This is a genomic window from Sphaerisporangium sp. NPDC051017 (assembly GCF_040683095.1).
GTDB lineage: Bacteria > Actinomycetota > Actinomycetes > Streptosporangiales > Streptosporangiaceae > Sphaerisporangium.
Window position 1 is genome coordinate 1 of sequence record NZ_JBFBCI010000069.1, and the last position, 41,951, is coordinate 41,951.

At 71.4% G+C, this 41,951-nt stretch carries 40 protein-coding genes; 17 read left to right on the plus strand and 23 right to left on the minus strand.

Annotation, left to right across the window (positions count from 1 at the left end; translation table 11 throughout):
- Nucleotides 1-458: transposase (locus tag AB0M95_RS34975; protein ID WP_363774169.1), on the minus strand; the 458-nt coding region annotated here is incomplete at its 3' end.
- 34 nt (nt 459-492) lie between these two features.
- Between AB0M95_RS34975 and AB0M95_RS34980 the strand changes: the two genes are divergently transcribed.
- On the plus strand, nt 493-642 hold the full coding sequence (locus AB0M95_RS34980; RefSeq protein WP_363774172.1) for a hypothetical protein: 150 nt from the start codon (nt 493-495) through the stop codon (nt 640-642).
- Between the two features lie 102 nt (nt 643-744).
- On the opposite strand, the gene AB0M95_RS34985 is transcribed toward AB0M95_RS34980, so the two are convergent.
- The 6 genes from AB0M95_RS34985 to AB0M95_RS35010 all read right to left on the minus strand — a co-directional run bounded on the left by AB0M95_RS34985 (nt 745) and on the right by AB0M95_RS35010 (nt 6,506).
- Nucleotides 745-1,554 carry a hypothetical protein gene (locus AB0M95_RS34985; RefSeq protein ID WP_363774175.1) on the minus strand — a complete coding sequence of 270 codons (810 nt, stop codon included), beginning with the start codon at nt 1,552-1,554 and terminating at the stop codon, nt 745-747.
- Between the two features lie 2 nt (nt 1,555-1,556).
- Nucleotides 1,557-2,333, minus strand: coding sequence for a hypothetical protein (locus AB0M95_RS34990; RefSeq protein WP_363774178.1), 777 nt, complete (start codon nt 2,331-2,333; stop codon nt 1,557-1,559).
- Nucleotides 2,334-2,561: 228 nt separating this feature from the next.
- Nucleotides 2,562-2,795 carry a hypothetical protein gene (locus AB0M95_RS34995; RefSeq protein WP_363774181.1) on the minus strand — a complete coding sequence of 78 codons (234 nt, stop codon included), beginning with the start codon at nt 2,793-2,795 and terminating at the stop codon, nt 2,562-2,564.
- A gap of 130 nt (nt 2,796-2,925) precedes the next feature.
- Complete coding sequence (locus AB0M95_RS35000; protein ID WP_363774184.1) at nt 2,926-3,063, minus strand: hypothetical protein; 138 nt, start codon at nt 3,061-3,063, stop codon at nt 2,926-2,928.
- Between the two features lie 46 nt (nt 3,064-3,109).
- The gene (locus AB0M95_RS35005; protein ID WP_363774187.1) at nt 3,110-4,111 is read right to left on the minus strand and encodes a phosphotransferase; all 1,002 of its coding nucleotides are present in this window, start codon (nt 4,109-4,111) and stop codon (nt 3,110-3,112) included.
- 304 nt (nt 4,112-4,415) lie between these two features.
- Complete coding sequence (locus AB0M95_RS35010) at nt 4,416-6,506, minus strand: phosphocholine-specific phospholipase C (protein WP_363774190.1); 2,091 nt, start codon at nt 6,504-6,506, stop codon at nt 4,416-4,418.
- A 259-nt stretch (nt 6,507-6,765) separates the two neighbouring features.
- Here AB0M95_RS35010 and AB0M95_RS35015 point away from each other — a divergent pair, with 259 nt between their 5' ends.
- Nucleotides 6,766-8,034, plus strand: a complete 1,269-nt coding sequence (locus tag AB0M95_RS35015; RefSeq protein ID WP_363774193.1) for a C39 family peptidase — start codon at nt 6,766-6,768, stop codon at nt 8,032-8,034.
- Nucleotides 8,035-8,222: 188 nt separating this feature from the next.
- On the opposite strand, the gene AB0M95_RS35020 is transcribed toward AB0M95_RS35015, so the two are convergent.
- The gene (locus AB0M95_RS35020; RefSeq protein ID WP_363774196.1) at nt 8,223-9,113 is read right to left on the minus strand and encodes a ribokinase; all 891 of its coding nucleotides are present in this window, start codon (nt 9,111-9,113) and stop codon (nt 8,223-8,225) included.
- Nucleotides 9,114-9,216: 103 nt separating this feature from the next.
- Entirely contained in the window at nt 9,217-10,089 is an 873-nt protein-coding gene (locus tag AB0M95_RS35025; RefSeq protein ID WP_363774283.1) for a helix-turn-helix transcriptional regulator, read from the minus strand.
- A 222-nt stretch (nt 10,090-10,311) separates the two neighbouring features.
- Between AB0M95_RS35025 and AB0M95_RS35030 the strand changes: the two genes are divergently transcribed.
- Nucleotides 10,312-11,763 (plus strand): MFS transporter, encoded by a 1,452-nt coding sequence (locus AB0M95_RS35030; RefSeq protein WP_363774199.1) that lies wholly within the window; start codon nt 10,312-10,314, stop codon nt 11,761-11,763.
- A 21-nt stretch (nt 11,764-11,784) separates the two neighbouring features.
- Here AB0M95_RS35030 and AB0M95_RS35035 read toward each other — a convergent pair whose 3' ends face one another.
- Nucleotides 11,785-12,750: a GNAT family N-acetyltransferase gene (locus tag AB0M95_RS35035; protein WP_363774202.1), complete on the minus strand. Its 966-nt coding sequence runs from the start codon at nt 12,748-12,750 to the stop codon at nt 11,785-11,787.
- 125 nt (nt 12,751-12,875) lie between these two features.
- Here AB0M95_RS35035 and AB0M95_RS35040 point away from each other — a divergent pair, with 125 nt between their 5' ends.
- The 4 genes from AB0M95_RS35040 to AB0M95_RS35055 all read left to right on the plus strand — a co-directional run bounded on the left by AB0M95_RS35040 (nt 12,876) and on the right by AB0M95_RS35055 (nt 17,526).
- Entirely contained in the window at nt 12,876-13,256 is a 381-nt protein-coding gene (locus AB0M95_RS35040) for a hypothetical protein (RefSeq protein ID WP_363774205.1), read from the plus strand.
- Nucleotides 13,257-13,331: 75 nt separating this feature from the next.
- The gene (locus AB0M95_RS35045; RefSeq protein WP_363774208.1) at nt 13,332-14,204 is read left to right on the plus strand and encodes an oxidoreductase; all 873 of its coding nucleotides are present in this window, start codon (nt 13,332-13,334) and stop codon (nt 14,202-14,204) included.
- Between the two features lie 499 nt (nt 14,205-14,703).
- Nucleotides 14,704-16,362, plus strand: coding sequence for a M28 family peptidase (locus tag AB0M95_RS35050; protein WP_363774211.1), 1,659 nt, complete (start codon nt 14,704-14,706; stop codon nt 16,360-16,362).
- A 189-nt stretch (nt 16,363-16,551) separates the two neighbouring features.
- A complete protein-coding gene (locus AB0M95_RS35055; protein WP_363774214.1) occupies nt 16,552-17,526 on the plus strand; it encodes a magnesium transporter CorA family protein in 975 nt (324 codons plus the stop codon).
- Nucleotides 17,527-17,548: 22 nt separating this feature from the next.
- Here AB0M95_RS35055 and AB0M95_RS35060 read toward each other — a convergent pair whose 3' ends face one another.
- Nucleotides 17,549-18,226: a TetR/AcrR family transcriptional regulator gene (locus AB0M95_RS35060; RefSeq protein WP_363774217.1), complete on the minus strand. Its 678-nt coding sequence runs from the start codon at nt 18,224-18,226 to the stop codon at nt 17,549-17,551.
- A 181-nt stretch (nt 18,227-18,407) separates the two neighbouring features.
- Between AB0M95_RS35060 and AB0M95_RS35065 the strand changes: the two genes are divergently transcribed.
- Nucleotides 18,408-18,779: a DoxX family protein gene (locus tag AB0M95_RS35065; protein ID WP_363774220.1), complete on the plus strand. Its 372-nt coding sequence runs from the start codon at nt 18,408-18,410 to the stop codon at nt 18,777-18,779.
- A gap of 16 nt (nt 18,780-18,795) precedes the next feature.
- Here the strand turns inward: AB0M95_RS35065 and AB0M95_RS35070 are convergent, their stop codons facing one another.
- Nucleotides 18,796-20,061 (minus strand): ROK family transcriptional regulator, encoded by a 1,266-nt coding sequence (locus tag AB0M95_RS35070; protein ID WP_363774223.1) that lies wholly within the window; start codon nt 20,059-20,061, stop codon nt 18,796-18,798.
- 56 nt (nt 20,062-20,117) lie between these two features.
- Between AB0M95_RS35070 and AB0M95_RS35075 the strand changes: the two genes are divergently transcribed.
- Nucleotides 20,118-20,753 (plus strand): HAD-IA family hydrolase, encoded by a 636-nt coding sequence (locus AB0M95_RS35075; protein ID WP_363774226.1) that lies wholly within the window; start codon nt 20,118-20,120, stop codon nt 20,751-20,753.
- 41 nt (nt 20,754-20,794) lie between these two features.
- Here AB0M95_RS35075 and AB0M95_RS35080 read toward each other — a convergent pair whose 3' ends face one another.
- Complete coding sequence (locus AB0M95_RS35080) at nt 20,795-21,190, minus strand: hypothetical protein (protein WP_363774229.1); 396 nt, start codon at nt 21,188-21,190, stop codon at nt 20,795-20,797.
- 735 nt (nt 21,191-21,925) lie between these two features.
- Between AB0M95_RS35080 and AB0M95_RS35085 the strand changes: the two genes are divergently transcribed.
- Nucleotides 21,926-23,383 carry an FAD-binding protein gene (locus AB0M95_RS35085; protein ID WP_363774232.1) on the plus strand — a complete coding sequence of 486 codons (1,458 nt, stop codon included), beginning with the start codon at nt 21,926-21,928 and terminating at the stop codon, nt 23,381-23,383.
- 269 nt (nt 23,384-23,652) lie between these two features.
- Nucleotides 23,653-25,053: an FAD/NAD(P)-binding protein gene (locus AB0M95_RS35090; RefSeq protein ID WP_363774235.1), complete on the plus strand. Its 1,401-nt coding sequence runs from the start codon at nt 23,653-23,655 to the stop codon at nt 25,051-25,053.
- 209 nt (nt 25,054-25,262) lie between these two features.
- Here AB0M95_RS35090 and AB0M95_RS35095 read toward each other — a convergent pair whose 3' ends face one another.
- From AB0M95_RS35095 to AB0M95_RS35110, 4 genes are all read right to left on the minus strand, one after another.
- Nucleotides 25,263-25,838 carry a chorismate pyruvate-lyase family protein gene (locus tag AB0M95_RS35095; protein ID WP_363774238.1) on the minus strand — a complete coding sequence of 192 codons (576 nt, stop codon included), beginning with the start codon at nt 25,836-25,838 and terminating at the stop codon, nt 25,263-25,265.
- Nucleotides 25,839-25,895: 57 nt separating this feature from the next.
- The gene (locus AB0M95_RS35100) at nt 25,896-26,582 is read right to left on the minus strand and encodes an ATP-grasp domain-containing protein (protein WP_363774241.1); all 687 of its coding nucleotides are present in this window, start codon (nt 26,580-26,582) and stop codon (nt 25,896-25,898) included.
- 304 nt (nt 26,583-26,886) lie between these two features.
- Nucleotides 26,887-27,660: a methyltransferase domain-containing protein gene (locus AB0M95_RS35105; RefSeq protein WP_363774244.1), complete on the minus strand. Its 774-nt coding sequence runs from the start codon at nt 27,658-27,660 to the stop codon at nt 26,887-26,889.
- A 554-nt stretch (nt 27,661-28,214) separates the two neighbouring features.
- Nucleotides 28,215-28,637 (minus strand): BlaI/MecI/CopY family transcriptional regulator, encoded by a 423-nt coding sequence (locus tag AB0M95_RS35110; RefSeq protein WP_363774247.1) that lies wholly within the window; start codon nt 28,635-28,637, stop codon nt 28,215-28,217.
- A gap of 58 nt (nt 28,638-28,695) precedes the next feature.
- Between AB0M95_RS35110 and AB0M95_RS35115 the strand changes: the two genes are divergently transcribed.
- Nucleotides 28,696-29,628: a M56 family metallopeptidase gene (locus AB0M95_RS35115; RefSeq protein ID WP_363774250.1), complete on the plus strand. Its 933-nt coding sequence runs from the start codon at nt 28,696-28,698 to the stop codon at nt 29,626-29,628.
- 69 nt (nt 29,629-29,697) lie between these two features.
- Here AB0M95_RS35115 and AB0M95_RS35120 read toward each other — a convergent pair whose 3' ends face one another.
- The 4 genes from AB0M95_RS35120 to AB0M95_RS35135 are packed head-to-tail and all read right to left on the minus strand — an operon-like array spanning nt 29,698 to nt 34,560.
- Complete coding sequence (locus AB0M95_RS35120; RefSeq protein WP_363774253.1) at nt 29,698-31,140, minus strand: ATP-binding cassette domain-containing protein; 1,443 nt, start codon at nt 31,138-31,140, stop codon at nt 29,698-29,700.
- Complete coding sequence (locus AB0M95_RS35125) at nt 31,137-31,985, minus strand: ABC transporter permease subunit (RefSeq protein WP_363774256.1); 849 nt, start codon at nt 31,983-31,985, stop codon at nt 31,137-31,139. The genes AB0M95_RS35120 and AB0M95_RS35125 overlap by 4 nt, the downstream gene beginning before the upstream one ends.
- Nucleotides 31,982-33,007, minus strand: a complete 1,026-nt coding sequence (locus tag AB0M95_RS35130) for an ABC transporter permease (protein ID WP_363774259.1) — start codon at nt 33,005-33,007, stop codon at nt 31,982-31,984. The genes AB0M95_RS35125 and AB0M95_RS35130 overlap by 4 nt, the downstream gene beginning before the upstream one ends.
- Nucleotides 33,007-34,560: an ABC transporter substrate-binding protein gene (locus AB0M95_RS35135; RefSeq protein ID WP_363774262.1), complete on the minus strand. Its 1,554-nt coding sequence runs from the start codon at nt 34,558-34,560 to the stop codon at nt 33,007-33,009. The genes AB0M95_RS35130 and AB0M95_RS35135 overlap by 1 nt, the downstream gene beginning before the upstream one ends.
- A 251-nt stretch (nt 34,561-34,811) precedes the next feature.
- On the opposite strand from AB0M95_RS35135, the gene AB0M95_RS35140 reads away from it, so the two are divergent.
- Genes AB0M95_RS35140 through AB0M95_RS35160 form a run of 5 tightly spaced genes read left to right on the plus strand, consistent with a single transcriptional unit; the run spans nt 34,812 to nt 40,658 of the window.
- Entirely contained in the window at nt 34,812-35,819 is a 1,008-nt protein-coding gene (locus AB0M95_RS35140; protein ID WP_363774265.1) for a TauD/TfdA family dioxygenase, read from the plus strand.
- Nucleotides 35,816-36,799: an ornithine cyclodeaminase family protein gene (locus AB0M95_RS35145; protein WP_363774268.1), complete on the plus strand. Its 984-nt coding sequence runs from the start codon at nt 35,816-35,818 to the stop codon at nt 36,797-36,799. Before AB0M95_RS35140 ends, AB0M95_RS35145 begins: the two co-directional genes overlap by 4 nt.
- A complete protein-coding gene (locus AB0M95_RS35150; protein ID WP_363774271.1) occupies nt 36,796-38,172 on the plus strand; it encodes a Y4yA family PLP-dependent enzyme in 1,377 nt (458 codons plus the stop codon). The genes AB0M95_RS35145 and AB0M95_RS35150 overlap by 4 nt, the downstream gene beginning before the upstream one ends.
- Before the next feature lie 51 nt (nt 38,173-38,223).
- On the plus strand, nt 38,224-39,264 hold the full coding sequence (locus tag AB0M95_RS35155; protein ID WP_363774274.1) for a cysteine synthase family protein: 1,041 nt from the start codon (nt 38,224-38,226) through the stop codon (nt 39,262-39,264).
- Nucleotides 39,258-40,658 carry an MATE family efflux transporter gene (locus AB0M95_RS35160; RefSeq protein ID WP_363774277.1) on the plus strand — a complete coding sequence of 467 codons (1,401 nt, stop codon included), beginning with the start codon at nt 39,258-39,260 and terminating at the stop codon, nt 40,656-40,658. The genes AB0M95_RS35155 and AB0M95_RS35160 overlap by 7 nt, the downstream gene beginning before the upstream one ends.
- 273 nt (nt 40,659-40,931) lie before the next feature.
- On the opposite strand, the gene AB0M95_RS35165 is transcribed toward AB0M95_RS35160, so the two are convergent.
- Both AB0M95_RS35165 and AB0M95_RS35170 read right to left on the minus strand, forming a co-directional pair.
- Complete coding sequence (locus AB0M95_RS35165) at nt 40,932-41,063, minus strand: DUF397 domain-containing protein (RefSeq protein ID WP_358509236.1); 132 nt, start codon at nt 41,061-41,063, stop codon at nt 40,932-40,934.
- Nucleotides 41,064-41,100: 37 nt separating this feature from the next.
- Nucleotides 41,101-41,730, minus strand: a complete 630-nt coding sequence (locus AB0M95_RS35170) for a DUF5753 domain-containing protein (RefSeq protein WP_363774280.1) — start codon at nt 41,728-41,730, stop codon at nt 41,101-41,103.
- Nucleotides 41,731-41,951 lie beyond the last annotated feature (221 nt).

The following is a 41,951-nucleotide window of genomic DNA, read 5'->3' on the forward strand; positions in this document are numbered from 1 at the left end:
GGCAGGGAACGGGACCAGCGGACCTCCACGTCCCCGATCTTCGGCAGGCGCAACCTCCCGCCCGTGGTGATGGAGAACCGGGCGTTCTTCGTGAAGCGGATGGCCTGCCGGTTGTCCTTGCGGGACCGGAACCGGGGCGGGCCCACCTTCGGCCCTTTGCGCCTCCCGGTGATCGAGTCGAAGAAGTTCCGGAACGCCTGGTTCAGGTCCGCCAGCGCCTGCTGCAACACCACAGCCGACACCTCACCCAGCCAGCAGCGCCCAGGCGTCTTCTTCGCCTCGGAAATGACCCGCTTGGACAACTCCCCGTCCGAAATGTACGGCAGCCCCGCCGCATGGGCGTCGGACCGTGCACACAGACCGTCGTTGAACACCACCCGCGCGCACCCGAACGCCTCGGCCAGCTCGGCACGCTGACCAGCGGTCGGGTAGAGGCGGAAGTTGTACCTGAGCTGCACGGCGCCAACGGTATCCCGGTACCGGACCGGGCGAATGGGTGTTCGAGAACTCGCGACCACCTGGGGCGCCTACTTCTTCACCGGTGAGCCGGCCACCGCCGAACGCCACCGCGAACCCCGCACCGTCCTCGTCCGCCATGCCCGGCGGATCGAACAGCACGATCATCTCGACTCCGCCGGGTAACGCCGATCCGCCTTGGCGGCGGATCGGCTTTCCTGCCCCGCTGTTCGGACTCCCGGCCTCCCGGCCGGGAGTCCGTCCGTCACACCGGCCGGCTCGGACGCGCTACCGGATCGCCGCGAACGCCGCGCCCGCGACCAGAGCGATGATCAACGACAGGACGATCACGACCATGATCGTGCCCAGCGGCTCGGGGCGGCGCGGCATCCGGCCGTGCACCCGCGCGGCGCGGACCTGCCCCGAGGGCGTGACCGACGAGGGAGAGGGCTCGGCGGACGGCAGGGACGGCGCGGGCGTGGGCTCGGGCACCTGCCGCACCGGCGGCCGCACGACCGACGGCAGCGCCAGCGGCGGCCGGACGGGCGGCCTCGGTGAGGGGACCACCGGCGGCGCGGGTGCGCGCGTGGGCGTGGCACTGGGCGCGGGACGCGGCGTGGAGGTCTGCCGCGGGGCGGGCTCGGTGGGAGCCGGGGGCCGGGACGGCTCGGGCGTGGGAGTGAGCGTCAGCGCGGGCTCGGGCTCCGGCTCCCGCGTCGGCGGGGAGGACGGCGGGGGCTCGGGCGGCGGAGCGGGCCGCGGCGGCGGGTGGTGGCACAGGGGCGGGCCGCCGATGCTGAGCCCGACCCGCAGGCTCACCACGACGTCCACGTCCAGGCACACGGTGATCAGCCCGTCGTCATCGTCCCCGCCGAGCAGTCCGAGATCGACGTCGGCCACCCGCCGGGCGTGCCCGGGCGACGACGGCGGGTCCGAGGGGAGGGCGTCGTCCGCCGTGACGGTGATCCGCGCCGGGCCGGGAGCGGGAGTCGCGTGCCGGTGCTGGGGGGCCGCGGGCTCGGGGGTGGCGCCCGGGAGCGGGGTGAGCGGCGAGAGGGAGAGGGCGGTCAGGAGCGCGGTGGCGCGGATGGCCGGCACGGTCAGCCGCTCCAGGGCAGGCGCCGCACTTCGGTCAGCGCGGCCTCGAACGCGTCGGGGCCGACCGAGAGGCCGCTGGCGAAGGTGTGCGAGATCTGCCATGCGAGGAAGACGCCGAGGCCGAGCAGGCCGGACATCACCATGAGCGGCACCAGCGTCTTGCCCCGGGGCCGCGCGCCCGCGAGGAAGGGGAAGACGATGACGATGAGGCCGGTCAGGACGGCCAGGGGAAGCACGCCCGCGGGAGGTTTGGCCGCGGCGTCGGCCGCGCGCTGGCGGCGGGCCGCGGACCAGTCGCGCATCTCGTCGAGCAGCTCGCCGCGGGCGACCTTGGCGTCGTCGTCGCTCAGCACCAGCCCGTTCACCTGTGTGCGCAGCGCCTCCAGCCGCGTGGCGCCCTCCTCGCCGAGCCTGCCGGAGGCCATGAGCGGCCATTCGCGGTGCACCACGAAGTCCAGGTAGTCGCGCACCTGTTGCCGCACCTGGGGCCCGGCGGGCGCGGGCAGCCGGGCCGCGGACCAGTAGGACTCGATGGCCGCCTGGCTCTCGGCGTAGGTGTTCTGGCGGGCGGAGTCGGCCGTGGCCCACGGCACGACGATCGCGATGGCGAAGACCAGCAGGAACAGCGAGGACAGCATCGACCCGGAATGCCCGGCCGTGGGGCCGTTCGGCGCGAGGTCGTCGGCGCCACCGCCGTACCGCCGGAACAGGAGCGCGGCCACGGCCACCACGCCGACGGCCGCGAGGATCGCGAGTACGCTGACCAGGATCATCTGCATAGCCACTTTCTGCCAGGGACGCTGCGTCCGTTGCTGATCGCATGCCGTGACATAGGTATCACATTACGTAATGACTTCGGATGCCGATCGCGCAGATGTGCATAACTCGTGCTTGGTGCCCGTCACCATCGGGAGCAATCCGACATAGTGAGCACGTGACGGCGAAGGGAGGCTCGCACCACCCTGAGAGGGGAGGCCAGGCCCATGTCCGGGCAGGGCCGAGTGTCCCTACGGTGAGGACATGAGCGTCGCCGAGGTGAGCACCCCCTGGGACCGGGTCCGCGCCCACTGGTCGTCGCGTTCCTGGCTGCGCATGTTCCACCTGGTGACGGGCGCTCCCCTGAGCGTGGTCGCCCTGGCGCTCATCCTGGGCGTCGGCGCCGTGTCGGTGATCTTCGTGTGGACGCTGGTCGTGCCGGTGGCGGGCTCGCTGCTGCTGATGTGGCTGCTGCCGCTGCTCACCCGCCTGCAACGCGTTCGCCGCCTACCTCGGCGTCGAGATCCCTCCGGTGCCGAAGCGCCGCTGGGAGGGCAACATCGCGATGCGGCTGCTGCGCCGCGCCCGCTCGGCCACGCTGTGGCGCCAGGTCGCCTACCACCTGCTGTCGCCGCTGATCAGCGGGGTCGGGTTCGCCGGGGTGATCGCCACCTGGTCGGGCGCCTTGGTGACGGGCGCGATCGCCGCGCATTTCTGGGGGCTCGGGGACCGCTGGCCCGGCGTGCTGTTCACCGTCCTGTCCGGGGCGCTGGTCGTGGCTCTGCCCTGCTTGGGGGCTCTAGAGGGAGCCGCTCAGATAGCGCTCGGCCAGCTCGCAACTGCCCAGCGTGTAGCCGGTGCCGAGCTCGCGGGCGATGTCGGCCGCCGAGTGCGAACCGATCCAGGCGAGCAGCAGGAGCCGGCGGAACATGACGAACGTCCAGATCTCACGCTCGTCGTCCGCGGAGAGGCCGTGGACGGTCCGGTAGCCGCGCACCCAGGCGTCGATCATCTCGGGGACCTTGGGGTGGTGCTCGATGAAGCTGACGGCGGCGCCGAGGTCGTACATGTACCAGCTGAGGCCGCAGTCGTCGAAGTCGATGACGGTGGTGCCGGCGGCGCCGTCCACCAGGAGGTTGGCGAGGCGCATGTCGGCGTGGATGAGCCCGAACCGCTCGGGGCCCTTGCCGTACCGGGCGAGCCTGTCGCGCAGGGCCGACTCCAGCCGGGCCAGCACCTCGTGCGCCTCGCGGTCGACGCCCACCCCGTCCTGCCACCGGCCCCAGCGCGGCGCGGGGCCGAACGCGGCGTCCTCGTCCCAGGCGAAGCGGGTGAACGCGGCCGGCCGCCGCCAGCGGCGGGCGTGCAGGTGCATGCGCGCGGTGATGGCACCGAGGGGCTCGAAGTGCTCGACGAGGCGCTCCTCGGGCGGCTCGGCGCCGGGGACCCACTCGAACATCACGCAGTTGCGCGGCGCCGCGCCCGGGTCCTCGACGGTGACGACGCGCGAGCCGTCGAGGGCGGCCAGCACCACGGGGGTGCGCACGCCGGCCTCGTCGCCGAGCGCCGACTGCCAGTCCAGCTCGGAGAGGATCGCCTCGGGCGAGTGGTATCCGAGCCGGTGCACGCGCAGCACCGTGCGCGTCCCCTGGTCCTCGACGAGGAATGTCGCGTTCTCGGACACGTTGAGGAGCGTGACCCGCGCCTCGGGCGACATCCCGTAACCCGGCAGTGCCCGCCGGGCCACCAGCCCGACGCGGGACAGCACCTCGTCACCCCCGGACAGGTCGTGGAGCTCCATCGGCCCTCCTCATGCTCGCGGCTCGCTCATGACCGGCGTGGCCGCCACGCGGTAACGGTCCCATGCTCACGGCTGCGGCGCCACGCCGACCCAGGGGCTCCGCGTCAGTGGTCGCGACCGTCGTGCTCACCCGACGGCCTGATGGCGGGCTCGCTGAAGATGCGCGACCCGGCCAAGTTCGACATCATCGGCCGGATCGTCCTGGGGGAGACCGTCGAACGCGACTGATCCCGCCGCGCTACGGGAAGGGTGCGCCGTCCGGCCCGGACGGCGCACCCTTCCCTCTTTTCCGGGGTGGGTCCGGTCAGCCGGTGACGCTGGCGCGGCCGTTCTCGATGTGGCCCATCAGGCGGCGGCCGTAGGACGCGTCCTGCGCGCAGGTGACGCGCAGGTCGTACCAGCCCTCGTGGTCGTCGCAGTGCCAGGTCACGTGCTTGTCGTGGCCGGGCTTGAGGGTGAAGGTCCGCTCGTCGCGCCGGTCGCCGTACGCCAGCGGGGCGATCGTCACGTCCACCTTCGCCGTGCCGGTGTTGGTGACGGTCAGCGTCAGGCTGCGCTGCCTCCCCCGGATCTCGGGCTCGACGACGAGGCCGGACGCCGCGCCCGCGAGCGTGCCGGTGAACTCGCGGCGGAACCCGTTCGGGCCGGTCAGCGTGAAGTCGTAGGAGCCGTTCCGCACGGGCACGTCCAGCCTCGCCGACCCGAGCACGTCCACGTGGACGGGCAGGTCGAACTCGCCCGCGTACGGGAACAGGGTCATGTGGACGCTCTCGCCGCCGCTGTTGGCCAGCCGCAGCCTCACCTTCCCGTCCGCCACGCGGCCCCAGGCGTCCGGCTGGTACGGCAGCGGCCGGGCGGGGCGGGTGCCGGCCTCCTGGACCGGCATCTTCTGCCCGGCGGGAGGCGCGGGCCGCCAGCGGCCGGTGAAGGGCGGCACGGGGCCGGGGGCGGTGAGCCCGGGGCGGTGCGCGCCCCCGCCGAAGTCGAAGGCCGAGGTCAGGTCACCGGCCACGGTACGGCGCCACGGGGTGATGTCGGGGAAGCGGACGCCCAGCCAGGTCTCCAGGAACCGCACCGTCGAGGTGTGGTCGAAGGTCTGCGAGCAGACGTACCCGCCGACCGTCCACGGCGAGATGACCGTCATCGGCACGCGAATGCCGAGGCCGATGGGGTGGCCGTCGTAGAAGTCCTCGACCCGGTCGGCGGGCGGCAGCGGCGGCGGCACGTGGTCGAAGAAGCCGTCGTTCTCGTCGAAGGTGAGGAACAGCACCGTCGAGCGCCAGACGTCCGGGTTGGAGGCGATGGCGTCGAGGATGTCGTAGGTGATCACGGCGCTCTGCGCGGGCGAGGACGCGCTCGGGTGCTCGGAGTCCTCGGACGAGGGCACGATGTAGCTCACCTTGGGCAGGCGCCCGGCCTCGACGTCGGCGCGGAAGCTCGCGGCCAGCGTGCCGGGCAGGCCCCGGCGCAGCGCCTTCTCGTACAGCGACCGGTCGGCGGGGCTCAGCTTGGCCACGCCCTCCTCCAGGCGGGCCAGCATCCGCCGCTGCTCGTCCGGCGAGGACGCCCGGCCGAGGGCGGAGTAGAACGAGTCGAGGCTCCGGTAGTCGCCCTGGAGCGCGGCGCGCGCGATCCGCCGGAAGCGGGCGAAGAACTCCAGGTTGTTGTCCGTGAAGTTGTCCATCTCCTGGTAGACCTTCCAGGAGTGCCCCGCGGCCTCCAGGATCTCCCCGGCGTTGGACCATTCGTATCCGGCGTGGATGTCCTCGTTGTAGGCCGCGTTGTCGATGGCCCGCTTGGTCGTGCCGGGCTCGTAGCCGGTGTGGCCGCTGACGTGGTAGTTGCGGTTCGGGCTCGTCGAGGACAGCACCGAGCAGTGGTAGTGGTCGCAGATCGTGAAGGTGTCGGCCAGTTCGTACTGCAGCGGGATGTCCCGCCGCTGGTAGTACGCCATGGTGGCCGGGCTCTTGGCGGCGATCCACCCGTCGTGCCAGCCCGCGGCGGCGGACTGCTGGCCGTCGGGCCAGCCGTGCGCCAGCGCGTTGATCCACTGCAGGTCCTTGCCGACGAGGTCGGCGGCGTCCCTCACCGGGAAGGGGAGCACGTGCCCGGCCGGGCCGCCCGGCTGCTCGAAGACGCTCCCGCCGCCGCGAAGATCCACCGCGTTACGGTCCCCGAACCCGCGCACGCCGCGCAGCGTGCCGAAGTAGTGGTCGAACGAGCGGTTCTCCTGCATGAGGAAGACGACGTGCTTCACGGCGGACAGTCCGCCCCGGGGAGCGGGCATGGCCATCGCGGCGTGGACGGAGGGCGGGAGCAGCGACGCCACGGCGGCGCCGCCGACGGCGCCGGCGCCGAGCGCGAGGAACCTGCGACGAGAGGGCGCGTCAGACATGTGCTTCTCTTCCGGTCAGTGGAGCAGGACGCCGCAGATCTTCCCAACCGTGATGATCCACCCGCTGAGCGCAAGGTGTATCAAAGGTGACAAAATCACCTACCGCGACAACCCCACGGCGGCCGCGTCCCGGCCACCACCGAGATCGTCTCCCGCCCTCCGACGCAGTCAAGACGATACGTAAAACTCCCGATGTGAGAACACCGCACAGCGCCTACGGTCGGCGGCGTCGAGAACCCCCCGAGGCAAGGTGGAGTTCATGCGCGTTCTGGCCGTGTTCCTCTTCGCCGTCCTTTCGAGCACCCTCATCCCCTCCTCCGTCGCCGCGGACACCCTCGCGGCGGGCGGGAAACCCCGTCCCAGTCCCGTGGTGGACGTCGTCTACAAGCGCGAGGCGTTCCCCGCGGGCACCGCCGAGGGCGTGTCCGCCGCCGACCGCCTCACCTTCCGGTCACCCGCGGGGACGACGACCTACACCGACGCGCTCGGCACCAAGACCTGGGAGTACGCCCGCTGGACCGGCAGGGAGCGGCCCGTCGGCTTCGCCGCCACCGAGCTGGTCGCCTCCTGGACGGCCGACACCCCCGCCGGGAGCTGGCTGCAGGTCGAGATGCGCGGGCGGCACACCGGCGGCCTGACCAAGTGGTACGTCCTCGGCCGCTGGGCGTACGGCGAGGGCGACATCCGCCGCACCTCGCTGCCCGGGCAGGGCGACGCCGACGGCACCGTCTACGTCGACACCTTCGCCGCGAAGACCGGCAAGGCCATCTCGGCCTACCAGCTCCGCGTCACCCTGTACCGCACGCCCGGGTCGTCCGCGCGGCCGGTCGTGCGGACGCTCGGCGCGATGTCGTCGGCCGTCCCCGAGCGGACGGAGGTGCCGGTCAGCCCCGGCGGCGGCGCGTGGGGAACCGAGCTTCCGGTGCCCCGGCGTTCGCAGAGCGTCCACCAGGGCCACTACCCCGAATGGGACGGCGGCGGCGAGGCGTGGTGCAGCCCCACCTCGACCACCATGGTGCTGGGCTACTGGGGCAGGTGGCCGAGCGCCGTGGACACCTCGTGGGTGGACCCGTCCGACCCCGACCCCGAGGTCGACTACGCGGCCCGCTACACCTACGACCACGCCTACCAGGGCGCGGGCAACTGGCCGTTCAACACCGCGTACGCCGGGCGGTACGGGCTGGACGGGTTCGTCACCCGGCTGCGGTCGCTGACCGAGATGGAACGCCTGATCGCCGCCCGCATCCCCGTGATCACCTCGCAGTCGTTCGAGGAGGAGGAGCTGCCCGGCGCGGGCTACGGCACCAACGGCCACCTCATGGTGATCATCGGCTTCACCTCCACGGGCGACGTGATCGCCAACGACCCGGCCTCGCCCTCCAACGACGCCGTGCGCCGGGTGTACCCGCGCGCGGCCTTCGAGAAGGTCTGGCTGCGCAGCACGGGCAGCGGCGGCGTCGTGTACGTCATCCACCCGGCGAACCGTCCCCTGCCCCCGGCCGCCGTGCCGGGACAGCCCAACTGGTGAACTGAGGCCTGAGGGGACGGCGGTCGCGCCGTCCCCTCATCCGTCCGGCGTCGCCAGGTCCAGCACCCGGATCCCCGCCAGGGCTTGCATCTCACTCCTCCGTGGTCACGGAGTCAGGGTTTCGCGGCTCGGAGGTTCGCGGCTCATGGGTTCGCGGCTCATGGGTTCACGGCTCATGGGTTCACGGCTCATGGGTTCACGGCCGACTCCAGGGCGGCGTCGATCTCGGCGCGCGCGGGCATGGACGTGCTCGCCCCCTCGCGCTGGACGGACAGCGCCGCCGCCGCGGTCGCGAAGCGCAGGGCGCGCTCGGCGGGCATGCCCTCGGCACGGCCTACCGCCAGCGCGCCGGCGAAGGTGTCGCCCGCCGCCGTGGTGTCGACGGCGGTCACCGGTAGGGCCGGGACGCGCAGCCGCGCGCCCGAGCGCGAGCCGTACAGCGAGCCCTCGGCCCCGAGGGTGATCACCGCCTCGGGGACCAGGTCGAGCAGGGCCTTGAGCGACTCCTCCGGGTCGGCGAGGCCGGTGATGGCCGCCGCCTCGTGTTCGTTCGGGACGATCAGGCCGACGGCGCCGAGCAGTTCGCGCGGCATCTCCCGGGCGGGGGCGGGAGTGAGGACGACGGGGACGCGCGCCCGGGTCGCGGCGGCCACCACCGCCTCCATGGGCAGCTCCAGTTGCAGCAGCAGCGCGTCGGAGCGGTCGATGACGGCCAGGTCGTCGTCCGTGGGCCCGGTGAGGGTGCCGTTGGCGCCGGGGACGACGATGATCGAGTTACCGCCCGCGTCGTCCACGACGATGTGCGCGATCCCGGACGAGCCGGGCACGACGCGCAGGCGGGTGACGTCGACGCCCGCCGACGCCAGCGTCTCGCGCATGACCGGGCCGAACGCGTCGTCGCCGACCGCCCCGATGAAGGCGACCTCGGCCCCGGCGCGGGCCGCCGCGATGGCCTGGTTCGCCCCCTTGCCGCCGGGGATCGTGGCGAACGCCCGGCCCGTCACGGTCTCCCCGCGTCTGGGGGCGGTCGCGGTGTAGGCGACCAGGTCCATGTTGGCGCTGCCGAAAACCGAGATCATGATCCGTCCTCTTCCCTACCGGTTACACCCGCGTCGTACCCGCGGCCGGTCCGGCCGCGCGCGTGCGGCGGGCGAGCTCGTCGAAGCCGATGCCGTCGGCAGGTCAGTGGACGTGGTCGACGGCCTGCGCCTCGGGGTTGGCCCTGAGCCAGGCGATGCGCTCGCGGCTCTCGTCGTCCATCGGCGTGTAGACGACCATGCGCGTCTCGGGCGGGGACGGCAGGGCCATGCTCGTCGACGTCGTGCGCACCTCGCCGACCGCCGAGTGCTGGAAGATCTTCATGCGCTTGCCCGGCTGCGCCACCTCGTGATCCGCCCACATCGCCGCGAAGGTCGGGCTCGCCTTGGACAGGCCGCGCACGAACTCCACCCACGACGGCTCGCCGATGTGCCGGACGAAACCGGCGCGCAGCGTGGCCACCATCAGCGCCTGCTCCGCCTCGGCGTTCAGCACGGGATTGCAGCACGCCGGGCAGGTGAAGCACTGCCAGATCGCGTTGCGCTCGGGCAGCTCGCGCCGGACCATGTTCGGGAGCAGCGCTCCGTACGGGGCGTTCCAGGCCAGCAGGTCGTACCTGCTGTTGTACACGGACGCGGGCAGCGGGTCGAGGTTCTCCAGGATCGTGTGCACCTCGGGCTCCAGGACGCCGCACCCGTCGGCCGGGCGCACCTCGGGGACGTCCGCGAGCCGGTACAGGTGCTCGCGCTCGGCGGTGTCCAGCCGGAGCGTGCGGGCCACGGCGTCCAGCACCTGCACGCTGGCGTTGATCCTTCGCCCCTGCTCCAGCCAGGTGTACCAGGTCACCCCCACCCCGGCGAGCTGGGCGACCTCCTCGCGCCGCAGGCCCGGCGTACGCCGGCGCAGGCCGGGCGGCAGGCCGACGTCGGCGGGCGAGATGCGCTCGCGGCGGCTGCGCAGGAACGCCGCAAGCTCGGTACGCCGCACGGGGTCCTTCTCCCATACGGCGCCCGTCATCGGCACCGGACCACCGTTCCGCATCGCCCCCGCCTCCCGCCGCGCATCCCCCGAGACCGCGCCGCCACCCCGCGGCCCGGACCGCCCCGGCCCGGCCGGATCGAGGCCTCCGGCGGCACCCCCTTCATACTGGACGCCGGGCGGACCCGTTGCCAGGTGGCACCGGTACCAGGATAGGCAGGCTCTCGTTACCGGTATCGACGGGCGACGACGATCGTCCCCATGACCTCAGTGACAAGATCCTCTCCCGCCGGGGGGACGGGGACGGCCGCCGTCCCCGGGCGGGCCGATCGGGCGTCCCGGCGAGGTGCGGGGTGGCTGCTCGGCATCGTGCTGGTGGGCCAGTTCATGGCGACCCTCGACGTCTCGATCGTCAACGTGGCGGCCCCGACGATTCGCACCGACCTCGCCACCTCCGGCTCCGGCCTCCAGCTGATCATCTCCGGCTACACGATCGCGTACGCGATGCTGCTCATCACCGGCGCCCGCCTGGGCGGGCTGTCCGGCCCGCGGCGGCTGTTCCTGCTCGGGCTCGCCGTGTTCACCGCCGCGTCCCTGGCCTGCGGCCTCGCCGGCTCGGAAGGGGCGCTGATCGCGTTCCGGCTCGTCCAGGGCGCGGGATCGGCGCTCATGGTGCCCCAGGTGCTCAGCATGATCCAGCTCCACTTCACGGGCGCCGCGCGGGCCAGGGCACTCGGCGCCTACTCGGCCGTGCTCGCCGGGGGCGTGGTCGTCGGGCAGGTCGCGGGTGGCGCGCTGGTGAGCGCCGACCTGTTCGGCATGGCCTGGCGGCCGGTGTTCCTGGTCAACGTCCCCATCGGCGCAACCCTGCTGGTCGTCGGCGCGCTGCTGCTGCCACGCGAGCACGTGCCCCGCGAGCAGGGCCTCGACCTCGCGGGCCTGATCACGCTGTCGGTGACGGTGGTCATGCTGGTGGTGCCGCTGGTGCTCGGGCACGAGCAGCACTGGCCGGCGTGGGGCTGGTGGTCGATGGCCGCGAGCGCGGCCGTGACCGGCGTGTTCGTCGCGGTGGAGCGGCGGGCGCGGCACCCGCTGATCCCCGGCCGCCTGCTGCGGGCCCCCGGGCTGGTGCCCTCGGCGCTCGGCATGTTCGGGTCGATGGTGACGTGGGCCGGGTTCCTGTTCAGCGTGGCGCTGCACCTCCAGGGCGGGCTCGGCGACAGCCCGATCGGCGCGGGGCTCTCGTTCGTCCCGGGCGCGGCCGGGTTCGCGCTCGTCAGCCTCACCTGGCGGCGCCTCCCGGCACGGCTGCACCGGCCGGTGATCTTCGCCGGCTTCGCCGCGGCGGCCGTAGGCTACCTGGGCGTGGCGCGGGCCTTCGTCTCCGGCGGCGACGGGCAGCCGTACTTCGGGATCTTCTTCGCCGTGGCCGGGATCGGGCTCGGGCTGGCCTACAACCCGCTGTTCACCGTGGCGCTGGAGAACATCGCCGCGCGCGACGCGGCCGACGCCAGCGGGCTGATGGCCATGACGCTGCAGCTCGGACAGGTGGTGGGCGTGACGGCGTTCGGCACGCTCTACCTGAGCCTGACGCCGTCCGCGCACGCCGTGGGGGTCACCGCCGCGGGCCTCGCCGCCACGACCGTGGTCGCGGGAGCCTGCGCGCTGCCTCTGCTTCGGCGCGGCGCCGGACACCGAGCGACGGACGCCTGAGTACGGGCGCCGGACACCGGCTCAGAGCGTGCGGCGCCACACGTCGATGACGAGAACCGGGCGCATCCCGACCGACTGGTACAGATCCAGCGCCGGGGACGTGTTGCCGGAATCCACGTGCAGGTAGGTGCCCACGCGGCCCCGGCGCGCATCGGCGGCGAAGGCGTGCCTCAGCAGCAGCCGTCCGATGCCCCGCCCCCGGAACTCCGGCAGCACGGCCAGGATGCGGACGTATCCGTGGTTCTCGTCGGCGGCGAACATGTCGCTGCCGAGCAGCATCCCGGCCGGGTGGCCGTCCGCCTCGGCCAGCAGCAGTTGCGACCAGTCGTGGGTGGCGGACGCCTCGAAGTCCTCCTTCCAGCGGTCGTACTCCTTGGGGACGAAGCCGAAGTGCTCGGCGAAGCCCTCCTGGTGGATCCGGTGCGCGGCCCGCATGAGCTCCTCCAGGCCGGCGGCCGGGTGGACGGTGACGCCGGGCAGGGAGCCGGGGTCGGGGTCGCCGTGCTCGATCCTCAGCCGGTGGAAGCTCGTCGCCGGGGCGAAGCCGTGCGCGCGCGCCGCCGCCCGTTTGGCCGCGTCCCCCCGGTAGACGCCGATGTCCACGATCGCCGCGGGGAGGCCGAGCTCCACGGCGATCTCCCGGGTGCGCCCGAGCACAGTCCGCCACAGCCATGAGCCGGCCTCGGCGTCCCGGGCGTAGACCTCGATCTCCACTCCCCCGCCGGACCCCTGCCGCACGGCGTACCCCCAGCCCACGGGGTCCTCGCCGCCGTCGCGCCCGCGCACCAGCCAGGCGTCGCGGGCGACATCCAAGCCGGGGTCGGCGAGCGCGTCGGCCACGTCGTCCTGGGTCATGTCGGGACGGCCGAGCACCTCGGTGTCGCACGCGGCGACCAGCCGGTGGATCGCCGGCACGTCGGCCATCTCCGGGCGGCGGACGTCGTACCTGCTCAGGATGGGGTCGGCCGGGTTCTGATGTGCGTTCACGCCTTTCGTTGTACCGTGGGCGACTTGCCGGACGCTGGGTGTGGACTTGGCGCGAGCCGCCGCGCCCGGCCGTGCGTGCGGCATGATGGCGATATCAGGGCGGATCATCACACGCGGAGGCCGGCATGAATGTACGGGAGTTCTTCGAGAACCTGTCCGGGGCCCGGCGCGTGTACGGGGATCCGTACGAGAAGGACGGCGTCACGGTCATCCCCGTCTTGCACATCCGCGCGGCCGGCGGCTTCGGCCGTGGGGAACGGCGTGGGGCCGAACCCGGCGAGCAGCCCGGCGGCGCGGACACCGCCGCGGTCGCGGGCAACGCCATGAACGACGGGGAGGGCGGCGGCGGGGCCGCGGAGGCCCGGCCGGTGGGCGCCTACATCGTCAAGGACGGCGAGGCCCGGTGGGAGCCGGCGTTCGACGTCAACCGCTTCGTACTCGGCGTCCAGATCCTCGTCGGTCTCGCCCTGATCCTCTTCGCACGCCGCCTACGCCCCCGCCGGTAGGCGAGCCGCGCACGTGGCCGGGTCGCGTCCGGCCGGGTTTGGCGTGTGTGGATTTTTCGGGAGATGCTCAAACAGGTGACATCACCGACGAACTCCGCGACGGACACATACGACCTGGGCGGCACGCTCACGATCCCCCGGCTGGGCTTCGGCGCCATGCAGCTCCCCGGCCGCTGGCACAAGCCGCCGATCCCCCGGGAGACGAGCGTGGCGGTCGCGCGCCGCGCCGTCGAGCTCGGCGCCCGGCACATCGACACCGCCGCCTTCTACTTCTCCCCTGCCGCCCGCGCCAACGACATCCTGCGCGAGGCCCTCCACCCGTACCCGGCGGACGTCACCATCGCCACCAAGGTGGGCCCCCTGCGCGACGACACCGGTCGCATGTACGCCGAGGCGGCGCCCGGGCAGTTGCGCGGCGAGGTCGAGCGGAACCTGCGCGATCTCGCCGTCGACGTCCTGGACCTGGTGTACCTGCGGGTGGGCCGCCTCGCCGGCGACGCCGCCGACCCGATCGGCGAGCGGTTCGCCGTCCTCGCCGGGCTGCGGGACGAGGGCCTGATCCGGCACCTCGGCGTCAGCAACGTGACGCACGCCCAGCTGGACGAGGCCCGTGCGATCGCCCCGGTCGCCGCGGTGCAGAACCGCTTCGGCGTGCTCGACCAGCAGGACGGGGAGCTGGCCGACGCGTGCGCGGACCTCGGCATCGCCTACATGCCGTTCTTCGCCCTCGGCGGCGGCCACGCCCCGCTGTCCGGCGAGAACCTGGACGCGGTGGCCGCGCGCCACGGCGCGACACCCTTCCAGGTCGCCATCGCCTGGGGCCTGGCGCGGTCGCCCTCGATCGTCCAGATCCCCGGCACCGGCTCCCTCGCTCACCTGGAGGAGAACATGGCCGCGGGCCGCCTGGTCCTGAACGAGGAGGACATGGCTCTGCTCACCGTGACCTAGTCGTACCGCCCTGAGAGGTTGGATACGCGGCCGGTGGGACGGCCGTCCGGCACCGTGAAATCCGCGTTCCCCGCTGATTCGCCGCGGCGCTGCGTGCCGCGGCGAATCGGCACGCGGCGAAGCGAGCCGAAAGTCCATACCATTTCCGCCCGCGCCATTCTAATGGCCCGCTCCACCGGCGCGGAATTTCGGCCCCGCCCGCATTGAAAGGGCGTCCTGCTTTCGCCCGGTCACCGGGGCCGGCTGCGGATACCGCCTTGCCGGGCGGGGTTCCGGGGCTTTTTCCGTATATATACGGATGCCGCTACGGATGTACGACACCTTCCCGTGGCCCTACCGTCACGCACAAGTCGGTTCGTCCCTCCACCCCCAGTCCCGCCTCGTCACGCCGTCGCCCGAATCACGACCGCATCACGGCCGATTCACGACGGCGCGATGAACGCTGCCCGCGTACACGGCGAACTACGCGGCAGCGGGATGCCGAGAAAGGAATTCGCGCATGAGGCGCAAGCTCGTCCTCGCGGTGACCGCCGCCCTGGCCCTGTCGGGCCTGGTGGCGTCCGCGACCCCCGCGATCGCCCAGGCCCCTCCAGGTGCCACCGGGAACGGCTCACCTCTCAGTGCCCCCCTCGGCCGCACGACGGCACTCGCGGCGGCGCCCGACATCAGCCTGACGAACATCAAGACCCACCTGAGCCAGTTCCAGAGCATCGCCAACGCCAACGGCGGCACCCGCAGGTCGACCACCAGCGGCTACACCGCGTCGGTCGCCTACGTCGAGCAGAAGCTTCAGGCCGCCGGGTACACCACCCAGCGCGTGGCCTGCACGCCGGGCTGCACCAGCGGCGCCGGGCCGAACCTGATCGCCGACTGGCCGGGCGGTGACGCCGACCAGGTCATCATGTCCGGCGCCCACCTGGACAGCGTCTCGGCCGGCCCCGGCATCAACGACAACGGCTCGGGCTCGTCGATGCTGCTGGAGGTCGCGCTGACCCTGGCCGCGCAGAACCCGACGATGACCAAGCACGTGCGGTTCGGCTGGTGGAGCGACGAGGAGCAGGGCCTGCTCGGCTCGCGCGCCTACGTCAACGGGCTGAACTCCACCGAGCGCGCGAAGATCAAGCAGTACCTCAACTACGACATGGTCGGGTCGACCAACGGCGGTTACTTCATCAACAACATCACCACCACGGCCGCCGCCGACCTGCGGGCGTTCTACAACAACCTCGGCCTGCAGCCGGAGGAGAACACCGAGGGCGCCAACCGCTCCGACGACGCCTCCTTCCGCAACGCGGGCATCGCCACCTCGGGCGTCGCGGCCGGCGCCGGCGCCACCAAGACCTCGGCGCAGGCGAGCAAGTGGGGCGGCACGTCGGGACGCGCGTACGACTCGTGCTACCACCGGTCCTGCGACACCACGACCAACATCAACGACACGATCCTCGACCGGGCGGGCGACGCGGCGGCGTACGCGATCTGGACCCAGGCCACGGGCACCCCCTCCAGCCGGGACTTCTCGATCTCGGCGAGCCCTTCCTCGGGGAGCGTGACCGCGGGCCAGTCCGTCTCGACCACGATCGGCACCACGACGACGGCGGGCGCGGCGCAGACGGTGACCTTCTCGTCGGTGTCCGGCCTGCCGAGCGGCGCCACCGCGACCTTCACCCCGACCTCGGTGACCTCGGGCGGATCCTCGACGCTGGCCATCTCCACCTCGGCGTCCACGCCCACCGGCACCTACGACCTCACCGTGACGGGCACCGGTGAGACGGCCACGCACACCGCGTCGTACACGCTGACCGTGCAGGGCACGAGCGGCGGCCGGACGTTCCGCAACGACACGGACTACACGATCAACGACCTGTCGACGATCAACAGCCCGATCACCTCGACCGCCTCGGGCAGCGCGGTCTCCCCGGTCCGGCTCACGATCGTCATCAGCCACACCTGCGCCGAGGACCTGCGGATCCGCCTGCGCGGCCCGAGCGGGACGTTCTACACCGTCAAGAGCAGCGGCGGCATCTCCTGCACGTCCTTCGGCACCCGCAACTACTCCGTCCCCGTCAGCCAGACGGCCGCCGGAACCTGGACCCTCGAAGTCACCGACCAGTACACCCTGGACACCGGCTTCCTGGACTCCTGGAGCATCACCCTCTGACCTGGAGGCGGAGCCCGGACCGCTGAGCGGAGCGGCGCGGCGTCCCTGAGAGCGGTGGGCCACATCCGGTCCCAGGGGCGCCGCGCCCTCAGCATGATAGCAATGGTTTTCATAATCGATAAAGGGTGCACCCGCCGCGGCGCGGGACGCGTCCTCCGCCGTCCACCGGCGGAGCTATCGTTGGCGGACATGGTACGTACACGCCTTTATCGCGACGGCGCCCTCGCGGCCGAAGGCTTCCCGATCGCCGACGTCTCCGACCACCTGGAGGATCCGTCGGCCACCGTGTGGTTCGACCTGTGCTCTCCCCCGCCCGAGAAGCTCGCCGTCATCAGCGAGGAGCTCGGCCTGCACCCGCTGGCCGTCGAGGACGTGCTGCACCCGCACCAGCGGCCCAAGCTCGACATCTACGAGAGCCACCTGTTCATCGTGGCGTACGCCGTGAGGCTGGGCGAGGACGACGGCTCCCTCGGCTTCAGCGAGGTGTCGATGTTCGTGACGCGCAACGCGCTCGTCACGGTGCGCTCCGACGACACGTTCGACATCGACGCGGTGGCCGCGCGCTGGGACGCGAGCCCGGGCCTGGCCAAGCACGGCGTGTCGTACCTGCTGCACTCCCTGCTCGACTCCATCGTGGACGGCCACTTCGATGTCGCCCAGGCGCTGGACGACCGGGTGGAGGCGCTGGAGGACCTGCTGTTCACCGACCACCCCGGCGACGGCCGCGGCCTCCAGCGGCGCATGTTCGACCTGCGCAGGACGACGGTGCGGTTCCGCCGGATCGTGGTGCCGATGCGCGAGGTCGTCAACGGTCTCATGCGCCCCGACCTGCGCGTGGTGCAGCCGGACATGGCGCCCTACTACCAGGACATCTACGACCATGTCCTGCGGGTCTCGGAGTGGACGGAGTCGCTGCGCGAGCTGGTGGGCAACGTCCACGAGACGCACCTGAACCTCCAGGGCAACCGCATGAACGACATCATGAAGCGGGTGACGAGCTGGGCGGCCGTCATCGCCGTCCCCACCATGATCACCGGCTTCTACGGGCAGAACATCCCGTACCCCGGGTTCGCGCAGGCCGCGGGCTTCTGGACCTCCACCCTGCTGATCCTGGTCGCCTCGGCGATCCTGTACGTCGTCTTCCGCCTGAAGGACTGGATCTGACGCGCTCCCCTCGCGCCGCGGGTCAGCCGCCGCACGCGCCGGCCGCTCCGAGGTCGACCATCGCCTTGTAGACCTGGTCGGGGCGCATGGGCGGCTCGGGCAGCGGGTGGGCGCGGTCGGCACGAAAGGCGTCCAGCATCAGGCCGAGGTGGCGCCGCCACGCGCTCGGGCAGACCGCGCTGGTGGCCTCGGTGATGCGCGTGTGCGCCCAGACGACCAGCGCGAGGTCCTCGGCGGTGACGTCGGGCCTGACCGCGCCCGCCGCCTGCGCGCGCTCCACGATCCGCGCGCTGAGCTCGTAGATGCGGCTCCGGGCGCGCTCGCTGCAGGAGGCGTCGGGGAAGCGCATGGACGCCAGGTCGTTGAACCCCCGGTCGTGCGCCTGGAGCTCGCAGAGCCGCTCCAGGTAGAACGCGAACGCCTCCCACGCGTCGTCCATGACGAGCGCGCGCTCGGCGTGCTCCAGCCACGTGCCGAGCTTCTCGAGGAAGATCGCCTCGACCAGGTCCATGCGGGTGGGGAAGTTGCGGTACAGCGTGCCGATGGCCACACCGGCCCGCCGGGCTATCTGTTCCAGCGGCGCGTCGAGCCCTTCGGAGGCGAAGACCGCGCGCGCCGCGGCGAGGAGGGCGTCGCGGTTGCGTCGCGCGTCACGACGGAGGGGCCGGGCGGCTGCGGTGTCGTCGGAGTCGGGCGGCATCTCCCCAGTGTAACGAACTGGAGGCGACCCTCGACTTCTGTGCTACGCTCCCAAAGCCGAGGAACCCCTCGACTTCCGGACGCGCAGGTCGGGCGTGCTTTTCCGGAGGTGATCCCCCAGGCGTGCGGCCGGCGCGCCCGGACCGCACCCTCCCCCCGTCCGGCCCTTCGAAGGAGACCCCGTGAACGTCTTCCTCTGGGTGCTTCAGGCACTGCTGGCCCTGGCGTTCGGCCTCGCCGGCGTGCTGAAGACCACCCGCCCCAAGGAACAACTGGCCCCGCAGATGCCGTGGGTCAACGACTTCTCCGCCGGCACGGTGAAGCTCATCGGCGCGGTCGAGTTCCTCGCCGCCCTCGGCCTGATCCTCCCCGCCGCCACCGGCATCGCGCCGATCCTCACCCCGCTGGCCGCGACCGGCCTCGTGATCACCATGATCGGCGCCATCATCGTGCACGGCCGCCGCGGCGAGCCCCAGGGCATCGTGATCAACGTCATCCTGCTGGTCCTCGCGGCCGTGGTCGCCTGGGGCCGGTTCGGGCCCTACGGCCTCTGAGCCACGGCCCCGTAGGTCACGGAGCAGGGCTCCCCTCCGCCCACGCCGCGAGCGCCGCCTCGCTCGTGACGTGGTCCAGGCCGACGGCGACGGCGCCGTGCAGCGCGCCGTCGTCGCCGTGCGCCGCGTCGAGGACCGGCGGGGGCCGGTCCCTGCGGAAGCTCATCAGGCCGTCTTCGTAGGCCGCGCCAAACCGAGCGGAAGCCGCGGCACGCAGGTGGACGGCGAGGCCGCCGAGCGTGACGACGTCGGGGGCGTGGGCGTTGACCAGCCCGGCGATGCCCGCCGCCAGTGACTCGGCGACGAGGCCCACCGCCCGCGCGGCCTCCTCGCCGGGAACGTCACCGAGACTCTCCCCCGCGGCCTCCCCGCCGGCGACCCGGGCGAGGACCCGGCGGGCGTAGGTACGCGGGTCGCGCGGCGCGGGGGCCCCGAGGTGACGGGCGAGGGCGCGGCCGTCCACCTCCAGGTCCCAGCACCCGCGCGCGCCGCAGGGGCAGCGCAGCGCCCGGTCACCGAAGGGCACGTGCCCGTACTCGCCGCCGGTGCCGCCCGCGCCCGTGACCGGACGGCCCCCGACGATGAGGGCGCCGCCGACGCCGACCTCGACCAGCAGGTGCAGCGCGGTCCCGGCCCCGGCGGCGGCCCCCGTGCACGCTTCGGCCACCCCGGCGAGGGTGGCGTCGTTACCGACCAGCAGCGGCAGCCCCGAGCCCGCGGCCAGCGCGCCGAGGTCCACCGGGCCCCAGCCGAGGGCGGACGCCTGGACTATCCGGCCGTCCTGGACGGTCGCGGGCACGGCGAGGGACACCGCGCGCAGCCGGTCGCCGTGTCGCCGCCACGCGTCGCTCACCACCTCTCCGAGCACCCCGAGGACGGCGCCGGGCTCGCGTCCGGCGTGCCGTCCCTCCCGCAGGTCGTGGACCCGCCCGTCCAGCGAGGCGAGCCCGCACCGCCAGTCCTCCTGGCGCAGGTCGATCGCGAGGACCAGCGGGCCGGACGGGTGGGGCGCGAGGACGGTGGTCGGCCGTCCCCGGCCCCGCGCGGGCGCCGGGACCTCGCCGAGCAGGCACAGCTCGCGCAGCCGCGCGGTGATCTCGGTGGCGGAACCGGTGGTCAGGTTCAGCCGCCGGGCCAGCTCGGCGCGGGTGATGCCGGGCTCCCCGCGGACCCGCGCCAGCACGTCGGCCGCGGTGCGCCAGCGCGCGTTGCGGGCACGCTCGGGCCGGTCGCCGTGACCGGGACCGCCGTCGCCGGATCGCCGCGGCCCATCACTTGCCATCCGCCGCGCCCACCACCTTATGCTCGTGCTACGAGTATAAGCCGGAAGGGGTGGACATGGATCTGACGCACGTCGAGGCCGTCCTACTCGACATGGACGGCACGCTGGTGGACTCCGACGCCGCGGTCGAACGCGGGTGGAGGGTGTGGGCCGCCGAGTACGGCGTGGACGCCAGGACGGTGCTGGAGATCATGCACGGCAGCCCGTCCATCCTCACCGTGCGCCGGCTGCTGCCCGGCGCGGACGAGACGGCCGTCGCCGCCGCCGCGGCCCGCCAGCTCGCGCTGCAGTACGACGACCTGTCCGACGTCGTCCCCGCCCTGGGCGCGCCGGAACTGCTGGCCGCGCTCGACGACCTGGCGCTGCCGTGGGCGGTCGTCACCAGCGCCGACGCGCGGCTGGCCAAGGCCCGCCTCGGCGCGGCGGGCATCGACCCGCCCATGTTGCTCACCATCGAGGACGTCACGGCCGGCAAGCCCGACCCCGAGGGCTACGTCCTCGCCGCCGCGCGGCTCGGCGTCCACCCCGGCCGCTGCCTGGTCGTCGAGGACAGCACGCCTGGGACGACGGCCGGGCAGGCGGCGGGCGCGACGGTCGCATCCCTCAGGGGCCTGCCCGGCGACGTACCCCTCGCCCACCTCGCCGAACTCGCCGGCCTGCTCACCCGTTCGCTCCGGCCCGCGATCGGGTGACCCTCCCCCGGACGGGTGCGCGGCTGGGAGGCCGATCTCCGCTAGGCCCGGCCCTCCGCGGGCCGATCCTCCTCAGGCCAGGCCTCCCGAGATCCGGCCTCCCGAGATCCGGCTTCCCGAGGCCTGATCTCCTGACGCCGATCCGCCTTCGACTGTCGGCGGAGCTGGGCGTAGCGCTCGGCCACTCGCCGGGCCGTGGTCACCGGGTCGTCGGCGGGGCTGTAACTGTAGGTCCTGCGGTTGCCCGCCATCACGGCCCCCGACCACCAGAAGCAGGAGCCGTCGGTCCACGCGACCAGGTCGACCCACACGCTCACCAGCGCGAGCCCGCGTCCCTCGTGGACCTCGCCCGTGATGCCGTGTCGTTCCAGCGCATGGCTCAGCCGGTGGGCGGCCTGCGCGGACGGATGCCGCCACGACCGCTCATCGGCCGCCATGGCGATCCCCTTGCGCGCCTGCGGCAGCCCTCATGACAACGAACCTAGAAATGAGACGATAAAGCGGGCAAGAGGGTTTCTTGTTGTTGCTTCGGATTGGTCAATGATTCAATCTCCGGGCGGCGGCCAGAAACCCGCTGTTACTAGTCCGGACACTTCCGAAAATCGGTCACCCCCACGGGCGTCACACCCGAAAACGCCCGGACGTTCGCCGCGTTCACCGCCCAGGCCAGCCATGACGGCCTCCGGGAGCATGAAATCCAGAAATTCGGCTGCCCATATTCAGGCCGAATATAGGCCGTCCCGATAACAGGACGGCCGTGACGGGCGTCGCACGGCCCGCGGGGGCGAAGAGCGTCCCGAACGAGCCTTTCCGGCGACGGGCGTGCCGGAACGCCATCCATGTCGGCGGAAGTCTGGTTGCGCCTGGTTGCCCCGCCCGGCACGCGCCGTGACCACACCCAGGGTCAAGGGAGGTGTATCCCGCGGCCGCGAGCGGTGCGAGGATCCGCGCGGTACGGCGTTCACCGTTTGCGCCTTTGCGCCAGTTCGCCGCGCTCGCCGTTCGGTACCATCCTGCCCCGATGATGCTCGCCTGCCCCACGGCTCGCCCGTCGAGGCCCGAAGCGCCGTAGTAACCCTTTTGTGGCTGTCATCCGGTTACGTGCGGGTAGCGTCGCCGGGTGCCGTCGGCGATTATCGACGCGACGTGACCGCGCTGCGAAAGGATCGGATATGACATGGCATCCGTGGAGACAGGCGTTCCTCACGGCGGGGGCGGCCGTGGTCGGCTTCGACCCGTCCACGCGCACGTGGGTCACCGACGCCGCCCAGTCTCAGGGGATGGTCGACCTGCCGCCGCTGAAGGGCAAGGTGGTGACCGATCCCGCCTCGCGCGGCCAGGCGGCCGACGACTTCGGGCACCTGGTCCATCAGACCCCCGGGGCCGTGCTGGAGCCCGGCGCCGTGTCGGACATCATGCTGATGATGAAGTACTGCCGGACGCACAGCCTGCAGGTGGCCGCGCGCGGCCAGGGACACGCCACCTTCGGTCAGGGCCAGGTCGCGGGCGGTCTGATCATCGACATGACCCCGCTCAACGCGATTGAGGTGCGGGAGGACACGGCCGTCGTGGAGGCGGGCGCGCTCTGGAGCAGCTTGGCGCAGGCGACCCTGGCCCACGGCCTGACCCCTCCGGTCTTCACCGACTACCTGGAGCTCTCGGTCGGCGGCACGCTCTCGGTGGGCGGTGTCGGCGGCCAGACCCACCACCACGGAGCCCAGGTGGACAGCGTCGTGGAACTGGAGGTCGTCACGGGGGAGGCCGGCCTGAGGAGGTGTTCCGCGGAGTCGCGCCCCGACCTCTTCCGCGCGGCGCTGGCTGGAAGAGGACAGTGCGGCATCATCACCAAGGCCACCGTGCGCCTGCTGCCCGCCCCCACGACGGTCCGCCACTACCTGCTCTCCTACCCGAGCGTCGCCGCGCTGACCGCCGACCAGCGGCGCGTGGTCAACGACGGCCGCTTCGCCTACGTGGAGGGAGAGCTCGGGCTGCCGACCGGCTCCGCCGGCTGGAGTTACCAGCTTGAAGCGGTCGCCTTCTTCAACGGCACGACCCCGCCCGACGACGCCAGGCTTCTCGACGGTCTGAGCGACCAGCCCGGCGACCGGCAGATCCAGGACATGTCCTACTTCGACTTCCTCAACCGGCTCGCCGCGGGCGTCGCCTATCTGAAGTCCACAGGCGAGTGGTACCGCCCGCACCCCTGGTGGAACATGTTCCTGCCCGCGAGCCGCACCGACGCCTTCGTGGAGGCCGCCATCAAGGACCTGACCGAGACCGAGGTCGGCGCCGGCGGCGTGGTCCTGCTCTACCCCTTCCCCCGCGCCCGCCTGCACCTGCCCTTGCTGCGCATGCCCGACGAGGAGACGGTCTTCCTCCTCACGCTGCTCAAAACCGCCTCGGACGGAGCCGAGAGCCCGCAGGACATGGTGGAGGCCAACCGTTCCCTCTACCTGCGCGCCCAAGCCGTCGGGGGTTACCAGTACCCGGTCGGCTCCATACCCACCACGCCTGAGGAGTGGCGCACCCACTACGGCCCCGCATGGGCCGCCTTCCAGGCGGCCCATGAACGCTACGACCCCGACGGAATCCTCACTCCGGGCCAGGGCGTCTTCCCTCCGGGACCGTGAAGTCCGCAGCCGAATCACCCGTGCCGAGTTTCGCCGCCAGACCAAGGGCGAAGCCGGCCACCACCGGCCGGCGGCTCGGGTGGGCAGCCGCCGCCGGCCTCCGGCTCTGGTGGACGACCCACTGGGACGATGGCAACGACCGCTGGAACCGTCTCGAGCATCTGTGCGGCGGGCGAATCGGGCAAATGGCGCAAAGCTTCACTTGTCCGCAACCCGGAGTTGGGCAATAACCCTTATGTCATGTAGGTATACAGGGTTATCGTAAGCACGTGCCTCACCCTCCAGCGGTCGTCATCGTGGGCGGCGGCGCCAGCGGGACGCTGGCGGCCATCCACCTGCTCCGCGCGCCCGCGAACGGCGCACCACTGGAGGTGGTGCTGATCGACCGGGACGGGCGCCACGCGCTCGGGCAGGCGTACTCCACCACCGATCCGCGTCACCTCCTCAACGCCTGCGCCGAGAAGATGAGCGCGGCGGACGGCGACCCCGGCCACCTGCTGGCCTGGGCCCACGCCAACGGCCTGGACGTGGCCGGGTCCGACTTCCTGCCCCGCGAGGCGTACGGACGCTACCTGCGCCACGTCCTCGACACCGAGGCGCGCCGCGCCGCGCCCGAGCGGCGGCTGACCCAGGTGACCGGCACGGCCTGCTCCCTCGCGCGCCCGGCGTCCGGCCGTCCCGTCCACGTACGCCTCACCGACGGGCGCGTGATCGAGGGTGACGCGGTGGTGCTCGCCACGGGCAACCCCTCCCCCGCCACGCCCCCGGCCCTCGTCGGGCACACCGGCGAGCGCTACATCGCCGACCCCTGGGCGCCGGGCGCGCTCGGCCGCATCCGCGACGGCGCGGTGCTCGTGATGGGCACCGGCCTGACCATGGTGGACATCGCGCTCACGGTCACCTCGGGCGACCCGCGCGCGGTGGTGTACGCCGTCTCCCGGCACGGCCTGCTGCCCCGGCCGCACCGGCATCCGTCGCCCCCGCCCGTCCCCGCGCCCGTCCCCGAAGGCCCGCTCACGCTAACCCGGCTGCTGCGCGCCGTACGGACCGCCGTACGGGACAACGGCGGCGATTGGCACGCCGTGGTGGACGGCCTGCGGCCCCGCGTCCCGGAGCTGTGGTCACGGCTCGCCCCGGACGACCAGCGCCGGTTCCTGCGCCTGGTGGCCCGCTACTGGGAGGTCCACCGCCACCGCCTGGCCCCCGCCACGGCCGCCCTCGTCGACGAGCTGCGCGCCACCGGCCGCCTGCGCGTGCTGCGCGGCCAGGTGGCCGGTGCGGTCCACTCCGGCGGCGCGGCCGGCGTGACGGGTTCGCGAGACGCTCTGACCGTCGCGGTGCAGGACGGCGGCGTCCGGCGCGACCTGCGGGTCGGCTGGCTGGTCAACGGGACCGGCCCCGCCTCCGGCGTAGATCGTGACCCGTTCCTGGCCCGGCTGCTCGCCGACGGCGTGGTGCGCCCAGGCCCGCTCGGGCTCGGCCTGGACGCCGACGCGGGCGGCGCCGTCCTGGACGCCGAGGGCCGCCCGTCCGACCGGGTCTTCACCCTCGGGCCGCCCCTGCGCGGCAAGTGGTACGAGACGACGGCGGTCCCGGAGATCCGCGCCCAGGCGGCGGTCCTCGCCCCTCGCCTCGTCGAGGCCGTCACCCGCCCCGCGGCCCTGCGCTGAGCGCCCGGCACGCCCGCGCCGGCGGTTCACCGGTCCGGGCCGTCGAGGACCTGTCGGCCGCCTGCACGATCCGCACCGCGATCAGGGTTGAGCGTCGCAGCGAGGTTGAGGACAGGCATGTTGGCCATGGGGGGTGCGGCGGCGTTCCGCCAAGGAGCCGGGATCTGCCATGTCTGCTCCATGGATGAGAGTACGGGAGGTGTACGTCGTCAGTCGCAGAAGTCCTCGCCGGCGAGGATGGCGGGTAATCCATGAAGCCGTATGCGGTAGGTGCGGTGCACTGTGAGGCGGGCGGGCATGTGGTCCCGCGCCCAGTTCGGCGTAACCGCCCGGCCGAACCAGAGCAATTCTCTGAGGCTCTCCACGAGGTGGCGACGGATCGCGGCCCCGATCCCGAGCCGTTCCTCCATGAAGGAGTCGCGAAGCTGCTGGGGTAACCGGCCTGGAAGCAGATATGTCTGCGCACAATATAAGGGGTCATCTACCGCGGCATCCCTGACCAGCACCCGGCGCCGCGCGCAGGCGGTGCCCACCGGTACCTCCAGCCAGGCCGCCGACCCGTGGTCGAGCTCGACGAGATCCTCCGCTAGCACGTCGACGCGCAGCGGGCGCATGGTGTACGCCTCGAACAGGCTAGTGACGGTGGAATCGGACACCAGCACGGTGCGCAGCAGCGGGGGGAGAGCGCTGACATCGAGGTCGGTCAAGCCGTCGGGACGGCGGTCCTGCGCAATGAACCGGTCGGCGATGAGAGTGGTCGCCGACGTGGCAGGAGGCCTTGTCACGTGCGACGCCAGGTGTTTGATCAAGGATGGCCCCCTCTTCGATGTGGGTGGTGAGCGTCAGCCCTGCGGCCCGATTCCCTCGGCCGCGAACAGGCTCAGATCGATTTCCGGATACACGGGGTGCCGGGCGAGCAGGTCGCGAACTCTGGGCTCGACGGACGTGGCCACCGAGGCGTCCAGGTGGAACTTCGACTTGCTCTGCTCAATGGTCCCGTGGGCGCTGTGGGTCTTGTCCGGCCGTACGGCGGCGAGGACCGTGGCCACGATGTCGGCGATCTCCTCCATCTCCGCCGTCCCCATGCCCAGGGTCCCCGGCCATAGGTCCATGGCCACGGTCCCGTCCTCATGCGCGTAGCCGACGACCTGGCTGTAGCCGGGCGCGGGAGCGCCCGGTGCCGCCTTCGGCAGGGCATCAAGGACGAAAGCCAAGACATGGACGCCAGGCATGGGCAACAGCCCGGCCGCTCTCTCCGCGGCGTTCAGCAGGGACGTCACGCGCTGAAAGCGCGGATTGATCTCTAGGACCACCACCCGCCCATCCGGCGTGACCAGCAGGTCCAAGCCGAACAGACCCAGGAAACCGATCTCGCGCAACACCCGTCCCAGGGCCCGCGTCACGCGCTCGCACGCCGCGGCCACCCCTTCGGTCAGGTCCGAACCGTCGACAAGCTGGTTGCCGCAGTGCGCGCCCCATACATCGGTCAGGGGGCCGTACCCCACCATCTGATGGGAGACGCCGGACACGAGCGTACGGTCGGGACCCACGCAGCCGCTGACCGTCAGGGGAAGGCCCCTCCAAGTATTCGGGGAGATCTTGAGGTCCTGGCCGTACCAATCCGCCAGGCAGGTGCGGAGTTCTGCCGGGTCGTGCGCCAGGGGCGTGCCGTTCCCGGTCAGGTTGTTGCGGGGAAGCTGGACGACGACGGCTCGCCCGCCAAGGCGTTTCCCACAGCTCCGCAGCTCTGGACGGCAGGTCGGGATCCGCGCGGACCACCAGCGAGGGCGCCACAGGGTCCCGGGCCCGCGATAGGCCGGACACGGCTCGTGATCAGCCGGAGGCCGGATGCCCGACGATGAGCCGCAGCGAGCCGACGTACTCCGGCCGACGGCGCAGATACCCGTACTTCTCGTCCCAGGCGCCGCTCTCCAGGTCGCGGCGCAGCCGGTCGGCGGCGCGGGCCTCGTCCACGTCGTCCACGAACCCCCACGCGGACTGCGACGCGCGGACCTGCGGGTCCAGCAGGCACTCGGGACGCGCGTAGTACGCCTCGACGAACCCGTCCACGCAGTCGATCGGGACGGGGACCGGCTCGACGCGGGAGACCGGGCCGACGAGGGAGGCGATGGCGCCGATCGCCGGGTACCGGGGCCGCTCGACGGCGAACAGCTCGGGCGCGTACTCGGCCAGCCAGAACTCGTCGAGCGCGTCGCCGTCGAAGGTGAGGATCACGACCGGGCCCCGGCTGACGCGGCGCAGCTCGCGCAGCCCGCGCTCGTGGTCCGCCCACTGGTGGACGGTGATGGTGGCCATGGCGGCGTCGAAGGTGTGGTCGTCGAACGGGAGGTTCTCGGCCGTCCCGATCACGGCGGGCGCCCGGTGCGCGGGACGCTGCCCGCGCATCACGGCGGACGGCTCGACGGGCGTCACGTACCGGTCCTCGGGCTCGTACGACCCCGCCCCCGCGCCCACGTTGACGACCGTCCGGGCGTCGCCGAGCGCGGCGTGCACCATCGCGGCGATCCGCGGATCGGTGCGCCGCCGCACGGCGTACCCGTGGCCGTGCGTGTCGTAGTCGAAATCCCCCGCCGGGCCGCTGGTCACGTCAGCTCTCCGTTCGTCGCCGTCCCTTCAGGACCGTATTGATCACTCCCTGGCGAGGGCAATCGAATATGGGGCCGTCTCCGGGATTTCCGGACGCTACGGTGGGGGCGTGGCCGCCTCCGGATACTCGGGCACCCCGCTCGCCAAGAAGATCGGCGTCAAGCAGGGCCACCGCGTGCACCTGGCCCACCGCCCCGGCGACTGGCAGATCCCGGATCCGCCCGACGGCTGCACCGTCAGGGCGCCGGTTGGCGTGCGCGGTGACTGTGGTGAGGGCGACTGGTTCGTCCAGGTTGTTGGCGTAGCGCTCGCGGCGAGCTGGTCGAGAACCGCGTGTCCGCGGTGGGGCAAGGCCTCGGCGGCCGGCAGGGCGAGCACCGGTATGGTGCCTGCGCGATCGGCACCGCCGCCCACCAACCGTCCGGCCACGCGTGATGGGCCGGCAAGCCCTGCCCCTTGTTGCCGACTTTCCCTAGCATTAGGTTAGCCTTGCCTAATCGCTCGCCCGTTGGGAAGGTTCTCTGGTGCCTTGTCGTGCTCTGCGTGTTCGGTCCTCAGGAGCGGGGGTCGTCGAGCAGGCTCCGGAGGATTTTCTCGTCGCCAGGTTCGAGACCGCTCACGAACCGGCGAAGCACGGAGGCCCGATCGGTCTCCTCGGCGAGAAGTCGATTCATGTGCGCGGCGACCAGGCTCGCGGCGTCTGCGATCGCTCTGTATCGGAAGGCTTTGCCGTCGCGTTCGCGCGTCGCGGCGCCTTTCTTGGTCAGCCTGTTCAGGGTGGTGATCACCGTGCTGTAGGTCAGGCCTGCCGGGGCACCGAGACGTTCGAGGACCTCGCCCGTCGTCAGCGGTCGGTCGGAGGTGGACAGGATGGTGATGACCTGTGCTTCGAGTTGCCCGGCCCGCCTTTTGGGTGCGGCGGGCTCAGGGGCCGGCGGTTGGCGGTCTGTCACTCTGTGAATTTTATCCGTCGCCACAACACCGCTCCGTGGCGGAGACCATTCCTTGGGACGGCTCGAACCCCGGAGTGCATGCTTGTTTGATCATTTCGTCTGGTCCGTCCTGACGGTGCCGGTGGTGGTGGTCGCTCTCACAACGCTTCTCGCGGACCGGCTACCGCCGTCACCTGCCGCTGTGGTCCTGGCCTGGTCGGCTGCCGGAGCGGCATTGGCCAGCCTGCTCAACCTGGCGGCGTTCACCGTCAAGGCGGTGGCTGAAGTTCCCCTCGTCGCAGGTCATCTGGGGTGGTCGCATCAGACCGTGATCGACGATACGGCTCACGTGCGCTGGGTTCCGTGGCTTTGCGCGATCTTGCTGATGTGGTCCGCGGTGGGCGTCCGCAGAGTGGTGACGCGCAATCGCAGGGCACGGTCGATGGCGCTGCACCTCGCTGCGGCCGCGGGCCACCACGGGGTCGTCGTGGTCCAGAGCGCGGAAGTCGAGGCGTTCGCGGTGCCGGGCAGGCCCGGACACGTTGTCGTCACGACCGGCATGAGAGCGATCCTCGCTGACGAGCAGTACGAGGCATTGCTGGCTCACGAGCGAGCGCACCTGGACCAGGGCCACCCCAGGCTGATGCTGCTGAGCGATCTGGCCGGCGCCGCCCATCCCGTGCTGCGGTGGGTTTCCGATCCTGTCAGCTATCTTGTCGAACGCGCCGCCGACGAACACGCGGCATCGATGGTCGGCGATCGCAGGATCCTTGCCCAAGCGATCGGCACAGCGGCTCTGGCGGCTGGCGGCCGGCCGCTGTTGGAGTCTGGCTCCTTGGCGTCCTTCGCCATGTCCAGGCGCCCTGGGGCGATACCGCGCAGAGTCACCGCACTGCTCGGCCTCCAGGCCCGCAAGCGCCGACTGTGGCCGGCCGCCATTCCCGCCGTCCTGGCGGTGAGCTCACTGGTGTGGACGGGAGAGGCGCTGTACGACCTGGTCGAACTGCTCGTCCTCGCACATGGGGCGCACCGCTGAGCCGACACCGCCGGATCTGGATCCGGCCACCAGGCGAGCATGTATGAGGCTTGGTGTAGCGCCGTCGGTTCAGAGCTGAACCCGAGTGATCCGCCCGTGCTCCAGGAGGTGGGCTTCGTCGGTGTAGGCGTGGACGAGGTCGAGCTGGTGGCTGACCAGCAGCAGGGCCATCCCGCGTTCGGCGCGGAGCCCGGCCAGCGTGTTCATGATCTCGATTCCGGTGGCGGGGTCGAGCGCTGAGGTGATCTCGTCGCACAGCAGGTAGTCGGGGTCGGCGGCGAGGGCTCGGGCGATTGAGACCCGCTGTCGTTGACCGCCTGACAGTTGTGCGGGATAGCGGGAGGCGGTGTCGGCCGGAAGGCCGACCTGCTGGAGGAGGGCGCCGACTGCGGCGCGGACATCGCTTCGGGCGGTTCCGCCGAGCCGGGTGAGCGGGCGCGCCAGGGTGGCTCCCACGCTGCGGGACGGGTTGAGCGCGCTGAGCGGGTCCTGGGGTACGAGCCTGATCCGGCGTTGCTGGATCCTGGTGCGCCGGCGGGCCTTGAGTTCGAGCCGGTCACCGTCGAGGACGATGGATCCTTCTGCCGTCGGATGGAGGCCTGCCAGGACCCTGAGCAGCAGCGACTTGCCGGTGCCCGAGGGGCCGGTGAGCCCGATGGCCGAGGCCGGCGGCACGGTCAGGTCAACGCCCTGAAGGGGAAGGTGTCGTCGCGTTCCCTTGCCGAACGCGACCTCGATCTTCCGGGCCGCCAGCCCGGTGACGGGCTCGGATACCGGGTGCGGTCGTTGGGGAGGCCGGTGGGTCGCGACCGGGGTGGCGGCCGGAGGTGTGGAGCCGGTGAGCGCGATGGACCGGTCCGCGCAGGAGTCGATCAACGCGGGATCGTGGCAGGTCATGACGATCGCGATGCCGCGTTCGGTGGCGAGGGCGCGCAGCAGGCGGGCGATCGAGTCGCGCAGCGAACGGTCCATGCCGGCGGTGGGCTCGTCGAGGAGCAGCAGCCGGGGCTCGCGCGCGAGAGCTCGGGCCAGGGCCACACGCCGCTGCTGGCCTCCGGAGATCGCGTGGCGGCGCCGCTCCGCCAGACCGTCCGCGCAAGGCAGCCGGCACAGGGCGAGCAATTCCTCTGCGGAACTCCGTGTGGTGGGCGCCATCGTCTCGGTGACGAGGCGCCGGACGGTCATGCGTGGGTTCAACATCGATCCCGGGTCCTGGCCGACGTACCCGATGCGCGAGCGGCGCAGGTCTCTGAGATCGCGCGCCGGGAGGCTCAGGACGTCGTGGCCGAGCACGTCGATGCGGCCCGAAGGCAGAGCGGCCGGAGGCAGATGTCCCAGGGCCGCACGGAGCAGGGTGGTCTTTCCGGCACCTGAGGCTCCGGTGAGCGCGACGATTTGCCCGGTACGGACCGTCAGGCTGGTACGGGGCAGGAGGATCGTCCCGTCGGGCAACGCGACCTCCAGGTCGGTGCAGCTCAACGCCGGGGAGTCCGTCATCGGAATGCCTTTCATTCCCGAGAGCCTGGACGGGCGATGCCGGTCGCGACCGGCTTCCTGGACAGGGCTTCGGAGGCGAGGTTGACGCTGATGGCCAGGATGGCGATGGCCAGACTCGGGGCCAGGACGGCCCAGGGATTCAACAGGATGCCGCCGGAGTTCTCGCGGATCATCAACGCCCAGTCGGCCGCCGGTGGTTGCGGGCCGATCTGGAGGAAGCCCGCCATGGAGATGATGTAGATGGCCTCGACGAACCGGAGGCCGAACAGCGCGATGAGGGTGGAGCGCAGGTTCGGTACGAGTTCGCGGGCCGCCACATAGGACAGGCGCTCGCCCGAGGCGAGGGCGGTCTCGATGTAACCGGTCGTGGTCAGGGGCAGGGCAGCGCCGGCCACGACTCTCGTGGCGTACGGGAGGCCCAGCGTCACGGCCGCGGCGGCCACGGCGAGCCGGCCGCCGCCGGGCCAGGTCATGCCGATCAGCATGACGCCCAGGACCGGGGGGAGCAGGATCGCGATGTCGGCGCCGCGCTCGACGACTCTGCGAGCCGCAGGACTCAGCGCGGCCAGGCATCCGAGCCAGATCGCTCCGGCGGTGATGATCAAGGCCACGGCCAGCGCGCTGGTGATCAGCGCGGTTCCCCCGGACAGCAGGCGGCTCAGGACGTCTCGCCCGAGCTGATCGCCGCCGAGCGGCGCGCCGTCCTCTGGAGGGGCATAGGGCATCGTGATCGGCGCGTCGACCGGATGCTCGGCCAGGAACGGGCCGGCCAGCGCGGCAATGATCAGCAGGAGGGCGGGGACGGCCTTGCGAAGACCGCCGGCGCGCCATGGTCTGGCGGCGTGCGACGAGGTGTTCATCTGCGGCCTCCGACGACGACGTCGCGGATCACATCGGAGGCCAGCAGGACGATGGTGATGGCGGCTCCGGCGCACACCGCGACGCCCGCGACCAGCGGTGTGTCGCGGTCGGAGACGGCCCCGGCCAGAAGAGTGCCGACGCCCGGGTAGTTGAAGAGCGTCTCCACGACCACCGCGCCCCCGAACAGCATCCCGGCGCTGGTGGCGATGCCGGCGGCGATGGTCGGGACCGCGCCCGGCAGCGCGTGGCGTAACACGACCACGTGGGCAGGCAGGCCGTCGAGGCCGGCCGCTTCCACGTGCGGCAGCGCCGCCTGGTCGGCGAGCGCTCCGCGGACGATGCGGGTGTTCCAGCCGGTCTGCGGGATGGTCAGTGCCAGCACCGGCATGACCAGCATTGTCCATGAACCCGGCGCTCCGGTCGCGTCGGTGACGGTGACGGCGGGCAGCAGGCCCGTCCACAACGCGAGGGGCAGAACCAGGGCGATGGCCACGATGTACTCGGGCAGGGCGAAGGCCGAGGTCGCAAGGTGCCCGATGACCCGGTCGGTGAGTCCCCCTGGGCGCGCGGCCGCCCAACAGCCCAGGGCAAGGGACGCCAGTACGGTGAGCACCAGGGCGCTGAGGGCGAGGACGAGTGTGTTGGGGAACGGGTCGGCGAGAACCTCGGTGACCGGCCGCCCACGGGCTGAGACGCCCAGGTTTCCTGAGGGCAGGGCGGTCATCCAGGTGGCGAAGCGCGTCCACAGCGGCTGGTCCAGGCCCAGCAGGTGCCGTCGCGCCGCCAGGCCGGCCGCGCTCTCGCCGCGTTCGGCGGTGGCGGTGGCAGCGTCACCGGGCAGCAGTTCGACCGCGGCGAAGACGATGGCCAGCAGCGTCACAAGCAGGCTCACCCGCACGATCAGCAGCCGGGCGACGTCTCGTATCGCGGCCCCGGCTGAGGTGGCGGACCACCGCGCCCGCCGCGAGGCTTCGGGCGCGGGAAGCCGTGGCTCGGCCGTCGGCTCGTCGGCGGTCCGCATCAATCGAGCCACACGTTCTCGAGCTGGACCCGCCCGTATCCCGGTAGCTCGGGCAGCCCATGGACCTTGCCGTCGGCCAGGTCGATGCCATCCGCCATGCCCCACAGCAGATAGCCCGATCGTTGGTGTTCGATCCGCTGCACGTCCTGGAGGGCCGCGCTGCGCGCGCCCGGGTCGCTGGTTTGCAGAACCTTGCGGTAGGCGGCGTCGAAGTCCGTGTCGGACCAGCCCGCCTCGTTCTGGCCGGCTTCACTGACCATCGTCTTGGACGCGAAGAAGACCACCGAGTCGTTGGTGCCCCAGTAGGTCGTGTAGAGGTCGCCCTTGAGCCAGGTCTTCTCGTAGAAGGCTCCGGACTCCTGCTTCACCACCTGGATCTTGACCCCGGCGTCCTTCGCCTGGGCGGCGAAAAGGGTGGCCGACTCCGCGAGGCCGGGAATGTCCTCGGTCGTCACCAGATCGTAGGTCTTCGACAGGTCGAAGCCGGCGGCGGACAGCAGCGCCTTGGCCTTGTCCAGGTTCCGGGAGCGCTGCGGGATGTTCTTGGCGTAGTCGGGGTCGCCGGTCCCGAGGATGTCGTTGGCGACGGTGCCGTAGCCGGACAGGACCTGCTTGACCATCGCGTCGCGGTCGACGAGCAGCCGCATGGCCTCGCGGACCCGGGGATCGGCGAAGGGCCCGTCGGCGGTGCGCATGACGATGGGCATGGACATGTCGTTCGGGCGCCGGATGACACGCACGTCCTTGCGGGCCTCGGCGGTGCGCGCGGCGACGGCGCCGACATTCGAGGCGACATCGATCTGCCCGGCGAGGACCGCGTTGGCCATCGCCGCGGACGTCTCGAACATCGTCACCTCGATGGCGTCGAGGCGGACGGTTCCGCCGTGCCACCGATCATTACGGATGAGGCGGGCATTGCCGCCCCGGTACCAGTCGAGTTCGAAGGGGCCGGTGCCGGGCGCGGATTCCAGGGCGTCGTCGGCCGTGCCCTTCTTCAGGACGAAGGTCGTCAGACGGGTGAGCAGCGGCAGTTCCGCGTTCGGGTAGTCCGATGTCAGCACGACCGTCGAAGGGCCGTCCGCGGTGATGTTCTTCGCCTGGATTCCAGGCAGCCGTGCCGCCCCCGAGGGGGTGCTGCGCAGACGGCGCAACGACCACACCACGTCTTCGGCGGTGACCGGTGCGCCGTCGTGGAACACGGCGTCCTTGACGATCGAGAAGCGCCATGTCTTGAGGTCGCTGGAGGCCTGCCAGGACTCCGCGAGACGCCCGACGGTGTTCTTGTCCGCCCCCGGCACGGTCAGCGTGTCGTAGACCAGGGCCAGGATCAGGTAGTCGCTCTCGTTGCCCTGGGTGCCATGCGGGTCGCGAGTGATCGCGCTGGCGCGTCCGAGCGCCCCGATCCGTAGCGTGCCGCCCTGCTTCGGCTGCCCCGCCGCGTTGGACGGGGCCGGATCGGACGAGGTCGTGTCGCCGCCGGAGCATGCCGCGAGAAGGGCGGCGGCGGCCAGCATTCCGCCCGCTCCCAGAAGTTGACGCCTGTTCAGGTTCACGTGTCCTCGATCTGCCGGCTACCGCAGGGATGCATGGTGACTCGCTCTCGTTTTCCGTCGAGCACGTTTCATCGCAGGTCAGAACGCATCTGTGCGGGCTCAGGACCGGGACGGGGGCACCACCGGGAACTCGAAAGCAAGGTTAGCCTATGCTAAGTTTTATCGAGTGTAAAAACACGGCCTGGTAACCGACCTGACCACGGCCGTGCTCTTCGGATCCGCGCTCTCCCGCACCGGAACGGAACCTCCTGATGAATGAGGCGTTAGCTTTCGTGCGCTCCTTCGACGCGTCCGGCGCCCGGCAACTCCACTCGGCGGCCCGGCAGATCTTCTCCGAATGCGGTACCGCGTCCCCCTCGCCGGACCTGTTCGCTCGTGTAGGTCAAGCTGTGAAGACACTCGGCGACGCCGTACTCGACCAGTGCCGGCCCGTCGACACCGCCGACGGACTGTTCGTCCTGACAGGGCTGAGCCTCGACGACGAGGCGATCGGCGCCACGCCCTCCCACTGGGCCACAGCAGGCGAGGAAAGCCCGCATGACATCGTCCTGCTGCTCCTGTCAGCCGCCATGGGCAATCCCATCGCCTGGCCCGGCCAGCAGAACGGCCGCTACGTCCACAACATCGTGCCTGCCCGCGGGCACGAGAACGAGCAGACCGGGGCGAGCAGCACCGTCCTGCTCGCCCCGCACACCGAGGACGCCTTCCACCCCGGCCGCGCGAGCCTGCTGCTGCTCGGCTGCATGCGCAACCACGACCGCATCGCGACGACAGCGGCGAGCATCCGCAGAACGCGCCTGGACGATGACGCCATCGAGACCTTGACCAGGGCGGAGGTGCCGATCCTCCCCGACGACTCCTACACCGAGGCCCAGGCCTACACCCGTCAGCCGCCGCCGGCCGTACCGACCCTGTTCCACGCCGACGACGGACTGACCTTGCGATTCGATCCCGCCTACACGCCCCTGCGGCAGGCCCCTCCGCCCTATCAGGCCGCCTACCGGCGTCTCACCGCGGAACTCACCCGCGTGAGCGTCTCGATCGCACTGTCGCCGGGGGAGATCCTCGTCATCGACAACGACCAGGCCGTCCACGGCAGGGTTCCCTTCCGGCCGCGCTACGACGGCACCGACCGCTGGCTCAAGCGAGCCTCCGTCCGCGTTCCGGGCCGCCACGCCCGCCCGCCGGCCGAGGCTGCGGAGCACGGGTACGGCCAGCCTGTCGTCGAAGCGCACCCCCGAACCGGAGGAACGGCATGACCATCGCCGACCTGCGCATCCTCTCGGCCACCGACCTGGCCGGGCTGGAGATCTCCCTCGCCGACGTGATCGCCACCGTGGAGGACGCCTATCTCACCTTGCAGGCGGGCCGGTCCGACAACCCGCGGAAGCTGACCGTCAAGCCGCCGGACGGCCACTCGGTGTCGTACGCGATGCTGGGCAGGGACGGCTCCCGCGACGTCGTTGCCATCAAGACCTCCTACAAGCACGGACTCGACAAGGGCCGCGACGAGCAGCGCTACTACACCACCCTCACCCTCTACGACGACACCACGGGCCTGCCCATGGCCATGATGGACTGCTCGCGCATCGGCTCCCTGCGCACACCCGCCGTCTCGGCGCTACTCGCCCGTGAATGCGCGGTCCCCGGCGCCCGCACCGCGCTGGTCATCGGCACCGGCACCCAGGGCCGCCTCGCCCTGCCCTTCCTGCTGACCGTCCTGCCGGACCTGGACCGGACCATGGTCTACGGCACGCACCCCGAGGGCATCACCGCCATCCAGGACCACCTGGGCGCCCACTTTCCCGGCCGCGACGCGGAGATCGTCACCGACCTGCGGCAGGCCGCCGCGTCGGCCGACATCATCGTCGCGGCCGCCGGCGGGCACACCCCGGCGGCCGTCGAAGCGGCCTGGCTCAAACCCGGCGCGCTGTCCATCCTCGTCGGGCACGGCCTCGCACCCTCTACCCTGCACGAAGCCGACAGGATCATCGCCACCAGCGAAGCCCAGATGAACGTCACCGGCACCGACATGGCCGACGCGAGCGGCGTCCTCCCGGCCGTGGACGCCGAGTTCCCGGCCGTCATCGCCGGCGCCGCCGTCGGCCGCGGCTCGGCGCAGGAGCGCGTCTTCGCCTACAACAGCGGCCTGGTCGTCACCGACATCGCCCTCGGCCACCGCTTCGCCCAGCTCGCCCTCGCCCAAGGCCTCGGAAGGGGGATACCGCTGTGGCGGTGACCCCATCAACGACCACGTCCACTTGGCCGAGGCTGCCGGTCTTACCCGACGCCGCCACCGACGCGGTGGTGGCCAGCGGACTGCTTGCCGAGCTCGCCCACGCCTTCGGCGGGCCGTTCCACTTCCTGCTGCCCGACGCCTTCGACGTCAACCTCCAGGCCATGCAGGACGTCCTGGCCTCAGCCGGCGTGAACGGTGTGGTGTACTTCGCGAAGAAGGCCAACAAGGCGGCCGTCTTCGCCGAACGCGCGGCGGCGGGCGGCGCGGGCGTGGACGTGGCCTCTGCAGGGGAACTGCGCGAGGCTCTCGGTCATGGGGTCCGGGGCGAGCACCTCGTGGTGACCGGGCCCGCCAAGGCCCCGGCTCTGCTGCGTCTGGCCGTCCAGCATGGCGCGCTCATCGCGATCGACGCGATCGACGAGCTGGACGCCGTGATCACCCTCCCCCCGGCCGGTCAGGGGCACCCGGCCCGCGTGCTGCTGCGCGCGCTGCCTTCAGTCCAGCCAGACAGCCGGTTCGGGATGGCCGCCGCCGAACTCGTCACCGCCATGGACAGGTGTGCGACGGCCGGCGATGCGATACGCATGGAGGGCTTCAGCTTCCACCTGTCCGGCTACGCCCTCCAGCCGCGCGCCGACCTCGCCGCTCGCCTGATCGACCTGTGCCGCATGGCCCGCGCGCGAGGACTGCAGGCCGGCCGGATCAGCATCGGCGGCGGCCTGCCCATCAGCTACACCGACGCCGATAGCTGGCATACCTTCCTCACCCAGCACCACGCACGCCACTACCACACGGGCAAGAAGTTCCCCCCCGCCGACTTCTACCCCTACCATTCCGCCCCGTCCGGCCCGGCCGCACTGGCCGCGCTCCTGCAGACCCGACCGCACACCACCGGCGCCACCCTGGCCGACATCATCAGGGACGCCGGGGTGCAACTGCTCCTAGAGCCAGGTCGGGCCCTGCTAGACCGGGCAGGCGCCACCGTCTTCACCATTCAAGGGGTCAAGGATCGGGGCGGCTACCGGCTCCTGACGGTCGACGGGACCAGCCTGAGCCTGTCGGAACAGTGGTTCAACAGCGAATACCTCCCCGACCCCCAGATCATCCCCCAAGACCACGCCGCACCCGCCGGGGTGTTCCCCGCGAGCGTCGGCGGGGCCACCTGCCTGGAATCGGACATGCTCACCTGGCGCAAGATCGCCTTCCCCCACCTCCCACGCGCAGGAGACCTCCTGCTCTATCCCAACACCGCCGGCTATCAGATGGACTCCAACGAGTCCCCCTTCCACGACCTGCCCCTGCCGCCCAAGGTCGTCATCGACCGCACCGACCACCCAAGGCCGCGCTGGCGCCTGGACCGGCACTTCACCTGACGGCCCCGCCACACCTTTCGACCGGACCGGCCCCATGAACAGGAGCCTTTGATGCCCGGAGCCCTTCAGCGTCCCGCCGTGGTCTCCCGCCTATCCGACCTGATCGGCTACACCCCCCTGCTGGAACTCGCCACCACCGAGACCGGCAGCCGCCTGCTGCTGAAACTGGAAATGTTCAACCCCACCGGCACCGCCAAGATCCGCATGGCCCGCGCCATGGTCGACGCCGCCGAAGCGACCGGCCACCTGGGCTGCGGCGGCCGGATCATCGAGTCCACCTCCGGTAACACCGGCCTTGGACTATCGGTGATCGCCGCCGAACGCGGCTACACCTTCACCGCCGTCGTCGACAACCACGCCTCCGCCGACAAGCTACGCGCGATGAAGGCCTTAGGCGCCGAACTGGTGTACGTCGACGACGACGGCACCGACGAGCTCGCCACCGCCGCACGCGAGGAACTCGCCGAGAGCATGGCCCGCGGCCACGACAACACCATCTTCACAGAGCAGCACAACAACCCCGCCAACGGCGCCGGTTACTTCCCCCTCGCCCACGAGCTCAACGAGGCCCTCGACGGAAAGATCGACGTCCTGATCGGCGCCGTCGGCACCGGCGGAGGACTGTGCGGCACCAGCCGGGAACTGAACAAGCTGATACCCGCCTTCACCGTGATCGGCGTGGAGCCCAAGGGATCGATCGCGTTCGGCGGCCCCGCTCACGACTACTATCAATCCGGCACCGGCACCCCCGAAGGCGCCCAGATCGGCGCACTGGTCGACTTCGACCTGATCGACGAAGGCGTCAAGGTAGGCGACGTCGAAGCGTTCGCGGCCTGCCGGGCCGTCGCCCGTACCGGCCTGCTCATCGGAGGCTCGGCCGGCGGCGTCGTCTACGAAGCGCTGACCCGCCTGCCCTCCCAGCCACCGGGTACCACGATGGTCGCCCTGCTCAACGACGGAGGGGAGAAGTACATGGACACGGTCTTCAACGACCAATGGATGAGCGAACGCGACCTTCTGAACCCAGACGTCGAGAGACACGTCGAGGAACTTCTCACCAAGCTCCGCAGGAACCGGCGGATCGCATGCTGAGCACCCTCCGGCGCGACAGCCGTGCCCTCGGCGCGCTCGCGGTCCCGCTCATCCTCACCCAGCTCGCCCAGGTCGCGCTGACGACCACCGACACGGTGATGATGGCCCTGCTGGGCACCACCGAACTCGCGGCCGGCGGGCTCGCCATCGTGATCTTCAACCAGATACGCACCATGTGCGTCGGCCTGGGCACCGCCGCAGGCAACCAGATCGCCGCCGCCGCCGCTCGCGCCGAGCAGGCCACCAACGGCGACACCCACGCCCAGGACGCAGCACACGACGAAGTGCGCACCATCCTGCGATCGAGCCTGGCCGTCGCCACCCTCGCCGGCATCGCCGGCGCCCTCGTGATGATCTGCATCGGGCAGGCGCTGGCCTGGCTCGGCCAGGACGCGACCATCGTCCACCTCACGCAGAACATGCTCTACGCCCTCGCCCCGGGTCTGCTTCCTTGCCTGTGGTTCCAGGCCGTACGCCAATTCACCGTCGGGATGCGACGCCCTCAAGCCCTGCTCCAGATCACCTTGGTGTCCATCGGCGTGAACGCAGGCCTGAACTGGATCCTGATCCACGGCGCCTTCGGCCTGCCCAGACTCGGCCTGACCGGCGTGGGCATCGCCACGTCAACTGTCTACCTGCTCTCCTTCCTCGCCCTCTGCCTCGCCGCGAAGAAGGACGCCACCCTCGCTCCCCTGCTCAGCCTCGACATCACCCGCGCGCAAATCGCCACCATCAAGCGGCTCCTCGGCCTCGGCATCCCGATCGCCGCCACATACGGCTCCGAGGCCGGTTTCTTCTCCGTCACCGCACTCATGGCCGGGTCCTTCGGCCCCGATGCTCTGGCCGCGCACACCGCCACCAACCAGCTCGTCTATATCGTCTTCCAAGTCGCGATAGGGCTCTCCCACGCCGCGTCCATCAACGTCAGCCGCGAACTCGCCCTCGGCCACATCGGCAACGCCGACCGCATCAAGAACACCGCCCTGGCCTGCGCCGCCTTCGTGATGACCATCGTCGGCACCCTCTACCTCACAATGCCCCGCCTGGTGCTGGCCCCCTTCCTCGGCACCGGCTCCGGCCAGGCCCTCACCATCGCCACTCACCTCCTCACCGTGGCCGCGTTCCTCCAGTTCTTCGACTGCGCCCAGAACATCGGCATTGGCCTCCTCCGCGGCCTCGACGACACCAAAAGCGGCCTGCGTTTCACGCTCATCGGCTACTGGGCGGTCGGACTACCCACCGCCTGGCTCCTCGCCTACCCCCTCGGCCTCGACACCCTCGGCATCTGGCTCGGCCTGCTCACCGGCCTCGCCGCCACCGCACTGCTACTTCTGCGCCGCTACACCATCGCCCTCGCCTCCCGGCGGCCGACCACGGCAACGGCAACTGCCTAACGAGCCGACCATCCACTCCGAGAGAGGGGGCCGAGTCCCTGCTCCTCGGACATCCGTGCGCGAGGCCTTCCTGCCGCTCGGCGTCGTGGACGTGAAGGTGGCCGCGGCCCTGGGCGACGACTGGTCCGGCCTGAAGTTCGTCCGACGCAAGCAGAACCGCACCACTTGACCCGGCCGACGGGAGGGCCCGCTCCCTGGCCTGTGACCGATCCTCAGGTGAGCACCTTCGGGACATCTCACCTGAGGATCCATCACCAAGGGAACGCGGCCAGGTCAGGCGGACAGTTCTCCTCGCGCGAGGCCGCGCAGGAACGCCGACCAGCCGTCAGGCGAGGCGACAAGAGCCGGACCTGACGGGTCCTTGCTGTCGCGGACCGCGACCAGCCCCGGCAGGTTGGACGCCACCTCGACACACTCTCCCTGCGCAGCGCTGAAACTGCTCTTACGCCACTGCGCTTCCCGAAGATCTCGGGCCATCATGGTTCACCGCTTCCTCTATTAGTCGGAGTGACTGGCTGAACGGGACTGCCTCCGCCCGGAGCGCGTCGTAAAGACGGACCAGCTCGGCGATCAACCGACGATCGTCGAAGGTCCGTCCGAACGGCTGCGCGTCGGTGTAGGCGGCGTAGGGGTGTCCGTTCCGCTCAGCGATGATGAAACCGCCTGCCATCCCACAGTGCGCCCGAACAGTGCTAGGCACAATTTGGATCGTCACCTCGGGAAGCCGGGCGATGTCAAGCAGGTGCATCAGCTGCTCCCGCATGACCTCGGTGTCGCCGATGACCCGGCGCAGCACGGCCTCATCCACGACCACGTTGAGCGCGGGCGGCTTGTCGCGATGAAGGATCGCCTGCCGCTGCATGCGGTTCGTCACCCTTCTCTCGACCTCCTCACCCGTGATGCCGGGGATGGTGGCGAGGACTTCCCGTGCGTACGCCGGTGTCTGAAGCAGGCCCGGAACGATGGCCGGCTGCCAGGTCCTCAGCCCCGTCGCGTCCTCCTCTTCCTCCAGCCACGGGCGCAGGTATTCGGGGGCCTTGTGCCAGGTCGTGGCCTTGTACAGCCTGACCATGGTGCCGTCCAGGCCGAAGACCTGGTCGCACAGTTCCGCGAACTGGCGGGACGGGGGACGTTTGACCTGCTCGACCCATGACCATCGAGTCGGAGTGACGCGCTCCCCGGGCTGAAGGCCCGGGGGTTCCGCCTGTGCCGCGCATGCTCACGCGGCGGCACTTCGGTGGCTTCCTGCTTCCTCGACCGTGCCCTTCTCACCGCGCCGGGGCGCGGAGGTCC

Excerpts from the sequence above, each read along its gene's own strand:
- AB0M95_RS34980 (WP_363774172.1), top strand. The coding sequence starts at position 493 with ATGGGTGTTCGAGAACTCGCGACCACCTGGGGCGCCTACTTCTTCACC.
- AB0M95_RS34990 (WP_363774178.1), bottom strand. The coding sequence starts at position 2,333 with ATGCAGATGATCCTGGTCAGCGTACTCGCGATCCTCGCGGCCGTCGGC.
- AB0M95_RS35005 (WP_363774187.1), bottom strand. The coding sequence starts at position 4,111 with ATGGAGCTCCACGACCTGTCCGGGGGTGACGAGGTGCTGTCCCGCGTC.
- AB0M95_RS35010 (WP_363774190.1), bottom strand. The coding sequence starts at position 6,506 with ATGTCTGACGCGCCCTCTCGTCGCAGGTTCCTCGCGCTCGGCGCCGGC.
- AB0M95_RS35015 (WP_363774193.1), top strand. The coding sequence starts at position 6,766 with ATGCGCGTTCTGGCCGTGTTCCTCTTCGCCGTCCTTTCGAGCACCCTC.
- AB0M95_RS35020 (WP_363774196.1), bottom strand. The coding sequence starts at position 9,113 with ATGATCTCGGTTTTCGGCAGCGCCAACATGGACCTGGTCGCCTACACC.
- AB0M95_RS35025 (WP_363774283.1), bottom strand. The coding sequence starts at position 10,089 with ATGACGGGCGCCGTATGGGAGAAGGACCCCGTGCGGCGTACCGAGCTT.
- AB0M95_RS35030 (WP_363774199.1), top strand. The coding sequence starts at position 10,312 with ATGACCTCAGTGACAAGATCCTCTCCCGCCGGGGGGACGGGGACGGCC.
- AB0M95_RS35040 (WP_363774205.1), top strand. The coding sequence starts at position 12,876 with ATGAATGTACGGGAGTTCTTCGAGAACCTGTCCGGGGCCCGGCGCGTG.
- AB0M95_RS35050 (WP_363774211.1), top strand. The coding sequence starts at position 14,704 with ATGAGGCGCAAGCTCGTCCTCGCGGTGACCGCCGCCCTGGCCCTGTCG.
- AB0M95_RS35055 (WP_363774214.1), top strand. The coding sequence starts at position 16,552 with ATGGTACGTACACGCCTTTATCGCGACGGCGCCCTCGCGGCCGAAGGC.
- AB0M95_RS35060 (WP_363774217.1), bottom strand. The coding sequence starts at position 18,226 with ATGCCGCCCGACTCCGACGACACCGCAGCCGCCCGGCCCCTCCGTCGT.
- AB0M95_RS35070 (WP_363774223.1), bottom strand. The coding sequence starts at position 20,061 with ATGGCAAGTGATGGGCCGCGGCGATCCGGCGACGGCGGTCCCGGTCAC.
- AB0M95_RS35075 (WP_363774226.1), top strand. The coding sequence starts at position 20,118 with ATGGATCTGACGCACGTCGAGGCCGTCCTACTCGACATGGACGGCACG.
- AB0M95_RS35080 (WP_363774229.1), bottom strand. The coding sequence starts at position 21,190 with ATGGCGGCCGATGAGCGGTCGTGGCGGCATCCGTCCGCGCAGGCCGCC.
- AB0M95_RS35085 (WP_363774232.1), top strand. The coding sequence starts at position 21,926 with ATGACATGGCATCCGTGGAGACAGGCGTTCCTCACGGCGGGGGCGGCC.
- AB0M95_RS35120 (WP_363774253.1), bottom strand. The coding sequence starts at position 31,140 with ATGAAAGGCATTCCGATGACGGACTCCCCGGCGTTGAGCTGCACCGAC.
- AB0M95_RS35125 (WP_363774256.1), bottom strand. The coding sequence starts at position 31,985 with ATGAACACCTCGTCGCACGCCGCCAGACCATGGCGCGCCGGCGGTCTT.
- AB0M95_RS35130 (WP_363774259.1), bottom strand. The coding sequence starts at position 33,007 with ATGCGGACCGCCGACGAGCCGACGGCCGAGCCACGGCTTCCCGCGCCC.
- AB0M95_RS35140 (WP_363774265.1), top strand. The coding sequence starts at position 34,812 with ATGAATGAGGCGTTAGCTTTCGTGCGCTCCTTCGACGCGTCCGGCGCC.
- AB0M95_RS35145 (WP_363774268.1), top strand. The coding sequence starts at position 35,816 with ATGACCATCGCCGACCTGCGCATCCTCTCGGCCACCGACCTGGCCGGG.
- AB0M95_RS35155 (WP_363774274.1), top strand. The coding sequence starts at position 38,224 with ATGCCCGGAGCCCTTCAGCGTCCCGCCGTGGTCTCCCGCCTATCCGAC.
- AB0M95_RS35160 (WP_363774277.1), top strand. The coding sequence starts at position 39,258 with ATGCTGAGCACCCTCCGGCGCGACAGCCGTGCCCTCGGCGCGCTCGCG.
- AB0M95_RS35170 (WP_363774280.1), bottom strand. The coding sequence starts at position 41,730 with ATGGTCAGGCTGTACAAGGCCACGACCTGGCACAAGGCCCCCGAATAC.